The sequence below is a fragment of the Streptococcus sp. 10F2 genome (assembly GCF_054331515.2).
This window is the reverse complement of record NZ_JBTGGE020000008.1, coordinates 1-48,378: the sequence shown is the minus strand read 5'-3', so window position 1 is coordinate 48,378 and position 48,378 is coordinate 1. Positions and strand designations below refer to the sequence as shown.

Genomic DNA, 48,378 nt, shown 5'->3' with positions numbered 1-48,378 from the left:
TCTAAAAAACTACGCAAAGCATTCATACACTACAAGAAAATAATCGAAAAGGATGGCCGAATCCCTTGGTACGCAAGGGGTCTGCTATCCTTTATCTTTTTTAAACTGATAAACTCGGGATTATACCACGTTCCACTAAAAGACTAAGAAAAAAAGAGGGACTCAACAAAGCTTTTCTAACTATACAAAAAAGGTTGCAAGCTTCTACAACCTTTTGACAAATCTAGTATCCAATAGATCTTCATTGAATCCACAGTCTACAAAAAATTTCTGAACCCTTTGTTCCGTGGTTTTCACTTGGAGAATCTTCACACGACCTTGCTTCTTTAAAAAAACTTCAATAGCTTGATAAAAACGGGTTCCATTTCCCTTTCCCAGATACTTCGGTTTAAGACTCAAAAATAAATCCGCCGTAGCCTCTGTCTGCAAAAGTCGGAAATAGCCCATCATGGCTCCATTCCAAATTACAACGAAATAACGATTTTCACGCGCATCCGCTGATAGAATTTCTCGACTCACATCTTGTAAATCTATCTCTAGATAAGATGGATACATCCAATCGCTTGCAATCTCAAGCGCTAAATCCTGAGGCATCGGCATAACATAAGTATAATCCATAATTCGAAAATTCTTAATTAAATTCTTAATCCTTCTCGCTTGAATATCTACTTTATCCGTTTGGTAGACATAATCCATATATCCTTGTTGGTAACTAGGAATCATGTCCTTTAAAATCAACTGAACATCCTCCGGAAAACGAAGGAGAAAATCACTAAATTGAGAATTAGTCAACATTATTTCAACAAAACTGCTGCAGCCAAGGCTTTCTGAATAGCCACAACACTATCATCACTCTTAAATTGTAAAACTTCTGCTGGTTCAACTGCAGATGAAATCCATAGTTTCAACTCCGCATCCAAATCAAAATGCCCACTCGTCTCAACTGTAAAGCGTGAAATAGATCCATATGGGATTGATTTGTAAGAGACTTTTTTACCAGTCATGCCTTGTTTATCCACTAAAATCAAGCGATAATCTGTAAAAACAATCAAATCCCGAACAAGCGAAAAAGCCATCTCCACTTCTTCCTCTGTCAGCAGAATCGAATCCAATTCCGCCCTGACCTTTTGTGCATCTTGTTGGCTCGCATTGCCCATCAAACCTGAGAAAATACCCATTTAAACTCTCCTTTGTATTTTTTCAATTATACCATAGCTCAAAACAATCGTTCTTCAACAAGATTGTCTCCATCTTTCAAATAAAGAAAAAGTCCCTGTACTCCACTTATACCAAGTGCTAGGAGCAAACTCATAAAAATAGAATTGAACCATAAAGAACTTGTATTCAAAATAGGTAATTCCAGAAGAAAACCATAGTTTCCACCCGTTCCAGCTGCTACTATAGCCATTACCACAGTCAAACCAAAGGAATAGATTTGAATACTTCGTTTAGAAAGCTGAATACGATTGTCTTGATGATAAAGGTAAGCAGCTGATAGATAAAATAGTAATTGATGCAGAAGGATAAAACTGAGGTTGGTAATGTGGAAAAATGGATACTGGTATAAAATAGGGTAAATAAAGGCAACGATCGGACCGATAATTCCTAAATAAGCCCAGTATTGCTTGAACTTAGAGCCATCTTTTGAAAATAAAAAGAACAACATCGCAAGGCGGCAATGATAAAAAGGAAGGCTTGTCTGCCAAGAGAAATCTAGAAAAATAAAGAATCCATACAAGGCAAGTAGTAAAACCAAGAAAAATCCTCGTACCATCCTATCACCTTTGGCTCTACTTCCCAAAATAAGCAATAGAGGCAGACTCAATAATAAAGCTAGGTGCGCTAACCAGCTAATATGAGGAGGATGTTCTAGCGGAATCGTTGAAAATAACTGAGTAAGTAGTTCCCTCATCCTTTAGTCTTCCTCCAAAGCCTCCACAATCTTAGCTAAATTCATAGAATTACTGCCTTTTAATAAAATTTGGTCCAAAGGCTGTACTTCTTCACAGATAGCTTGTGACAACTCCTCAAAATCTTTTGTCGGATAATAAAAAACACTACCAATTGGGAAGATCTCTGCAGCTAATTTGGCAAGATCCTCAATTTCTTCACCGTAGAAATAGACCTTGTCTAAATCTTCCGGATTAAGGCTCGTAATCATAGACAAATGAAGTTGATGAGACTCCTGTCCCAATTCTTTCATATCCGCTAGAACTGCAATCTTACGTCCTCCGTCTTCCCTCGCTAGACCAGCGAAGGTCTCCAAGATTAAACGCATAGCTGTTGGATTTGCATTGTAGACATCTGATAAAATCGCCGCTCCATTTTGAGCTGTCAACCATTCTGTTCGATTTTTTGTCAATTTCAAACTTTTAAATCCTTCAACAATGTCTTCTTCAGATACACCTTCGTTTTTTGCCAAATAAGCAGCTACCAGTGCGTTCATCGCATTATACTTCCCAGGTAACGGAACTTCTAAGGTATTTGCTAAGAAATTCGTACGGAAGCGAAGCCAAGTACGGCTTTCTTCCAAATCCGTTAGAAATAGATCCCCCTCTTGACCAAATCGTTTGACTTGAAGATTATTTGGAATAAACTCATCCAACATCGAATCTCCAGGAACTAAAAGGAGGGCTCCTGAAGACATACCGTCTGCAATCTGCATCTTACCTTGAGCAATCTCCCGCCGATCCTTGAAAAACTCTAAATGAGCTTCTGCAACAATCGTCACAGCAGCAGCCTTAGGTTTAGCAATCTTAGACAGAAGCGAAATATCTCCTAGGTGATCTTGCCCCATCTCTAAAACGAGTTTCTCTGTATCTTCGGGCATATGAAGAATCGTATAGGGTAACCCAATTTCATTGTTATAATTCCCTTGGGTTTTATAGGTTTTAAAGGTTGTTGACAGCAGGTGAGCCAACATATCTTTAGTAGTAGTTTTACCATTTGACCCTGTGACAGCCAGTACATCTACTTGGCTTTTCTCTAAAACATAGGTAGCAAGATGTTGCAAGGCCGCTAAGACATCATCCACCCAAAAGTAAACTTGCTGGGTATCCAATTCCCTGTCAGATAAGGTGGCTAAGGCTCCATTATCAAAGGCTATATCAATAAAATCATGGCCATCGCGAGCCCCTTTCAGAGGGACAAAAAGATCCCCTTTTCCTACTAAACGACTATCAAACTCTACCTTGGTAATCAATTGATCTTCTTCAATCGCTATCAAGTTCTTTGGTTTCAAAACGTCCTGAATTTCTTTTAAGGTTAGCATCTGTTCCCTCTATCTAATTTATTCGTCATTAAAATGAAAAAGGGGTTGGGGACAAAAACCTCAACCTTCCTATTTCAGTTAATGAAATGCTTTTTGAAGCAGTGGTTCATTTAGTTGTTTTCATTCGCCTTTTAGACGCCGAAAACAACTAATCCACTGTCCCACTTTCTTAACAATAACTAGAAGAAGTGGGATTGGCGTTTGTTATAAACATCGATAGCCAAATCCACCAGTGTTGAAATTAAGTCCGAATAGGCAAGTCCCATATTCTTCCAAAGAAGGGGATACATAGACCATTGAGTAAAACCGGGCATGGTATTCAGCTCATTCAAATAGATTTTTCCATCCTCAGTATAGAAGAAATCACATCGAGAAAGACCAGTTCCTCCTAGGGCATAGTAGGCTTTACGTGCCTCTTCCCGCATGGTTGCTGTAACATCATCTGGAATCTGTGCGGGAATCGCCATCTCGATCTTGTTATCAATGTACTTAGCTTGATAATCGTAAAAGGCTACATCCTTTACAACTTCTCCTGGTAAAGTCGTTTGGATATCTTGATTTCCTAGAATCGCTACTTCAATTTCGCGTGCATCAACCCCTTGTTCTACAAGGATCCGACTATCATAACGAAGGGCTTCTTGAATAGCTGCCTCTAGAGATGCTCGATCTTCTGCTCGAGAAATCCCCACACTCGATCCCATATTGGACGGTTTCACAAATACTGGATACGTTAGTGTAGCCTCTGCTTCATCCAATGCCTTATTCAGATCTTCTCCCTCAATATAGGTTGTATATGGAACCTGAGTAATCCCCACAGATTCTAAAATCCGCTTCGTGGAAATTTTATCCATTGCCATACTTGAGGTTAAGATACCTGCTCCCACATAGGGCATTCCAAGGATTTCAAAGAAACCTTGAATACTCCCATCTTCTCCCATTGGACCATGGAGCAACGGAAAAATAACAGCATCTTTCTCATAGAGAGCACCAAAGTTCATGGCCTCTAGATCGCCAACTTGATCATTCGTCATCAATTTTTCTGTTTCAATAGGTGTTGATGTGAATTCTTGCGTTTTATAAAGTTTTCCCTCACTACTAATGAAGTATGTCTTAACGTGGAAACGATTATAGTCTACAGCCCGCATAACACTTTCAGCTGTTAGCACGGAAACTTCTCGTTCTGCACTACGACCTCCATACAAGAGAATCAATGTTTCTTTCATGTCTAACTCCTATAATTCTGTCCGGTTTTCAATGGCCCGAAGAAGGGTCACTTCATCCGCATATTCAATGTCACTGCCTACAGCTAAACCTCGAGCCAACCGTGTGACTTTAATTCCAGCTGGTTTTAAAATCCGTGAAATATACATAGATGTGGCTTCACCATCTGCAGTAGCATCTGTCGCAACAATAACTTCTGTGACCTTGCCATCCATTAAACGATTAATTAAAGACTTTAAATTGATATCATCTGGACTGACTCCATTCATAGGAGAAATCAACCCTCCTAGAACATGATAACGACCATGATACTCCTGAATGTTCTCCATGGCCGTCACATCCCGACTGTCTTCTACGACCAAAATTTTTGTTTCATCCCGAGTTTCATCTTGGCAAATCACACAAGGGTCATCATCTGTCAGATTACCACAGATACTACAATAAGTCAATTCACGCTTAGCTGCAAGGAGGTTTTTGGCAAATTCTGCTACTTCTTCATCCTCCATACTGATAGTATGAAAAGCTAGACGTGTAGCTGTTTTTTTACCAATCCCTGGGAGTTTTGAATAACTTTCGATTAATTTCGCAATAGGTGTGGGATAAAGCATAGTTCCTCCTTACTATTTAGAATAATATAAATTTACAATATCCTTGGTGATACTGTGACTAACGGTGGATTGAAGATCCGTATTATGTGGAAATACAACTGCAATAGCAATCTCTGGATTGCTACTTGGGGCATAGGCAACAACATTGGTATTTACCGCACGCACCTTACCTTGACTAACAAAAGTCTCCGCTGTCCCCGTCTTAGCAGCAATAGATACGGATGCCCCCTCACCAACAGTTCTACCGGTCGTAAAGGCAGATCCTCCGTAGACAACTTGATTCATCCCTGTTTGAAGAATCGACATATCTTCTTGGGAAATCTCAACCTGATTAAGCAGTCGTCCAGTCTTCTTCTCAACCTCCTGACCTAAACCACCACTTTCATCATTGGCATAAACACCTGCAACAATGTGCGGCTGGATCCGATTTCCACCACTGGCCAAAGTCGCTGCAAATTGCCCCAATTGCATCGGTGTATAGTTATCAAACTGACCAAACGCATTATTCATGTAGTCCCCTACCGTAAATTCTGCCGGTAAGTAACCAAGAGACTCATTAGGAAGGTCAATCTCTGTTTTTGTTCCCATTCCATATTGAGCAAAAGCTGCTCTTAATTTTTCCATGGCTGGTTTTACAGACTCGGGACCATCCAGGAGAGCAGTCCCTAGTGGACTTCCTAAAATCCTTAACGCTACTTGGACCATATAGGTATTCGAAGAATATTCTAAAGCCTGCACCGCAGAAATCTCACGGACACTTCCTTCCGTAAACCAAGAATTAATTCCATAAACTGTCTGATCTGCCAAAACCTCATCTCCTGTGAGGACATTGTTTTGCCACCCAGCTGTGAGAGTAGCTGGTTTTACAACGGACCCTGGTACAAAAACATTGGTAATTGTCCCTAAAGCATCAGTGGATAAATCATGGCTTTCCAAATCTTGCTTCACTCCAGCCATGGCTAGGATTGAACCATCTTCTGGCTTAAGCACAACAGCATAGGCTCCCTCAGTCTCCAAGGCACTCCCCTTATTAATTTCAGATTGAAGAGCATTCTTCAAAATATCTTCAACCCCTTGCTGAAACTCAAGATCGACTGTCAGTTTGATATTTTGCCCCTTCTCACCATCAGACTTTGTTTCAACTTTTTCAAGATTTCCATCTTTGTCTAAGTGGATTTCCTTTTCAGAACGCTTACCTTGTAAAACCTCTTCATATTCTTTTTCCAAATAGGAAGTTCCTACCCGATCATTCAGAGAATACCCCTTCTTCAAATACTCTTCTACCTCTTCAGCAGGTATACCCGTCTTCTCACTTGAAACATTGCCGACAATACTAGAGAGAGCTGTGTCCAAGACCTTGCGTTCCCAGCTGGTTGAAATGGAGATTCCTGGTATCTCCTGACTACTAGAAGCCACAAGAGCCACTTGCTCTGGATTTAAATCTTCTGTCCGAAGATTTCCCGTTCCAAAACTCGGAATAGCATTCAGCTGAGTAAACAGTAAGGCTATTTTTTTCTCCTCAGCACTTAAATCTTCCTGCTTCAGAGTCACCGTCTCAACAGCGTTACTGTAGATATTTTTTTCCGCAAGTGGATTTCCATCTCGATCCATCTTTTTATCTTTGGGAAGTTTCTCAACAACTTCCTTATAAACCTCAGGATCCGCCAGGTAATAATCTGCTAATTGACGTTGACTAAGATCTTCATTTTTTACTTCAACCAATTGATCAATTTTTCTGGCAGTTTCTTTCAAACTCTCAGCTGTATCTTGATTGCTACGGGTATAAGATACCACCTGCTTGCTTTCGTTCTCTACTAAGGGTTTTCCTTGTGCATCATAAATTTGTCCACGTACGGAACTTCCCTTAATAATTTTTTGACTGGCTGTCGCCATTTTCTCCAAATAAAAAGCCTGGTTAAAAACCTGCATATGGGCTAACCTGACGCCTAAAATTACAAATAAACTGAAAACCAAACCAAGAATAAAATAGAGTCTTCCAGGGATGGTCTGTTGCTCAATAATGGGCCCTTTTCTTCTCATTCTCTTCCTAACACTTTCTAGAAAAACTCTCTTCATTTTACCACAGATTAACTCCTAAGTGGTTATCTCTTCTCGCTTCCATCTCATTTTTTAGAGGAAAAAAACTGCCCTAGCAAAAGCCAGGGCAGTATCCTTAGAAAAGATTAGTCTTGTCCAAGGTAGTATTCTTTTACAACATTCAATTTGTCATCCAATTCGAATACAAGTGGTGGGAAGTTTGGAATTTCAACATCCATGATTTCATCATCAGACAATTGTTTGATATGTTTTACAAGAGCACGGATTGAGTTTCCGTGTGCTCCTACAAAGACGTTTTTACCATCTTTAAGAGCTGGAGCGATTTTATCTTCCCAGAAAGGAAGAGCACGTTCCAAAGTAACTTTCAAGTTCTCAGCATCTGGAATAACAGTATCATCCAAGTGTGCATAACGACGGTCTGAGTGAGCTGAATGCTCATCATCACGATCCATGTTTGGAGGCAATACATCGTAAGAACGACGCCAAATGTGAACTTGCTCGTCACCAAATTGCTCTGCTGCTTCAGCCTTGTTTTTACCTGTCAAACCACCATAGTGACGTTCATTCAAACGCCATGATTTTTCAACTGGTACCCACAATTGATCAGCTGCTTCCAAAGCAAGATTGGTTGTTTTGATCGCACGTTTCAAAACAGAAGTGTAAGCTTGATCAAATTCGATTCCAGCTTCTTTGATCAATTTACCAGCATCAATAGCTTGTTGTGTACCTTTATCTGATAAGTCCACATCAGCCCAACCTGTAAAGAGGTTAGCCTTGTTCCATTCTGATTCACCATGACGAGCAAAAACTAATTTCACCATCTTCAATTCTCCTTAGGTATTTTAAGTACTGCCTAGCAGTCCTCATTATTCTACTATACTTCCCACTCAAAAACAAGAGGCTAAGTGAATTCTATCACGACATTTCCAGATAGCCGATTATTTATTGTAGAGGACTACATTACTTGAACTCGTATAGTAGGACTTCCCATTTTTAAAAGTCACACGAACGTTATCATTGTCACTATCATGAGCCCACTTATCGACTTCGCCCTCAATCAAATCCCCATTCGGCATACGAATTTGTGCGGAATCAAAGGTGTATTCTGAGCTAAAGACATCCTTATTCCCACACCCACTTAGACTAACGAGAACACAAAGACTAAGGCAATATAAAACGAACTTCCTCATAGAAGAAAATCACCCCTCCAACTTCTGACATTCAGGACAAATTCCATAAACCAAAAGCTCTTGTTTGGTAAACTGATAGCCGGTTTGTTCTTCAACAAGATTCGACATATCTGGCAAAGTTTCCCCTTCAAAATCCGCAATTTTACCACAATTTTCACACACAATATTAATGTGCTCATGCCCCATAAAATCATAGTATCGTGTTTGATCATTTTTAATCTTAATCTCTGTCACTAATCCTTCCTTAAGAAAGAGATTCAAATTATTATAGACAGTTGCCAAACTAATCTGCGGGTAGACCTCCATCAAATCTTGATAAATTTTTTCTGCACTAGGATGCTCATGACTATTCATCAAATATTCCAACATCAAACGCCGTGCCTCAGTCACACGAATGCCATGCTCCCGTAGTTCTTCTAAAATTCCCTCGAGCTTGTGTACCATAGTGTTCCTCTTTTTTTCGTTTATACTTCTCCCATTATATCTCAATTCTGCTTTTTTTGATATCAAAAACGGAAATATCTTGCAGTTCCCCCAAGCTAGTTTTATAATAAAAAGGTATATTGAGAAAGGTTGGTACAGATATGACCAAATACCCACAACTCCTCAGCCATTTCCTGGACTATGTTCGAATAAACACCCGTTCAGATGAATACGCTGATCGCACACCTTCAACTCAAAGTCAAGTAGACTTTGCCCTTAATGTCCTTAAACCAACCATGGAATATATCGGACTAGTAGATGTGCACTATCTAGAAAACGGCTTTATTGTCGGCACCTTACCGGCAAACAGTGACAAATTTCCATATAAGATTGGCTTTATCTCCCACATGGATACAGCTGACTTTAACGCCGAAAATGTGAGTCCTCAAATTATCCAAGATTACCAAGGAGGAACAATCCCTCTTAGTGACAGTGGGTATGAACTTGATCCAAACCAATTCCCACAACTACACAACTATTTAGGGCAAACCCTCATCACAACAGATGGCCGGACTCTGCTTGGAGCTGACGACAAAGCAGGAATCGCAGAAATTCTCTCCGCAGTTGAATATCTCGTGGCCCATCCAGAAATTGAACACGCCGAACTTCGAATCGGATTTGGACCTGATGAAGAAATCGGAACTGGAGCAGACAAGTTTGATGCTGCTGATTTCAATGTTGATTTTGCCTATACCGTCGATGGTGGTCCACTCGGTGAGCTCCAATACGAGACCTTCAGTGCCGCCGCTGCTCATGTAACCTTTAAGGGCCGCAATGTCCATCCAGGTACAGCGAAAGGTCAAATGATTAACGCTCTCCAACTAGCCATGGACTTCCACAGCGTTGTCCCAGATGGCGAAAGACCTGAGTATACCGAGGGGTATGAAGGATTCTACCATCTTCAAAAACTCTCTGGTACTGAAGAAGAAGCCCACGCGGACTACATCCTTCGTGACTTCGAGAACCACGGTCTGACCAACCGTAAAGAAACGCTCCAGAGAATTGCCGATCGTATGAATCGCAGTTGGGGGGAAGAGCGCGTCATCGTTGACATCAAAGATCAATACTCCAATATGAAAGAAGTTATCGAAAAAGATATGCGTCCGGTTCAACTGGCTGAAAAAGTGATGAAATCACTAGATATCACCCCGATCATTGAACCGATTCGTGGTGGAACCGACGGCTCCAAAATCTCCTTTATGGGTATCCCTACCCCGAACATCTTCGCAGGAGGTGAGAACATGCATGGTCGTTATGAATTCGTCAGTCTCCAAACCATGGAAAAAGCCTGTGATGTCATCATTGGTATTGCCAGTCAAGAACTCTAATCCCTATCCGATAGTCTTTACTTAAAGACTATCACTTCTTTAGGCATTACTTGAAATTGACTTAATCCAAACAAAAAGGGTCTTCCAAATAGAAAACAGCTTAGAATGACGCCATTAGAAACGTTGATTCTAAGCTGTTTTTGTTTATTCAAACTTCAAGCGAAACGAGGAAATTGTTAGTTTTGATCCAGCTTCTTTTTCTGATAGGCACGCGCCATTAACTCATAGATCACAAAGATCAGAAAAGACACTGGCCAAAGAGTAACTGGGAAAAATAAGGAAACAAATATTACAGCCAACATTCGATTTTCCATAAGCTGGAGTGCAATAGCCAGTCCTACAACTAGAACCACAAATGCCACATCTAGTTGCTGCGACTCCAACAGTTTTGCCACTGCAAATCCCTGCAAGAGGGAAGCGAAGGTCAGAGGAAAAATATCCCCTCCCGTCCAACCTGCCCAAAGATTGATATCTAATAAAAGCAGTTTGCCAACCGCTAAGAGACAAAGAAACAAGGCGGGTGTTGCTAGCCCCATATCAAATAAGGTATGTAACGAATGTTGCCCTGAAAACAATAAATTAGGGGCTACTTGTGAGGTGATAAAAATCGAGAAACCACCAATAGCAATCTTAATGGGAAGGGAAATTCTCTCCCCAAGTTTTAAGCGCCCAACCCCCTTTCTCACCTGTTGATAGCAAAGGGCAAATAGAAAACCCGAAAGAAAGAGGGGAAGGAAGTAAAATAATTCCTTAAGTCCCCAATGAGATTCTCCGATTTTTGTCACAAAAGAAGGCTGATCGGATAAACGCATTAGGAGCCAAAATACAAACAAACCATTAAGAACATATAAACTACTCAGGAGCTTCTTTTGACCTAAATTCAAGATACGCATAGACTCATCAAAAGACTTCACATATTGGCCTGGATGAAAGAGCATACTGAATCTTTCTCGACTACTACCTTGATCCCAATTCGCATAGACATAACGCATTTTATCAGCCTGCCATACAGAATAAGCAATTACTGCTCCCAGTAAAGGAGCTTCAGGACCAACACCAGCCCCTAGACTTAGAATCAACAAAGCCACAAGAAGGCTTTTCCAAGCTTGACTATAATTCAATGTCCCCTTTTCCTGTAGTACATGCAACACCTGATGACTTGTAAAGGGCAAGGGACCCCAACTTTGTTTGAGGATATATAAGATCAGACTTCCTACTAAAATAAGGACTGCTTGATAAAGCGTTGAATGTGAGAAGCTGGAGTGCCATAACCAATGACTACTAGCTTTTTCAGCCATTATGAAGAGATAGGAAATTCCTGCAATCATCGAACTTAAAAAGCCCCCGTAGAGTAAGACTACAACTTTTTTTACCATAAGAAATCCTTTCTTCCGAAAAAGGCTGGGCCTATGCCCAGCCTCCAGTTCTTATTTTGTTTTGAAATAAAGAACAATAGATGCAATCCCTTGATAGATAAAGGTAAATCCAACCATATAAGGAATCATAACAGCCGTAAAGAACGGAGTCATCATCATGAGCGTTCCTGTAATAATCCCCAAAATACCTGTCCACATCAATGTTGAACCTGTGGAGCGATCCACCTTCTTCACATCAAAACTCAACATGAAGCGAGTAAGCCCCGAGAAGAGAACCCAAAAGGCAATCATATAAGTCATAAATGCGGTACGTGCACCAAATCCATCTGTCAGAAGCATCACGGCCAATAAAGTAGTAATGACTCCATTGAACAAGCTCCAACCACTCTTATACTCATTGGTGAAGTACTGAACAACATTGCTAATCCCATCAATTAAAAAGAAAATCGCAACCGCTGTCCCAATACCTGCCAAGGCCATTCCTGGATGAGCTACTACCCAGAAACCTGCCAATAGGCTCAAAATACCAACAACCAATAACAACCACGCATTGCGTTTTAACATACTTACAATCCTCTTAAATCTTTTTATTTAAATCTGAATGTTCATTCATAGTATGTCTACAAAGGAACTTTCAGTTCTAATTGTCTTTGAGCGATGATTCTTGGTCGACAATTCCAAAAACCATATATCCTAAAATTTCCTGCAAGTGATCTTCGTAAGTCTGACTATTCACCAATTCTGAATCTACTTCTTGAAGAGTCAGATAGTAGGTGCGAAATAACTTTTGAATCATATCTAGATAAGCCAAGGCCTGCTCTTCAGTCACGCCATCTTTCAGCTTATACTCCGTAATTAAGCGCCTTGCGACAGCCTGATTAAAGAGATCAAACTCATCTCGAAATCTCTGAATATCCTTTTCTACCTGACTCCCTTTATAAAGCAAGGCCTCCAAGAAAACCTGAGAATGATGGGGATAAGCCTGATAGAACCTCAAACGACGTTGAAGATAATCTGATAAACTTGGAATCAACTCCCAATCTACTCCTAAAAACTGAAATAGTTTCGTGAAGCTTTCCTCGACACAGGCTAGATATAACTGATCCTTGTTGGAAAATAGATGATAGAGACTTCCTTTGGAAATGCTGTGCGTCTTACACAGTTGATTGATACGAAATCCTTGATATCCAGAGTTTGCAATTTCTTGAATGGCTCCCTGAAGGATCCTCCCCCGCATCAGCTGTGTTTTCTCTGCTTTCTTCAATATAGTCTCCTTATCTTTAATTATTATAGACCAGATGGTCTATAATGGCAATACTATCTGTGAAAAATTATTGAAAATATCAAAAAGGCTCTTTCAGGCCTCCATGCTATGCATAAACATTTTTTGCAACGACCATGCTATGCGGTTTCTCAAATTCAGTATCTAGGTATTCTTGATAGGTTCCAGGTGCAATAAATCCTTTGGGACTAAGAATATCTGTCCCAGCCTGACCAACAATCGAATCCGCCAAAAGCGCACAATTGGTACTTAAAACAAAATAGGTTTTAAACTTCGATTCCGTAAACTTGTAAAGGTCACCATTCGTTTCATGGCGAATCTTGTAAGCATAGGTATGATCTTCCTGACCATCTTCTGTTTTCACCATCGCAGCATCCGGTTCCCACGGTACCAATATCTTATCTAAATCAGCTAGGTAAGCTTGAACAGCTTTTTCTTGCTCTGCGGTCAAATCAATCTCATAACCAAACAAGGTTTTTTGACTCTCCCGCTTACACAACTCAATATAAGCCTCACGATCGCACTTATAAAGAACTCCATCACCGACCATCCCAAACAATCGTTCAGATGACGGATCATAAGAACCATAAGAAATCACGCGCCCTTGATAACACAAGTCCACATGCCCCACTGCCGCAAAGAAGTTGGTTTGAGCTGTATGAATAAAGACCTCAATTTGACCGGATTTCTCCTCCTTGGATCGGTTATAGACTTCTGCTGCAGTCTCCTCCGTATTTTCTTGTAAAAATTCATTAAGCTTATTAAGCGTTGCAGCTGGAACTAGTGCTGTAATAAAAATAGGCAGGGTTACCCGCACACGACGTTTTAAATTGTTCTGCTTCATTTCCTTTTCAAAGAAAAGTCCATCCCGTAACCGTGTTATACCAAAAGTCACCAGATACCAACCTAAAAGCAGGAGTTGAAATTCATTTGCATCATGGTAAGGAGACAAACTCCAGACCCCAAAACCTGTCATGATTAAACCATCTGTCAAATAACGGAAACGTTTGGGAATATCATTTTGACGATAGAGCCACCAAGTCACCAAATTAACGACACCTGTAAAAATTTGATAGACGGCAATGGCATAGACCAACAAGTACACCGCCATATCCTCTAAAATAGCTATTTCACCTAGAACTAAGGAAACTACCAGTTTTCCTAAAGTAATCCAAAGATTCTCTTGAATATCCTTACGCCCAGTCCAACGGTTAATCAGCGTCCATAAGGCAGATAAAAATATATATAAGAAAAATAACTGGTATCCCACTTTGGGTACCATCTGTCCCCAGATTATTAAAAAGATCCCCAGTAGGATAACAATAATCCCTTCCACCAGGGCCTTGCGTCCTCCCTGACCCAAGTTAGCAATTCGTTTCATACAACCTCCCACAATCCTATTGATTAGCTCATTATACCATGAAGTTTAAAAAAGAAATACATTCCAAAAAGGCCCAGCCATTCTGCAAATGAACGGCCGAACCTTCATCTCTAGTACAAAAAATAGTTAACCTAAATAACGTAACAAAGATAAAATAACAGATAGGGTGACTAAGCAGACAATAACGATATAAAACATAGACCGTCGACTTTTTTCACTCTCTCCCTTCTCATAGCGAACATCTTGAATTCGTTTTTCAATATCTTCGTTCAGAAGTGGATTTTCTTTTGCCATGAAATCACCTCATCCTTTCAATTTCAACTGGTAGTCTTGAATACCAACATACCCTTTTTGAGAGCGTTGTTCTTGGACGATATCTGCCCAAGTCGTTCGCTGGTTGAGCCATGCTGCTAATTGACTTGGCTGCCTATGATCAAAAAGAGCCTCAGGTACTAAAAACTCATGGTGGTGACAAGTATTATCAAAAGCTAGAATCAAAAGATTCGATTCAAAAGCTGTCCGAACAGCAGCCATGATCTCCGATCCATGATTAATATCCAAGTAAATGTCGCAAGAAGCAAATAACTGTTGAATCTGAGTAAAACCAGCATTAGGATAGAGAGAAAGGTTTGAATTCTCTGCATACTTTACTAATTGTTGAGACATCTCAGTCAAGGCTGCAATATGAAAATGATAGTCTGGCAATTCTGCTATCAGAGTTGCTAATCCTTGTAATTGATCTGTGTTCGTTAAAATCAGTATCTCCTTACGACCTTCATTTTCCCTCAGACTTGGATACAGGTAACTTAAGAAATCAATTTTTTCTTTCTGCTCTGGATTGGCTAAATCCATCAACCGATTATACGATTCTCTTTTTTGAACTATGACACGGGTGGAACGCTGGATATTTCCATTAAGAAGCAGCTGCATATTCCCTGGAATCTGGTCTCCCATATCTTCCTGCCAAAAGAGAACATCTTGTCCTTCTCCTCCCAAATAGTAGGCCAACAAAAAGGGCATTCCTAAAGAATTATAATAAATTTGAGATAGGTCTAGACCCGAATTCCAAAGATAAAATAGATAAAAATCAACCTTTTTAGCAAAGTAATACGTTTTTCCTCGCCAATCCAAGGTCATATCCCCAGTCACAAAATTTTCCATAAAATAAGGTCGCTGATACGAATCAAAATAGTGCTTATGGGTTGGCTCCTGTTGGCTATTGAAGTAGGTTTTCGCAAAAAGACGGCCATATTGATTGTAATGATCCGATTGCCTAACCTTTCCTCCAGTATCCAACCACTCCACCGTTTTCACCAGACGTAGGTGTTTGGGCTCATGATAAAAGATAATGGCTTTCTTTTGACCATAATCCCAGATTTCTCCTTGTTGATTTGTACCCGTAATCTGCCAATAAGCTGGTACTTCAACTTCATTGAAATAAAGAGGAGACGGGGTCTCTTTTTCCTGACCTGCAAAGAATTCAAATGGAGATGTCAAACCATTTGGTAAAAAACCATCATCCTGTAAAACAACCCCAATTCCCTCAAATCCCGCCGTTTTTAGGGAATATTCTAAATCTAAACTATCTTGAGTCAGTCGGTCATATAATTTAATCATGACACATCTCCTTCACAAACTGAGACCAATAACCAGCCACATATTCATGTAAGAAAGCTCCAGCAATCTGATAAGACTGAAGTTGAGCCTCTTCTTGCCTAGCTGCTTGGTAATAATCCCTTATTTTTTGAGCAAACTGCTGGGTCATATAGGCTACATCATCTGCCTCAGGACGAGGAATTAGATAACCATTTTTCCCATCTTCCACAAAGGTTTGATTCCCATACGGGACATCCAAACCAATCAACGGTAGCCCTGAACCAACGGCTTCCATTAAGGTCAGACCAAATCCTTCACTGGTCGAAGCGGTTAGGTAAATCTCGTAATTCTGATAAACATCCGCCAGATTTTGGTGTCCTTTCAAACGAATAAAATCTTGAGCTTGAGCTTTTTCAATCATCTCAGTCAGTTTTCGACGTTCTCCTCCTTCACCATAAATATCAAATACCAAATTCGGAAGATCGCGATGTGCTTCAATGACAGCTGAAACAAGCCAATCAATATGTTTCTCACTAGCCAAACGGGAACTGGTCATCAAACTATAAGGCTGTCTCGATTTTTTAGGATACTGTAGCTTCGCCAAGCTCCCAACTGGGATGGCATAAATACGCGGTTGTTGCTTGGTATAGGTTCGGAATTGCTGCTCCAATACCTCTTTTTGTTTTTGAGTAGAAGTAATAAAAGCGTCTACCAAATGAGCGTTGGTAAATTGATATTCATAGTAGTTATTCCATAGAATATTGTAGTCGTCACTACTTTTAGCATTATAGTGTTCTGCATGGATGACAACTGCTAATTTTGCAGCTCCTTTATGTGCAAAAACAGCCTGTCCAATCCCTGTCGCTCGATCCAGTAACAACAAATCATTCGATTGTAACTTTAGTCGATCCAACATCTCCGCCACTAGTGCTTCTTTTCCTACTAAGATTCGATCTGAAAACCGAAAAACACTGGTATCTTCCTGAACAAGCTCTTCATAGGCTAAACTACCATCTTCATTAAAAAAATGGCGTTGGTACAACTGAGGTTGATCATTTTGAGGAGCATAAAACTCACTGAACATACGCGTATAGCTATAATAATCCTTACGAATTAATTTTCCCTTAGCTACGTATTCCACTCGTTGAACAAATTGCTGCTGTTCTCCGCAAAGACTGGCATTAATATAGTAGTCATTTTTAAAATAATACCGAATTAATTGATGACCAACTTCCGTTCTCTCTACTGGATCTGAGAAAGTATCTTCCAATGCTTCCTTTCGATAGCTGGTGGGTGCTATCCTAAGATCTGTAAAAAAGGAATACAACCATAGAACTTCTTCATCGTTAAATCCAATATTCGACGTAAAATGTTGTAAATTCTCCGTTTGAAAAAAATCCGTAAAAATAAACTTGGCCGGAAGCTGTAATTCTCGAAAAATCTTTGCACGATAGGCTTGAGCATACTCAACCCCACTGCTTGCCCAACCGATTCCAAGATTTATGCTATAAACGGTCATAGTACCTCCCTTATACAAAGTAAATCGTGTAACCAGTCTCTTTATCTGATTCAACGGAGCTGAGCATCACATGACGCACGATACTCTCTTTAATACGATGAGTCATCTGATTATAAGATTCCAAAGACTCTCGAAAATACTCTGCTGTGGAATCTCTCTGAGCTAACTGTCTCATAGGAACAAAGTTCTTTAATTGTTGCAAAGTATCTACCTGTTCAATCCAGGCTTCATCAATCGCCCGTAAAACAGCAAGACGTAAAAACTCTTCCATCTTTTTCTCGGTCTCTAATTGCTGGGATTTTTGGACCAATTCTGCCTGATACAAATTCCACAAATAGTCGCTACGATCTTGCTCCGTTTTTAAATCGGCCGTAAACAGATCTGACTGATTCTGGTAGCTATAATTTTCTAGAATATACCGGCGGAAATCCTGATTACTTATCTCTGGATTTTCTGTAACAAAGGCCCCAATCACTTCTAAAAAGATATGATCAATCTTATCTGAAAGATCTATCTCATTATAAATCAACTCATCTCGTAAATGATAGATTTTCTCGCGCTGAATGCGTAAACTTTCATCGAATCGAATTGTCGCTTGGCGAGCACTTCTAGCATTATCCTCACTTTTTTCTTGAGCATGTTGCAAAATACGTTTAAAACGAGAGGATCTGAGTGGCTCCCAAAAATTAGAACGGTTGCTATGATTATTCTTTTCAAAATAACGCTGCACACCTTTTCCACCATATTCGATCACCAATTCATCTTCCAAAGATACAAAGAACTGGCTTAGCCCTGGATCACCCTGACGACCAGCGCGGCCTCTAAGCTGCCAATCAATTCGACTGTTTGGCATCCGTTCGGTTCCAATGACTGCAAGACCACCAAGCTCAGCTACTCCAGTTCCCAATTTAATATCGGTTCCCCGTCCCGCCAACGAAGTTGCTACTGTCACTGCCCCCAACTGACCTGCTTCTTTAATAATCTGAGCCTCTTTAGCGACATTTTTAGCGGTTAAAACACTATGTGGAATTCCTTCTTGAAGTAACATTCGCGAATAAATTTCAGCAATATCAACTGTTCCCGAAATCAATAAAATCGGCTGTTGGCGCTGATGAAGTTCTTTCACATATTCTAAAGTTGCCTGTAGTTTTTCAGGAAGCGTCACATAAATCTTATCTGGATAGTCCACTCGCTGAATCGGTAAATTCGTCGGAATAACAACAACCGGTAGTTTGTAAGTTTGAATCAACTCATCTTCTGCAATTTTACCAGTCCCTGTCATCCCTGCAATTCGTGGAAACATATTAAACAAACTCTGATAGGTAACCGAAGCCACCGAACGTGAATCCTTGCTAATTGGAACCTCTTCTTTAGCTTCTAAGGCTTGATGAATTCCTGATTGGAGTCTTGTTCCTTCCAAGACACGCCCTGTACGATTGTCCAACAATTTAATCTCACGATCAGCAACAACATAGTCGATATCTTTTTTATAGAGATGGTGAGCTCTTAGAGCTAACTGGATGTGCCGATTTAATTCAAAATAATCGTCCTGGTAGAGATTTGGAATATCAAAATACTCTTGGGCATATCGAATTCCATGTTGCGTTAAAAAAACAGCTTTGTCTTCTCTTAAATGCTGAAATTCTCTTCCTTTTTGTAGGGTTAACACAAACTGGTTTGCCGCATGGTAAAGATTGGATTGAACCCGAGGAGAACCTGAAATAATCAGAGGTGTTTGCGCTGCATCCAATAACACTGCATCTGCCTCATCTACAATAACATAGTGGAACGGACGTAAAAATTTATCCTTAGCATCAGCAGCAAGATTATCCGCTAAATAATCAAATCCTAGAGCTGTACTCGTTGTATAGGTTACATCTGCTGCATAGACTGCTCGTTTATCTTCAACATCAGGGTCTTCTTCCTCTGAAAAAACACCCACTCCTACTGACAAACCCATGAACTCAAAGACTGGTCCCATTTCCTGGGCATCACGTCTTGCTAAATAATCATTTGTTGTTACTAAAATGGCTCCCTGATCTTCCAAGGCATTTAAATAAAGGGGAAGCGTTGCTGTTAAGGTCTTCCCCTCCCCTGTCTTCATCTCAGCAACATAGCCTTGATGAAGGGCAATTGCTCCCATAATCTGAACATCAAAAGGAAACAATCCCAACACACGACGACTAGCTTCCCGCATAGCCGCAAAAGCTTCTACCAATAAATCGTCTAACTGCTCTCCATCTTGGAGACGTTGGCGAAAAATATTCGTTAACTGACCTAATTCTTGATCTGTTAGGACTTCCATTTCTTCTGCCAGATTATTAATTTCTTGCAGCAAACGTCGAAGTTCACCTAACTTCAAAGTATTTAATAATGATTTTCTTTCTTTCATACAGTTTCATTCATTAGATGGTTTTAATAAGATTTTGGACTAGGTCCAAATCACTTGGAAGCTGATGAGAGAGATAACGCTTTTCCAGTGGTTTATCCAATTTAAAAGGATCCGCCTCCTCCATCGCATAAATTGAAAAACCTTCAAATAAAAGCTGACTCGCTCCTGCACTTCTAATCGTAACTAAGTAGGTAAAAGCATCAATTGGATAATGAATATAATCTTGATAAGTCCGTAATACTTCAAAACCAATCTGCTCTCCTTGACGGTTAAAATAAGCAAATTCTAGAAAAAAGCGTCCCTCTGGTTTAGTTTCAATAGCAATTTCAATCCGATAACGATGACCTGGAACAAGAAGAGGCAAAGCTGGGGAACTACGTTTGCCTTGGTAATTTGTAGCGGAATAAAACCGGCAAATGACCTTGCCTGAAGCCATTACACCATTTTCAAAAGACACACCTCTATCGGTAAAGACTAAAATCGTTCCATATAGATAAGCATCCCCATTATAAACCTGATTCCAGGTAATCCGATGTATTAGTTCTTTACTCATCCATACTTCCTTCCATACCCATTCTCCAATAACTGGACATACTGCTTCATAAACCATCTATTGATCGCTCGACTATTGTCGTTATGACGGCCCTCATATCCCTTCGTATAAATATGAGTTCCTTGTTCCGTTAATGCTTCTAATAACATAGCTGTCGCTTTGCCGTCATAATCATCATTTTCCATGTAAGCAATTGCAAAAGTAGTCTCCGCAAAGCTAGATTGCTTAAACTTATCCCAAAATTTCTGATTCAATTGCTCCATGTCCTGCTTTTGAACTCCCCCAGTGACGTTGAGCAAAACATCTGCACTTGTCTCAAATTCATCAGGTCTTTTTAGCTTGATAGCAGCTACCGTATCACCTACATTTGTAAACGGTTTTCCAATAACAACTGCATAGGGATTGAAATCAGATGCATAATAAAGAGCTCCAAAAGTTCCCATGGATAAACCCGATAAAATAAGATCTGATTGTTGAAAACCTAAATAATCTAAGGATTCCTGAATCACCTCTACCACTTTGGCTTCCAATTCAGGTGAACCGATATAAAAGCCACCACCTTCTAAGCGCGGATCCCCAATCAACAGAAAAGGACCTTTCAAGGACTTCATGATTCCATAACCCTCAAATCCCTCAGCAGTTCGAAAACCTGAAAAATAAACATTCAAAGGTGGCTTCAGATCTCCAGGATTGAAATAATAAATCAACTCCTGTTTTTTAGAATCGCTGAAACGTTCCCCACCTAGAACAAATTGTCCCATCCCGATACGGGAATACCGCCAATGAAGAGGTCCAAATCCCAGCTCGCCTGTTCCCTTGGCCCAGACTGAGATGGCATAAAAACCAATTTCTTCATCAGGAGGAAGAATATAGGGAGTCTCCAATTGATCCTCGCTTAATACAATCGGTTCCAAAAAATCATGCAGGCTTCCCTTTCGCATCGGAGTAATTTCCAAATAAATCTCTGGATTTCCTGCTACTTTAAAATATTCCAACCAAATTTCAAGGGCCACAGGAAAGGTTCCCAAATTATAACGGAAGGTTAGTAAAGGGGTAAAATCTTGGCCAAACTCTCCCTGCAAATGAACAGCTACGTGACCATCATAAAAGACATTCCCTTGAAATTGTTCACTAACATCAATATCCGGCACTTTCAGTTTCGCACCGTATTGACTCCCAAAGTGTGTGAGATAAAGATAGTCAATCTTTGTTTGCAAATCTCCCACAACTTCGAGCTTCCGTAGCATTTTTCGCCTAAATATCCCAAAAGGACTTCCTTCCGGCAGGGAAACTCCCGTATCCACATAAAGACCATAGGCTTCCACACAATTCATAAGGGGAGTCAAACTTTCTTCAGCTAGTGAGCTTGTAATCACAACAGCATCAAAGTGCAAACGTACTTTCGGAAGTGAGCTTCCGTCTTCCATTTTCGGTAAACGATTCCGAGCTTGTTCTGTCAGTTCCTCTAACAACGCTGGAATATCTTCTGCTTCCGTACAGTACCACTGCATATCCTCCGGTAAAACAATCTCTTGATTGACCCAAGAAGAGGCACCAATTTGTAAGATTTTCATGTTCTTTCTTCCTTATCTAGTAATTCATGCCACTGATGAAGGATACGACCACTCGTATAATCTGCCATTTTCTGAACCGAATAAACCAAGGAACGATTCCAGTTTGCTAATCCCTCTAAATAAAAGTGTAAGGCTTCTTCTAAATTTTCCTCTGGATGAAGAATCCAACCATTTTTCTTATGACTAACAAAATCTGTCTCGACCTGATTGATCTGAGGAACCCCCGCTGAAATACTAGCAATCTGAGTATAGAGATCAGGTTCTACTCCCAAATCAAGCACCAAGCGTGCAGAATCTAAAGCTGTAATAATATCATTTTCATTTGTTAATAAATGAAAATGAATTCGTGACAACTCCATCTCCTCATCTTCTTCCAATTGGTTTTCATTTCCAGTATCTGCTACTTGAAAAAAATCCTCTGCATTGTAATGACTATAGATTCGCTGACTAATCCACTCTTCTACTATTTTTGTATTACGAGAACGATCAAAAGTTACTAATGATAGAGCTACATCATCATGCTGCGCCATAAAATCTAACAAAACTTCTAGCACAAGAAATAGTTCCGATTCTGTCAAAGAATCCATATAAAAATACAGAATCTGCTCTTTTATCATTTGGCTATGTCCCAATCGCAGACGTGTATCGTAAGGAGGTACACGTAAAAGCGCTTTTGGCTGCTGGTACACGACTTGCATCCATTGCCGTAGCTTTTCTTCTTGTTTTTTAGTATCAACAACCAATAAATTCGCTTGTTCAACTAACTTTTGGCTCGAATCCTCCACTTCAAATTGAAAACGATCCCCAAAAAAGGAAACAACTTTCTGTTGCTTAGGAAATACTTGAAGCATTAACTCATTGTGCTGAGAATGGCTCGCAATCACCAACGTATCCTGATCATCCATCACCTGTTGCTTTAAAAGTTCCAAACGTTCTTCCATTAGTGAAGACCAAGACTGGTAAAACTTCTGTTGAAACAAATGATCTGCATAAGGATTCACTTCAATCTGTCCTTCCAAAGATCCCTGTAAGTATTCACGTACCTGCCAGACACCACTTTCATTGAGATAATCCTGATACCATTCTTGCTCCTGCTCATCAAAATAGAGAATAGAAGATAGGAAACCTCGATCGTCAAAAAGATACTGTTTGCTCACCTTACCATCTTCTAAAAATTCAATAAAGAAAAGATTTCCATCTTGAGCAAAATGAATTCTTGCAATATCTTTTTGATTCACTCGTGCTAAAACAGCAAAGGGACTGTATAGAAATTGTGTCCCTTTGGGCCAATGCAGCTCTTTAAAAGAAAAAGGCTTCACTGATACAGACGAAATATTTTGAATATCATCAAAGAATGACCAATACGGAATTGCAAGAAGGTCTTGTTTATGTAATAAATAACGCAGTTGAGGCTGATAATTTAAAATCAACAATCCAACTTCTTCTTGCCCCTGATGAAACATTTTAATCTGGTGAACTGTATCATCAAAGGTCATACGTTCTAAAACGCGAAACCAGATTTGAGTCTGATGGTACCAAGGACGATTCGCATTGTACCAAGATGGAATGAAATAAAACATGCTAAACTCCCGACTTCTAAATGACATTCTGGTAGTTTTTCCAACTTTGAATAGTGTCTACTTGTTCAACAACTCCCAATAATAGGCTTGATACAATATAGGCATTGTTAATCAACAGAGCAATGCTAATACTACCATCATGTGTTCCTCTGACTACTAGAAATAATAAGGGCAATCCTCCAATCAACAGAACTGTACAAGCTCCAAATTGAGCAAGACTAGAGACTTTTTTCTGAATATAGTCTTTTGTATCACGCCCCGGACGAATCCCTTCAATATAATCCCCGTTATTACGCATATTTCTGGCAATATCATAAGAATCATAGTTGTAATAAGCAAAACCAATCGATAAGACATACAAAAGAAACATATAAAAAATTGCTCCCGGTACTTGTGTCAAACTTAACTGAGTACTCAAGACTTTCAGCATATCATTGGTCGGATAAAGGGAGCGTAGACCACTTAACAAATAAGCAGGTAACATCATCAAAGTCATTCCATACATAAAAGGCAAGGCTCCAGCCGGTGTTACTCGAATCGGTAAATAGCTTTTCTGATCATAGACCGTGTGAAGGGCTACCCTTCGAATTGGTATTCGGTATTCTCCTCTATACAGCGTAACTGTCAACAAAACTAACAAGCTATAGATTACCGCAAAAATCAACAATTGACCGAGTAACAGAAATGAAAATCCGGACTGTTCAGAGATAAAACGAATTCCATTCTCTATAAAAGAAAGAATCATATTCACCAAAATGATCATTGTCATACCACCTAGACCACGAACAGCATTTCTATTTCCTAACCAAGTTAGAACAACGGATCCTACCACCAAAATTACAATCGTAATAAACCAACTAACCTCTTTTCCTGATACACCCATAAAAGGCAGTTCAAGTAATTGGGCAGAAGCTGTTAAACCGAAAGCTTGAATAGCTGCAATGACTATCGATAATAACATTCGATAGTGATACATCTGAGCCTGAGTTTGATTTTTAAAGATATTAAAAACAGTAAAAAAGCGCCAAATAATAACAGTTGTCATCCAAGGACTCAATCCCAAGGAGAATAGCGTCAGACTACTAATCCGAGCTCCAGTCACCGTTGCAAGATTCTGCCAAATGGTATGATTTCCAAATTGTTGTAGTTGCTCATTTGTAATCAGGGCTGTCGGAACTGGTAAAAACCGTCCAATCATGTAAACCATCACAATCAACAAAGTCCAGATCATTTTACTACGCAGTAACTGATTGGCCCATGTACTTTTTAAATTTAACATAGTGAGGTCATCCTCATATTTCCTTTTTAAAATAAGTATAACATAAACAATCTCTGCCCTCTCCTAAAATAGCCAGAGAAGCTAATAGCTACAAGAATCATATTCTTGTCTAAATATCCACTTTTTTATTTCTACACTATAAATTTTGTAGCAACATGCATAGAGAGGCTGGAACAAAATGTTCCAGCCTCATTTTTCGTCTAACGATCATATGATTCGTCTAAAACCATACTATGCATATCTATTATAATCATTATCAGTCATTAATCGACTGCTTGGTCATCTTTTTTACGTTTTTTCCGACCCAATAAAATCGCTGATAGAAGACCTAATCCCGCTAGGCTCATACCTGAAGAATCTTGATCTCCAGTATTTGGAAGACGATTAGCGACCGGTTTCTCACTGAGTGATTCGGAGACTGATTCTGAAACGGATTCTGAAATCGACTCACTTACTGACTCTGATACGGATTCTGAGATAGACTCACTTATGGACTCTGACACGGATTCTGAAATCGACTCGCTCACCGACTCTGATACAGATTCTGAGATTGACTCGCTCACTGACTCGGACACGGATTCTGAGATTGACTCAGACACTGACTCTGATACAGATTCTGAGATTGACTCAGACACTGACTCTGACACAGATTCTGAAATCGACTCACTTACTGATTCTGATACAGATTCTGAAATTGATTCGGAGACTGATTCAGACACTGATTCTGAGATGGACTCGCTTACGGACTCTGACACAGATTCTGAAATCGACTCGCTCACCGACTCGGACACGGATTCTGAGATGGACTCGCTCACCGACTCGGACACGGATTCTGAGATGGACTCAGACACTGACTCGGATACAGATTCTGAGATAGACTCGCTCACTGATTCGGAGACTGATTCTAAGATGGACTCACTTACTGATTCTGAAACAGATTCTGAAATGGACTCACTCACTGATTCTGACACTGATTCTGAGATAGACTCGCTCAATGACTCTGACACAGATTCAGATACGGACTCGCTCACCGACTCGGACACTGATTCTGAGATGGACTCACTCACCGACTCGGACACTGATTCTGAGATGGACTCACTTACTGACTCGGAGACTGATTCTGAGATAGACTCACTTACGGATTCTGACACTGATTCTGAGATGGACTCACTTACTGACTCTGACACAGATTCTGAAATAGACTCACTCACTGATTCTGATACAGATTCTGAAATGGACTCACTCACTGACTCGGAAACAGATTCTGAAATGGACTCACTCACTGACTCTGACACAGATTCTGAAATAGACTCACTTACGGATTCTGACACAGACTCTGAAATGGATTCACTTACTGATTCGGAGACAGACTCTGAAATGGATTCACTTACGGACTCGGAGACTGATTCTGAAATAGACTCACTTACTGACTCGGAGACAGACTCTGAAATGGACTCACTTACGGATTCTGACACAGATTCTGAAATAGACTCACTTACGGATTCGGAGACTGACTCACTCACTGATTCGGAGACAGACTCAGAAATGGATTCACTTACGGACTCTGACACTGATTCTGAAACGGATTCAGAAATAGACTCGCTCACTGACTCGGAAACAGATTCTGATACGGACTCACTCACTGACTCGGAGACAGATTCTGAGATAGATTCGCTTACGGACTCTGAGACAGACTCTGAAATGGACTCACTCACTGACTCGGACACAGATTCTGAGATAGACTCACTCACTGACTCTGAGATAGATTCGCTCACTGACTCGGAGACGGATTCTGAAACGGACTCACTTACTGACTCTGATACAGATTCTGAGATAGACTCACTTACTGATTCAGATACAGATTCTGAGATAGACTCACTCACTGATTCTGAGACGGATTCAGAAATGGACTCACTTACTGACTCTGATACAGATTCTGAGATAGACTCACTTACTGACTCTGATACAGATTCTGAGATAGACTCACTCACTGATTCTGAGACAGATTCAGAAATGGACTCACTCACTGATTCTGATACAGATTCTGAGATAGACTCACTTACTGACTCTGAGACAGACTCTGAAATAGACTCACTCACTGATTCTGATACAGATTCTGAAATAGACTCACTCACTGACTCTGATACAGACTCTGAAATAGACTCACTCACTGATTCTGACACAGATTCTGAAATAGACTCACTCACTGACTCTGATACAGACTCTGAAATAGACTCACTCACTGATTCTGACACAGACTCTGAAATAGACTCACTTACGGACTCTGAGACAGACTCTGAAATGGACTCACTCACTGACTCGGACACAGATTCTGAGATAGACTCACTCACTGACTCGGAGACAGATTCTGAGATAGATTCGCTTACGGACTCTGAGACAGACTCTGAAATGGACTCACTCACTGACTCGGACACAGATTCTGAGATAGACTCACTCACTGACTCGGAGATAGATTCGCTCACTGACTCGGAGACGGATTCTGAAACGGACTCACTTACTGACTCTGATACAGATTCTGAGATAGACTCACTTACTGATTCAGATACAGATTCTGAGATAGACTCACTCACTGATTCTGAGACGGATTCAGAAATGGACTCACTTACTGACTCTGATACAGATTCTGAGATAGACTCACTTACTGACTCTGATACAGATTCTGAGATAGACTCACTCACTGATTCTGAGACGGATTCTGAGATAGACTCACTTACTGACTCTGAGACAGACTCTGAAATAGACTCACTCACTGATTCTGATACAGATTCTGAAATAGACTCACTCACTGACTCTGAGACAGACTCTGAAATAGACTCACTCACTGATTCTGACACAGATTCTGAAATAGACTCACTCACTGACTCTGAGACAGACTCTGAAATAGACTCACTCACTGATTCTGACACAGATTCTGAAATAGACTCACTTACGGATTCTGACACAGATTCTGAAATAGACTCACTTACTGACTCGGAGACAGACTCTGAAATAGATTCACTTACTGACTCAGATACGGATTCTGAAATAGACTCACTTACTGACTCTGAGACAGATTCTGAGATAGATTCGCTCACTGACTCGGACACAGATTCTGAAATAGACTCACTTACTGACTCTGATACAGACTCTGAGATAGACTCACTTACTGACTCAGATACGGATTCTGAAATAGACTCACTTACGGACTCGGAGACTGATTCTGAAATAGATTCGCTTACGGACTCGGAGACTGATTCTGAGATAGACTCACTCACTGACTCTGATACAGATTCTGAAATGGACTCGCTCACTGACTCGGAAACGGATTCAGATACAGATTCACTTACTGATTCGGAAACAGATTCAGAAATAGACTCGCTCACTGACTCTGACACAGACTCTGAAATTGATTCACTTACTGATTCTGACACGGATTCTGAAATCGACTCGCTTACCGACTCGGACACTGATTCTGAGATTGACTCGCTCACTGACTCGGACACAGATTCTGAGATAGACTCACTCACTGACTCGGAGACTGATTCTGAGATAGACTCGCTCACTGACTCGGAGACTGATTCTGAGATAGACTCACTTACTGATTCTGATACAGATTCTGAGATAGACTCACTCACCGATTCGGAGACTGATTCAGAAATAGACTCACTCACTGACTCTGAGACGGATTCAGAAATGGACTCACTTACTGACTCGGATACAGATTCTGATACGGACTCGCTTACTGATTCTGATACAGATTCTGAGATAGATTCGCTTACGGACTCAGATACAGACTCTGAAATGGACTCACTCACTGACTCGGACACAGATTCTGAGATAGACTCACTCACTGACTCGGAGACTGATTCTGAAATGGACTCGCTCACTGACTCGGAAACGGATTCAGATACAGATTCACTTACTGATTCGGACACAGATTCAGAAATAGACTCACTCACTGACTCTGAGACGGATTCAGAAATGGACTCACTTACTGACTCGGATACAGATTCTGATACGGATTCGCTTACTGATTCTGATACAGATTCTGAGATAGACTCACTTACTGACTCGGATACAGATTCTGAGATAGATTCGCTTACTGATTCAGAGACGGATTCTGAAATAGACTCGCTCACTGACTCTGATACAGATTCTGAAATAGACTCACTTACTGACTCGGATACAGATTCTGAGATAGATTCGCTTACTGACTCGGATACAGATTCTGAGATAGATTCGCTTACTGACTCGGAGACAGACTCTGAAATGGATTCACTTACTGATTCAGATACAGATTCTGAGATAGACTCACTCACTGATTCGGAGACTGATTCTGAGATAGATTCGCTCACTGACTCGGAAACGGATTCAGATACCGATTCATACACAGATTCTGATACAGACTCACTCACCGATTCATATACAGATTCGGATACGGATTCGGATACTGACTCTAAGACAGATTCAGACATAGACTCACTTACCGATTCATATACAGATTCGGATATGGACATAGATACAGAATCACTGATTGAATTTGAGATAGATTCTGAGATAGACTCTGAAATAGAATAGGATACGGATTCTGAAATCGATAAACTTTGAGACTCTGAGTGACTGATGGACTCTGAAGCCGAAAGACTTTCAGAAGCCGAGTGAGACAAACTTTCAGAGCTAGAAACACTCATCGAAACAGATAAACTGCTTGAAGTCGAAAGTGATTGTGAAGCCATTACAGACTCTGAAGTTGATAATCTTTCAGAAGTAGAGAGTGAGGTACTTTCAGATTCTGAAATACTGTAATCATATCGATATGTAATTACTGGATTGGTCACCGTTAGAACGCCTTCAGCCCCTCCTCCAGTAACTTCAACCAGTTTCCCATGTTCCACGCTCACAGCTGCTGTGGTATAAGGTGAGTAACTCCAACCAGACTGGGTAAGTTCTGGAGCAGCCTGCTTCCCATCTGTATACACATGCTGAATTCTCTGCGTTACATAAACTGGTACATTATTAATATCTACTCGAGCAGATATAGCAGGTCTCTGCTGGAATCCAAACAAACCAACAACAGTCCCATTCCCATTCGTTGTAGAAATACGAATACGAGCTTGATCTGGGATAATCGTTCCATCTTGAGTAAAGCGTAATTGAGAAGATAAAGTCCAGTTTCCAGTAGTCATGGTTTGACGAGCATCATTACCATAAACTAGGATAGTCCGATCTACTACAGCTCCGTTGCTATCAAACGTATTCACATAAATCTCATTTGCTTTATTAATAGATAGAGATAAATAATGTGCACTATTTGAATCTGTCACAACTGCAAAAGTGAAGAAGTCTTCATTCATATCCACCAATTTAATATTGTCCGGATATTTCTGCTCGACCGTATAACCTGCTACGGTAGCTGGAACAGCTTGATTTGGAAGACCAGAGACCACTGCTGAGCTTGTGTCGAGCATGAAACTCAACTTCCCATCTGGTGTTTGCTTCACAAGTTCTGCTGCTAAAGCTTGTGAGCTATTGCGTAAAGCTGATAAGGTTGTTTGAATTTCTGCTAGAGTAGCAGTAGAATCCCCTAAAATGGTTTTAGCAGCAGCGATATCTCCTTGACTAACAGCTACTGCTTCTGCCAAGGATTCATTCGTTAAGTCAAAACGCTGTTCATGAGCTAACTGTGTTAAAATTTCAGCACTGGATTTCGCGCGATTCAATTCTGCTAGACGATTATCACGCTCTGTTACCTGCTCAGTCTTCTCAGCTTGAGTTGTTTCTTTGCCAAAAGTCAATGATGCACGATAACTTGCTGACTGACTCTCACTCTCAGATAAAGAAAGTGATTCGGAACTTGAATGACTTTCAGATAGAGACAAAGACACTGAGCTCGAAGTTGAAGTTGAAATAGAAAGCGATTCTGAAAGAGATAACGATTCTGAAGCAGATACAGACTCTGATTCACTAACTGAAACAGATGTAGATACAGAGGTGGATAGGGAAGCTGAATCTGAACCAGACTCTTGCAATACTGAACTTTCAGACACATCTGACAGCGTATTTTGGAGAGAGGAAACCTGTTCGGATGAAGTAGAAACTACTGCATCTGTAGGCAAGGTTACTTCCTCAGCTGTTGTCAAATTTTCTGTACTTGTTTCAGATGCTACAACTGTCTCAGTCGCAAAGGCCTCATCTGTTCCTAAAGCAGCCCCACCAATCACTGCACCAAGAGCCCCAGCCCCTTTTAAGACAGTAGCTGGAGAGATTAATTTAGATGCCATTTCATCAGGGTTAGATTTCTGAAGCGATTGCTCAGAAATTTTTGTCCTTGATTGGCCTAAAATAATGGAACCAACGCTAGACATAATCGTGCGGACCCAATGCTTACCTGATTTATGCATTTTAACACGAGTATGCCTATACGATTCAACAGATTTTCCGTCTCTATGTTTCACTCACACACAACCTTTCAAAATAATGTAATGCCTTTATTATATATCTAAGCCTCATATTTTTCAATCAATTTAACTCATTTTTATAAGGAAATTTTCTTATAAAATCAAGAAAGGGCTAACATTTCTTCGTGATTTTTCACACAAAAGATTCTTATTCCGAACACAAATCCAAAATCAAGGATCAATCATTCCTTTTAGTAGGGCAACACCTATAAAAAAGAGGCCGACTTCAAATCTCGACCTCTTTATTTATAGTAGATAGCTTATATGTTTAGTAGCTAAGATAGAATCTCTAGAGACTTACTACAAAAACTAAAAACTTTTTAAAAGATTTGAAGCCAATCTTCTCTCTAAGACCATTTGTCCAGGATTTTCAGGGTCGTAAGACATTTTTGATAGTCCTGCATATCCCCCTTTTCCAATAGAGCTTCAATATGGCGCTCTAACCGCCAACGATAGGCACGTAATTCCTGTTTGACATCAAAACCAATTAATGACAAGATCACCACACGTTCCTGAATACTGCGTAAAGGAAATACATACACCAAATCAACAGTACTGGTTACAGAGCTGGAACGTTTTCGATGGACATAACTTCCTACATGACTATAGACAATTTTATCCGCTAACAAGTACAATTTCCAAGTTGTATAATCATCTTCAACTTTTTCAGCTTCTGGATAAATAATTCCCTCAAAGAGACTAGCCTTATACAATTTAGACCAAGGAACCGTAAATACCTGACTAAAGGAAAAACGTCCTTCATATTGATATTGAAACCATTCCGCAGGTGTATAGGTTTCTCGGAAATAATCTTCTTCCGTTAAATGAAAACGATAGGCCCCTCGATCATCGATATACTCTGTAAAATTCACAATTGAAATATCACTATCCGTCTCTTTCAAAGCCTGATACAAATATTCAATATGAGTTTCCTCTAGCCAATCATCATTATCTACAAATAGGACATAGTCACCTGTAATCAAAGGAAGAGCACTATTACGAGCAGCTCCAACTCCACCACCACCAAGTTTTTTATGGACAACACGAATGCGTTGATCTTGTTGACGATACTGCTCACAGATGGCAGCAGAACCATCTGTAGATCCATCATTGATTAGGATAATTTCTAGATTCTGATAACTTTGTCGAACAATACTATCCAAACATTGTCGGAGATAAGGACCGGCATTAAAGACAGGAACAATCACCGTTATTTTTTCCATTTAGACCTCTTTCTGATGATTGTCAATTAAATCAAGTTTATTTTGCAAATGCTGATACACCTCGATTTGCCCACTAGATAAAGCATCGTCCCTGCACTTCTTCAAACGTTTAATGTAGGAATCCAAATGTTCAGTAACATCATAGCCTAGAGCCAGTAATAGGGCGATTCGCTCCTCAGCAATGGAAACCATACTCACAATATCCTCTCGCATCACATTTCGTGACAAACCAGTAGGACTCTGAGAGTAATAATAAAGAGGTTGATTAATGAAGGTAATCCTTTTCGCTTTTAAATACGTTTTATAAATGGTCGCATCATCTTCTCGTAGACGCCCTAAGGGATAAGCAATACCTTCCCACAAGGAACGCTTAAAGAGTTTCATCGGTGAAAAGGTGAATACCAAATGTAGATTATGTCGTCCCTGATTTTCTTGACGTAACCACTCCTGAACACTATAGGTTTTTTCAAAATACATCTCAGAGGTAATCGAAAATAGAAATGCTTGACGTTCTTCATTAAAAGACGTGAAATTACAAACAGAAATATCTGAATGATTGGTCACCAAGGCCTTGTGCAAAAGTTCCAAATAAGTAGCTTCCACAAAATCATCTGAGTCAATAAAGGTTACATACTCTCCTTTTGCTAAGCTAATCCCTAAATTTCTTGCGGCAGAAGGCCCTTGATTTTCTTGATGCACTAATCGAATACGGGAGTCTTTATCCACGTACTCTTGACAAATAGCTGCACTACCATCTGTCGAACCATCATTAATCAATAGCACTTCAAAATGGCTATAGGTTTGCTTCACAATAGAATCTAAACAACGATGTAGATATGGCGCTACATTATAAACAGGAACAATAATCGAAATCAAACCCGTTGCTTCGATGCTATCCGCTTCAGTGATCACAGTTACTTCCTCCTCCACTCCAACTCGAGCCACAATTTGATGGGCATACTCCACATCATGCTCCAGATCAATCTCCTCATCGTAGTTAAACTCCGCTGTATGCTTATGGGGTAACCTCACCTTATGAGTTGCACCCATCTGAAACCATTCATATTCTGAATCAATATGCCCCAAATCAATTGCTTGATAGCCAGCCTTGTTCAAATCTCGTGCCAAAACCTTAGCTGTCGGCCCCAACATCAACAAAATAAGACGATTACCCGCTTTCTGACGCACAGTATGTAGAATTTCTTCATAATACGCAAAAGCATTTCGTGAAGGACAAATGACCCGTTCAATCGACTGAGCATCTGCGAAAAGATCATTACCAACACCCGAGCGAGACGTTTCCCCCTCTACGATTAACAAATCTCGCCCTTTCCACACGTCTTTCAAAGCCTCAAAGAAGCGTGCTGCTTGACTTTTATCGACCAAATCAATATAAGGTCTCGAAATAAATGTCGATCCATACCATGGTGAATGACAATATTCTCGATAAAAATCTTGATATCTAGCAAAATGCTGATTCCAGAAATGAGTAGCATTGCCATTATAACGCTCGAGATTTTGAAATACATCCGGTAAACAAACTAAAAAATTAGAAGTACTTGGTGTCTGGAGAATTTCTAAAAGAGCCTGAGCCAAATCAGGATCATAGTCTTGATAGGGAATGCTAGACCCTGTCATCATATCTACTTCGCCATCTCCGAAACGAGCAACGGATGCTCCATGCTCCTGGATAAGCTGAAGAGTCTCTAAAATAGATCGTACTTGAATCGATGCTAAATTCTTCATATTACTCCTTACTGACACAAGGCTTGAAAAACAGCCTCTGTCAAAAGACGACGGCTAAAAAATCCCTGTCTAATAAGAGGATTAAAGGTTCGAACCCGCTCTACCATCTGCCCATACTCCACTTCTGATAAGGATTGAATTCGCTCCACCGCTTCTTCGATACTTTCCACTACAAAACCAAGGTTATTGTGCTCAATAATGTCCTGGTTGGCAATTCCCTTTTGAACAATTACTGGAATCCCTGCAGCTAAAAATGTCCCCAGTTTATAAGGACAATAAAGAGTCTGGTAATCCTTATCATGATCATCCATCCAAACCAAGCCAAAGCCACCATGGGATAACTCCATTAGTAGTTCTTGATCCGGTTTATACCCTTTATAATTCACCTGTTCAGGTAGGGTTAACTGATGCCAGGTATACAGATTTAGCGGAATCGTGTACTGCCATTCTTTGACAAAGGAAAAACGTTCAGGGGAACCTGGAAAATGAATTTCCTTTTTAAAACGAGCTTCTGCTTGATGAGACTCTGTTGGATGATCCCACATCCCCTGGATTACTGTTTTTTGAACTGTTAAGCCGTGGGCACGTAGAACATCTAGCATTTTTTGACTTGGTGCGATAATAACGTCCGCTTTATTGTAATAAGCAATCGTTCTCTCCATCAAATAATAATTCCCTGCAAACATTAAAGGAACCATATCATGAATAAAAATTACAACCTTAATGTGGTAAGCTTTTAATTTATGCATAAATCTCTCATCAAAATCCGTAGTGTTCCAGGTAGGCGTTTGAAAAATCACGACATCTCCATGTCGTAGACCTGCTACAATGCCATCTAAACGCTTGCTCAGTTCACTAGGCGTATCTGAATGTATATTGTAAGCATAGATTCCCAGTTCTCGATATCCTAAATCTACAGCAATATCCGTTACCATATTCTGGGCAATTTGAGCTGTACTTTGTGCTGCCTGTCCATTCAAATTTGTAATATAGACTCTCATTTTGTATCGTTTTCCAATAATTTCAATTTCAACTCTAAGTCTCTATAGGCTTCAATATCACCTGCTAACAGTTTGGTATCACGATTAACCTGAGCTCTCCACTTAAAAGCTGCTACTTCTTGGGATATATCAAACCCCAACATAGCCAGTACAGCTATCCGTTCTAAAACAGGTTCTACGGAAAAAATTTCTGCTTTCTCAGTAGTCTGAGTCATACTGCTCTCATTAACCCGATAGACTAGGCTAGCCCGATGCATGTAAGCGATCTTCTCACTGAGCAAATAAAGTTTCCAAGTACCTCGGTCATCTTCACCAAATGCCCCTGTATAGTATAAAAAGTTTTCAAATAAAGACTTTTTATACAGTTTTCCCCAGGGAACTGTGAAACAACTGCTAAGATTGTGTGGTTGTCCATACTGGTAACGGAACCATTCCTTAGGTGTTAACTCCAACTCATAATAGTCCTGATCTGCAATATGAATTTCATATCGTTCTTCATCCATATAATAACGAGTGAAATTCGCAATAGCAATATCAGCCTGTGTCCGTTCCAATAACTCCACTAAATCTGCAATATGATTTGAGTCCATCCAATCGTCTTGGTCAATAAACAGAATGTACTCGCCTTGAGCGATATCTAGTCCAGTGTTTCGAGCTGCCCCAACTCCTTCATTCTGAGGCTTATGGATAGCCTTAATCCGAGAATCTTCCAATTTCAACTGTTCGATCAATAGTGCTGACGAATCCTTGGAAGCATCATTAATCAAGAGAATCTCAAGATTTTGATAGGTCTGATTACAAACACTTTCAACACACTCCCGAAGATACTTCTCTGCATTATAAACTGGAATAATAATACTTACCTTTTCCAAATAAGTTCCTCCTAGTTTTTCGTACCAATGAAAGCAGCTATAGCTTCCGGTGACAAGGATGAATCACAAATGACTGCAACTTGTTGATTCTCGGCTACTAATAATCCCGGTACTGTCACAATTTGATACTTTGCTCTAAAAGCTTGTAAATCATGCCAGTCCGCTAAATTTTCACTGTCTAAAAAAGCGACCTCCAATTGCTGTTCTACTTGTACTTGTGCTAATTTGGGAGCAAAAAATCGAGAATATGGACAAGATTCCCGTCCAATAAAGAGCACCAATTTTTCACCAGAGGCAATCTTATCCTCCACCTCTTTGGTCAGCATCTGTTTAAAATGAGCCACTGCCTGTTTAAAATCCATTTGTCTTCCCCTTCTTTTTCTTATATTTTATAGGAAGCCCCCTTAAAATTCAAGGATGTAGATTTTCTAGTAGGTTCAAATTAGTCTCGGAAATTTGAAAAACGGGTTCAAATCTAGGAAGCAAGTGAATTTCAATTCAAAGCAGAGTGATACGTATAACTAGCTACAATTCTAGTTTTCATGTTAAATATTTCCAATAAACAGGTCCTCATTCTAAGTAGTGTGGACGTGAGCAGCCTCCACCGAAGTCTCCACCATCTGTAAGAAGATTTGATAACCCACTACGAACTGTTATAGATGACAAGAATGACAAGCACCTAGCTATAAATAGATATGTATAAACGAACCAGAATCATCAAAAAAGCTACCGATTCTTGCGGTACGACAAAGAGACTGGTTAAAAGTTCCAGTCTCTTGGTTGCTCAATATTCATTCTTTAATACAGCTTCTAAACAGGCTAGGCGGGACTATGAGCTCCAGCTAGACTTTACTAAATCCTTGCCCGCTCTCCCGACTCGTTCTCTACTCCAAGATTAAGAGAGACTTGATAGACTTCCGCTGATCCATATCCTGATAAGCTTGATCAATCTCTTCCAAAGGATAAGATGTTGTAAAGACTTTTCCTGGATTGATCTCACCATCTAAAACAGCCTTTAAAAGCACCTGTTTATTATAAGTTGTGACGGAGGCTGCACCTCCTCCAATGATGATATTTTGGGCAAAAGTCGAACCCAAGGAATGCTTGTCATAATGGGGAACTCCCACATAACCAATTCGGCCTCCATTATGCAAAACACCTAGAGCCTGGTCAATCGATGCTTCCGTTCCAACACATTCCAAGGCAGCATCTGCTCCACCACCTAAAATCTCTCGAACCTTAGCAATTCCTTCTGCACCTCGCTCCGCAACAATTGCCGTTGCGCCAAATTCAAGTGCCAAAGCCTGCCGATCTGCATGACGGCTCATCATAATAATTTGCGACGCCCCAAGCATTCGAGCTGCAATTACTGCACATTGACCTACAGCACCATCTCCAATAACAACGACTTTGTCTCCTGGTTTCACATTAGCCACACGCGCCGCATGGTAACCAGTCGGCATCACATCCGCTAAGGCTAATAGAGATTTAAGCATACCTTCTGAATAATCTGAAGGCTGACCTGGAATTTTCACCAAAGCCCAATTCGCATATTGAAATCGGATATATTCTGCTTGAACACCACCAGACCAGTTATCTCCAATATGGCGATCACATGTCCCATCAAATCCAGCACGGCAGGCATCACAATTCCCACAACCATGGGTAAACGGAGCAATCACAAAATCTCCTGGTTTTACGGTTGTAATATCAGAGCCAACCTCTTCAATAATACCAATCGCCTCATGACCTGAATTCCGAGTTCCAGGCTGCATCGTCTCATCTCGATAGCGCCATAAATCAGAACCACAGACACAAGTTCTCACAATTCGAATAATCGCATCTTGACTATCCTCAATCTGAGGCTTCTCACTCTCTACAAGGCCTACTTGACCTGGTTTTGTATAAACTGCCAATTTCATATTCTTGATTCTCCATTTTTATCTATTTTCTCATAGGACATCCAAACTTGTCCCTGCCCCGTTGCAGGATCCATATCTCTTTTTACAACTTGAAATCCTTGCTTTTCATAGAATGTTATTGCTTTTTCATTTTTTTCAAAAACAGAAAGGGATAAGGGCGACCGCTTCTCTTTCGCAAAACGTAAGAGCTGGCTCCCCACCCCTTGTCCTTGAAATTCCTGAGCCACAAACAAACCAGCCACATAGGAATCTTGGAGGCCAATGAAGCCCTGAATAAATCCAAAATCCTCAGCCACATAAACTTCCGCTGCATCTATAGCTTGAGCAACATGTAAAAGTTGGTCCTGCCAATAGGAAGCCTCAATGAATTCATGAGCCTCCAAATTCGTTGCCAACCAAATAGCGACTATCTTATCCAAATCCTCAGTACTTGCTTTTCGTATCATCTTTCTTTCAAAAAGGCGGCCTAAGCCACCTACCTTTTATTCATAACTTGCAATCAAAGCCTGAACGAGTTCCACATGACTGACATAGTCGGCAATGCTAACATTTTCATCCCCAGCATGATCGCGACTATTCGCATTCCCCATTCCGAAACCTGCAATTGGCACCCCTAAAGTTTCAAATACCGTATGCATTGGTCCTGTCCCTGGTGAGGTCGGTAAAACTGCTACTCCTTCTGGAGTCAATTGCTCTGCCAACTCAATAACTCTAAGGATTGACGGTGCTGACATATCACTGCGATAGCTCTTCTCACCTAAGGTAAAGGTAACTCGAACCTGTTCAAAACCATGTTTCGCTAAATGTAATCGGATTTTCTCCAATACATCATACGGATCTAAACCAGGAACTAAACGAACTTCCATTTTAGCTTGGGCTTGAGCTGGAATAATTGTTTTAACTCCTTGGCCCAAGTAACCCGTGGAAAGTCCTTCGATGGTGATAGAAGGTTCAAAATAAAGACGTTTTAAAAACTCACGACGTTCTTCCACTAAAACTGGCAAAGTCAAGCCATAAAGCTCTGTAACTGACTCCGGATTGGCTAAGGCATGTGACTCAACCAAAGCCAATTCTCGTTCATTCGGCTCTCGAACCTGATCATAAATGCCATCAATCAAGATACGACCATCAGCCGCTCTCATCGAATGAAGAGCTGATACCAAATACCAGGAAGCAGAATCGATGACCCCTCCATAGGAAGAATGGATATCCAAGGCTGCGGAATCCACCTGGAGATCAAAGGTCACAATCCCCTTGTTACCACCCGCTATCTCTAACTGGTGTAGTTGATTCCGATGCCCTTGCTCCCAGACTAGCAAATCTGCCCCAACTAAGTCTGTTTTGTACTTGTCTAAATAACGCTCCAAATCGACAGAAGCTGACTCTTCTGCACCTTCAACAATAAAAATCACATTGACCGGAAGACTACCACCAGACTCTGCTTGGTACTTCTTGAGAGCGGAAAGACGAGCTGTGATATGCCCCTTATCATCATCAACACCGCGACCATAGATAAAACCATCCCGCACACTAACTTCAAATGGCTTCCCAGTCCAAATCTGATCTCCATCCGCAGGAACTGTATCGTAATGATTATAAAAAATTAAGGTCTTAGCATCAGGTCGATTCGATAAAAACTTAGCCATCACAAAAGGCGCTGCATAAGAAGCATCCAAAACAACCTCATCCGCTCCTGCTTCATAAAAATATTCTCGCAAAAGACTTGCAACATCCAAAAGTCCTATTTGCTGAGCAAAAATAGATTTCTTGGAAACCAATACTTTTAATTTTTCAAAGTACTCTTTAATAATGGCGTCTTCCTCAAAAATTCGCAACTTATCTTCAGACATGGTCATCCCTTCACTTTCATGATTTCAATACTATTATCCTAACATAGAGAACCAACTTTGACCAATTACCATCTTTGAAGAAGCTCATCATTTTTTCTTATGGTCAAATCCAGAAACCTCAATCCAACCTTCATCCAACACTTGACCGTTTAAAAGCAAACGCAAGCTATGCTGACCATTCCAATGTTTCCGTGTGGTTTTATCCACCCAGTCATAAGTCCACTGCCCCTGTAAAATAGTTGCCTCCCGATCTCTGAGCATAAACGTTTTGGACGACTGCTTGCCATTCGATTTCATAAAATCCACTTGCAACTCCAAACGCAAAGGCCCCTTTTGCGTCAATTGAACCTCATAGTCCAGAACCATGTGTTCTCCACTTTCAATCTGATTGGAAAAAGACCAAAAGACCCGCTCCACATCCTGCCGGCTCTCATAGCCAAAAAGAGCAAGTGCCCGTGGATGTCCGGCCTTTAGCAAATTTCTCGCAGCTCGCTTGATGATCCAATCCGCTTCCTTGGAAGATCCCTGCCAGGATTCCAACAAATCTAACACTTGGTCTGGATGAATCCGTGTCCAGTCATTTAAATGATTGGCTACAGACTTTCGAACATAAAGAGAAGAATCCCCCTTTAATGTTTCTAGTAACGACCAAATCTGAAGCCGATACTGATCTAAACCTGGAATTTTTTTACCCCAAGGTAAATTTGGACGCAAGCCCTCACTTGCTAAACGTCGATGATGCTCATTCGGAGACACTGCCCAAGACTTCATTTGCTCAAAAGTATTAAGAAAATCCAACATCAAAAAAGGGCGGATGGCAAACTCCGCTGAAGACGACTCCGTTAAAACTTCAAGTGTCTGCATAGAAGCCTGAAAATCCTCTAACCCAAAAAGAGCAACTAAATCTGGAAGAAACAACCAAGTAAAACCTTGAACTTTGGAGCCCACCTCCTGCAAAAAAGGAGCAACCTGATGAAAAGGACGTGCCAAACATACCATCAATACACGCGCCAAACGCTCATGGCGCTCCCTCAGAGTGAGCTCTTCCCACCCATTTTTCTGAACATCCGTTAAAAATGTGGCAGTCGGAAATGTAGATTCAACTGCCTCAAAAACAGCCGCAATCTCTTTTAACTTCTCCTCCGTATACATATCTCTTAAATCTGCCATGAAACCTCCAAAAAACAGCCAGCAAAAGCTGGCTGCATCATTTTCTTATCCGTTAAAGGACACGTGTACGTGGTCATAGTGGTTAGCTGTTACACTACCGCGATCTGGCATTAAATTCCAAGTATTAGCCGGACCATAAATATTATTCACTGGTGAATAGAAACGTTGTTGCCAAATAATATAAGAAATGTTTGCATTATTGATGTTATCAACAGCATATTGAGCAACTTGATTACCAAGAGCTGCATCGTTGTAGACCATTGCATCTACCGCAAGTCCACGTCCATGATCTTGGTCACCAGCACGGAATTTTGAATAATCCGTGATTCCAAACTGATTTGCAATATCTTGCATGAAGTTAGCTGCAACTGGCTGAAGACCAGAAGTATCAACCGGTGTAACCGTTTGAGCTGGTGCTGAAGGTTCAGCTACCGGTTGTTCTACAGGCTGATCCGGAGTCTCAACTACATCATGGGAATGATCATGATCATGATCTGCAAGCAATTCTTCAGCTGGTTGAGGCGCTTCTTCAACAGGCTGTTCTGCTGGTGCTGGAGTTTCAGCAATAGGAGCTGGCGCTGGAGCTTCTACAGCTGGAGCAGGTGCTGGTTGTGCAGGCGCTGGAGCTTCTACAACTGGTGCTGCCTGATTATCTTCAACTACAGGAGCTGGAGACACTGCAGAAGTTTCAGCAGCAGGAACTTCGGAATCAGTACTTGCCGCCACAAAGTTCGTATTTACAACTTCAGAAGCTTGCTCTAAGGCTGGGTTTACTGCTGGCGGTTGAGTCGCCATATAAGTAGGACCCTTATCCTCTTCTACAATTGTTGCAACCGTTTGTGACATTGGAATCACCTGGTCTTGCGTATAGATTTCTTGAGTTGTCAAATCAACACTTGCCACATGAGAAGCAGGTCCCTCCACTTGTGGGTTAATCACTTCAAAAGTTAATGGTTGATTATTAGCATTCACCGTTACACGAAGCAACATTCCTGGTTGGATAACATTGACATTTTCAATCTGGTTCAAACGAGCTAGGACTGCCATATCAACACCCATAGCTTCAGCGATTTGTCCAAGAGTATCTCCATATTGAACTGTATAAACTAAGGTGTCATTCTCACGAACTAGGTTATCACGGATTTGTTCCGTTGTACGTGGAGTCCAGTTCCCATCTTGTTCCGTCGCTTGCGTATCATTATTTCCAGCAAATACTGAAAGAAGCAAGCTGGATGCAAGAATAATTTTTTTATTGAATTTCATGTTGTCTCGTTCTCTTTCTAAACTTTATAACTCTATCCTATCATAATTTTTTTCGAAAAAAAGCACCTAAAGCTCATCTTAAAAATACTGTGTTACTCCTGTAATTTTCTGTAACATATGATACATTTCTACAAACTAGTAATAATTCATGCTAATTTCTTCTTGACTTGTTTTGCCTCCCGTGATATTCTATGAGCTAAGAAAACAAGCGAGGTGATTGCCCATGGATATGAACAAGTAAATTTCACTAAATCTTATCTTATTTAGTAGTTTACTTGTTCTATCTGTCCAATCCCCTATTTAATAGTGGTCTTTTTGACTTGGACTCTGCACACTACTAGATGAGATAGTGTGCTTTTTTCATACAAAGGAGGACCCTATATGCTGCTTCAAGTTCAAAAATTAACTCTAACACAGACTAAAAATCTTCGGACACTAGTTTCCGATCTCAACCTCATCGTCGAAGCTGGTGATAAAATCGGTATTATCGGTGAGGAAGGAAATGGTAAATCCAGTCTTCTAAAAGTCCTGCTAGGCGATCAAACGCTAACTCCTTATTTAGAAATCAGTGGTCACATTCAACGAGATTATGCTGCCTCTGTTTATATTCCCCAGCAACTAGACCCTAAGTTCGAACAGCTCACCTTAAATGAATACTTCTTTGCAGATTCGGAGATTGATTTAGATTACGCCGTCTTATACCGGCTTGCAGAGGAACTTCATTTTAACAGCGAACGTTTTGCGAGCTCCCAGACCCTAGCATCTTTATCGGGCGGCGAAAAACTCAAGGTACAACTCCTAAAGACCCTCTCGATTCCGAGTGATATCATTTTCATGGACGAACCCTCTAATGACTTAGACTTAGAAACCCTTATTTGGTTAGAAAATTACCTAGCCCAGTGTCCACAAGCTATCCTTTTTGTATCCCACGACGAACAATTTTTAGAAAAGCTAGCCACTAAGATCATTCACTTAGAATCCTTTAAAAAACGAAAAATGGCGCAAACAACTGTTCAACACTTGGATTACCAAGCCTATCGGGAAGAGCGAAAAGCTGCCTACTACAAACAGCAAAAGCAAGCACAAAATGATCGCAAGGAGTTTGATAAAGCACTCCAGCGTCATCAACGTCAAAAATCTCAGGTTCGTCACAATGTCCTCAATACCCACGACGCTACCGCGGGAAGATTGGCTGCCAAAAAAATGAAAAGTGTCCTTTCTAAAGAAAGAAATCTTGAGCGCCAGCGAGAACAACTGACAGAAAGACCTCTTAACGAAGAGACGATTGAAATTTTCTTTTCTAATATTCAACCACTCCCCAAATCTAAAATTATCCTTGATTTAAATCAGCCTCAACTAAAACAACAAGATCAAACTCTCATCCGTGAGGTCAACCTACAAGTACGCGGACAAGAAAAAATTGGTTTGATTGGTGCAAATGGGGTAGGTAAATCTACCTTATTAAATATCATCTACCAGAAACTGCAGCATCAATCTGATCTACAATTAGGCTATATGCCCCAAGACTATAAGCTTTTCCTAGATATGGAATCCAGTCCACTCAAATTTCTTCAAACTCAGCAAACAGGGCAGGCGCAAACCTACCTAGCCAACCTCCAATTTAGCCGTGATGAAATGCACCAAGCCATCAAAGATTTATCAGGAGGTCAACAAGCCAAGGTCTTACTAGCTAAGATGGTTTTAGATGAAGCAAACTTTCTAATTCTTGACGAACCAAGCCGCAACTTCTCCCCAACCTCTCAACCCGAAGTTCGCCAAGTATTCCAACAGTACCCAGGGGGATTCATTTGTGTTTCCCATGATCGCCGCTTTCTCTCCCAAGTTTGTGACAAACTTTATCGAGTCACTCCTCAGGGACTAGAAGAAATCCCTTTTAGTTTTCTTTAACCTTTCCTTTAGTTTGCTTTAAGCCAAACTCGTTATTCTATTTTCAGAAAAAATGAAAGGGAATACCAATGGCAGTCAAGATTATTCAGAAGCAATTTAAACGGATTGAAACCAAATATATTATTAAAAAAAGTTTGTTACCACAGTTATTGGCAGATTTAAAAGATTATATTGAAGAAGATACCTACGCCACTTCCACAATCACCAATATCTACTTTGATACCGAAAACTTTGACCTTATCCAAGATTCCATTGCTAAACAACATGCCCGAGAAAAAGTCCGCATGCGCATCTACGATGCAAACCCCCAAGCTACCAGTAAAGCCTTTTTAGAGATTAAAAAGAAAATTGATGGCATTGGCTATAAAAATCGTTTAACAGCTACTGCTAATACCATTGCAAGCTATGTTAGCACGGGCTTATCTCTCCTTGACGGATACCAAGATCTAGACATAGAGAAGCCAGTCCAATCAGATTTAACAACTATCCGAAAGCGTTACGGTCATATTCAACCCAAAATGTACATCTACTATGATCGCATTTCTTTCCGAGGTAAAAATGGTTCTGATGTCCGTATTACTATTGACCAAAATCTCCTGTATCGTGATTGGGACCTTTCTCTTTCCGCAGGTAAATTCGGAGCTGCTTTATTAGATCCTTCTAAGGTCATTATGGAAGTAAAAGTTCCTGGTGAATGCCCACAATGGTTGACAGAAATCTTCAAAACATACGATATTATACAAGAATCTTTCTCAAAATATGGAACGGCTTATCGCCTCGCTAATACCCTAAACAAGGAGGAACTGACTCTTGCAAGAAACTCTATTTAATAGTGTCTTTACCTCCACAACTAACACCGTAAACGTTAACATCTTCTCACTTATCTCCAGTTTATTGGTAAGTCTCATTCTTGGAGTCATCTTAGCAACTGCCTACAAGTATCGCACCTTCTACACTAAAGAATTTGTCATGACTCTGACTTTGCTTCCAACCCTCATTGCCATGATTATTTTCATGGTCAATGGAAATCTAGGTGCCGGAGTTGCCGTTGCCGGTACCTTCAGCCTTATTCGCTTTCGTTCTGCAGCAGCCAGTTCAAAAGAACTCCTACTCATTTTTACTGCCACTGCAATCGGGCTAGCAACTGGAATGGGCTATTTACTTCTAGCCACCTGTTTTACCATTTTAATCTGTCTCGTGCTCTTTGGTTTAGAAAAATCAAGTTTTACCAAGGTCAATCGGAGTAAACGAATTCTGCACATTACCTTACCCCGTAACTATGACTATCATGAACTTTTAGAAAAAAACTTCCCCAATCATCACACAGATAGCCAATTAATTTCCCTTAAATCTCAGAAAAAAGGCAATCAGTTAATTCTCGAATACGATGTTGAGTTTGACGCTGAGATTCACGATAAGACTATCATGGACACCTTGACAGCCTTAGATCCAGACGTTGAAATCACCATTACCAAAACCGCACAAAAACGCAAAACACTTTAAAAGAGCTTAGGTCTAACCCAAGCTCTTTTATTATAGTTCAATGATTCCTCACAGCCCCTGACAAGGCCACTCTTATTTCATTTTTAACTGCCAATCCTATAAACATAGCCCATTATAAGCGAGTTCTGCTAGTTGCTCTGCAGTGATAGGGTTGCCAATAAAGTCATGGACTCAAAGGAAGACTCCCGAGGGAAAAGTGTTTACTGTCTATTTATTGGAATTTCCATTATTTTTTACTGTTCAAATTCTAGAACTACAACCAAAAAAAGACTTCCCTGCTAGTTATACAACTAGCAAAAGGAAGTCTTGTAATCACCTCAAGGTAGAAAAACTAAACTATAAAGATTAGTCTTCTGTACGACGACGTCTTGCTTTAAGACCAACCGCTCCTAGAAGCATTCCGACACCAAGAGCTACAGCACCTGCATTAGATTCCTCACCTGTGTTTGGTAGAGTTTCTTGGTCCATAGATTTAGTGTTCATTTGAGTCAATGACTCTTTGATCTCAGATTTTTGATCTGAAACTTGAGGTTTCATTTCTGGTCTCACCTCAGGTTTAGATGGATCAACAGGTTTTGTTGAAGTCACAATCTTAATAGTTACTTCAATCTTATCTTGAGATCCATCTGGGTAAGTCACAACCACAGTAACTAGCTTATCACCCGCTGTTGTTGTATCTACCGGTGTTTCAAAAGAGACTTTCGTTCCTGCTGGCAACTCTGGAAGATTAGAAATAGACTTGTTAGGATCTGGTTGAGCTCCTACAAGCACTGATTGTTCTTGACCAACCGGCTTGTTCTTATCTGCGTCTGTACGTGGATCTTCAACCTTAACAGTCACTGGAACCTTATCTGTTGAACCATCTGGGTAAGTCACAACTACAGTAACTGGTTTCTCTCCTACTGTTGTTGTATCTACTGGACTTTCAAAGGAAACTGTTGTTCCTGCTGGCAACTCTGGCAAGTTAGAGATTGACTTCTCCGCTGATGGTGTTTCACCAACCTTAACTGCCTGTTCTGCCGGTGTTGGTTCATTACTATCAGCTTGCGTTGGAGTTTCAGAAACCTTAACAGTCACAGTAACCTTATCTGTTGAACCATCTGGGTAAGTCACAACTACAGTAACTGGTTTCTCTCCTGCTGTTGTTGTATCTACTGGACTTTCAAAGGAAACTGTTGTGCCTGCTGGCAACTCTGGCAAGTTAGAGATTGACTTCTCTGCTGATGGGGTTTCACCAACCTTAACTGTCTGTTCTACTGGCGTTGGTTCATTACTATCAGCTTGCGTTGGAGTTTCAGAAACCTTAACAGTCACTGGAACCTTATCTGTTGAACCATCTGGGTAAGTCACAACTACAGTAACTGGTTTCTCTCCTACTGTTGTTGTATCCACTGGGCTTTCAAAGGATACTTTCGTTCCTGCTGGTAGAGATGACAAGTTAGAGATTGACTTCTCTGCTGATGGGGTTTCACCAACCTTAACCGTTTGATCTGCCGGGGTTGGTTCATTGGTTTCAGCTTGCGTTGGAGTTTCAGAAACCTTAACAGTCACTGGAACCTTATCTGTTGAACCATCTGGATAAGTCACAACTACAGTAGCTGGTTTATCGCCTGCTGTCTTAGTATCTACTGGACTTTCAAAGGATACTTTCGTTCCTGCTGGCAACTCTGGAAGATTAGAAATAGACTTGTTAGGATCTGGTTGAGCTCCTACAAGCACTGATTGTTCTTGACCAACCGGCTTGTTCTTATCTGCGTCTGTACGTGGATCTTCAACCTTAACAGTCACTGGAACCTTATCTGTTGAACCATCTGGATAGGTCACAACGACTACCGCTGGCTTATCGCCTGCTGTCTCAGTATCTACTGGAGTTTCAAAGGAGACTGTTGTGCCTGCTGGCAACTCTGGAAGATTAGAAATAGACTTGTTAGGATCTGGTTGAGCTCCTACAAGCACTGATTGTTCTTGACCAACCGGCTTGTTCTTATCTGCGTCTGTACGTGGATCTTCAACCTTAACAGTCACTGGAACCTTATCTGTTGAACCATCTGGATAGGTCACAACTACAGTAGCTGGTTTGTCGCCTGCTGTTGTTGTATCCACTGGACTTTCAAAGGAAACTGTTGTTCCTGCTGGTAACTCTGGCAAGTTAGAGATGGATTTCTCTGCTGATGGGGTTTCACCAACCTTAACCGTCTGTTCTACCGGTGTTGGTTCATTACTATCAGCTTGCGTTGGAGTTTCAGAAACCTTAACAGTCACTGGAACCTTATCTGTTGAACCATCTGGATAAGTCACAACTACAGTAGCTGGTTTCTCTCCTGCTGTCTTAGTATCTACTGGACTTTCAAAGGAGACTGTTGTGCCTGCTGGCAACTCTGGCAAGTTAGAGATGGACTTCTCTGCTGATGGGGTTTCACCAACTTTGACTGTCTGTTCTGCCGGGGTTGGTTCATTGGTTTCAGCTTGCGTTGAAGCCTCTTCAACCTTAACAGTCACAGTAACCTTATCTTGAGATCCATCTGGATAAGTCACAACTACAGTAGCTGGTTTGTCGCCTGCTGTTGTTGTATCCACTGGAGTTTCAAAGGAAACTGTTGTTCCTGCTGGCAACTCTGGCAAGTTAGAGATGGATTTCTCTGCTGTTGGGGTTTCACCAACCTTAACCGTTTGGTCTGCCGGGGTTGGTTCATTGGTTTCAGCTTGCGTTGGAGTTTCAGAAACCTTAACAGTCACTGGAACCTTATCTTGAGATCCATCTGGGTAAGTCA

At 40.6% G+C, this 48,378-nt stretch carries 40 protein-coding genes and 1 pseudogene; 6 read left to right on the top strand and 35 right to left on the bottom strand.

The annotated features are described in order from the left end of the window. Positions 1 to 204 precede the first annotated feature (204 nt). The 10 genes from ACXM1Q_RS03205 to ACXM1Q_RS03160 form a co-directional block, all read right to left on the bottom strand. Positions 205 to 738, bottom strand: coding sequence for a GNAT family N-acetyltransferase (locus ACXM1Q_RS03205; RefSeq protein WP_458516122.1), 534 nt, complete (start codon positions 736 to 738; stop codon positions 205 to 207). A gap of 56 nt (positions 739 to 794) precedes the next feature. Further along, entirely contained in the window at positions 795 to 1,178 is a 384-nt protein-coding gene (locus ACXM1Q_RS03200; RefSeq protein ID WP_458516120.1) for a PH domain-containing protein, read from the bottom strand. Between the two features lie 38 nt (positions 1,179 to 1,216). Beyond that, complete coding sequence (locus ACXM1Q_RS03195; RefSeq protein WP_458516118.1) at positions 1,217 to 1,912, bottom strand: TMEM164-related integral membrane acyltransferase; 696 nt, start codon at positions 1,910 to 1,912, stop codon at positions 1,217 to 1,219. A gap of 3 nt (positions 1,913 to 1,915) precedes the next feature. Beyond that, the gene (locus ACXM1Q_RS03190) at positions 1,916 to 3,271 is read right to left on the bottom strand and encodes a UDP-N-acetylmuramoyl-tripeptide--D-alanyl-D-alanine ligase (protein ID WP_458516116.1); all 1,356 of its coding nucleotides are present in this window, start codon (positions 3,269 to 3,271) and stop codon (positions 1,916 to 1,918) included. A 179-nt stretch (positions 3,272 to 3,450) separates the two neighbouring features. Next, positions 3,451 to 4,494 carry a D-alanine--D-alanine ligase gene (locus ACXM1Q_RS03185; RefSeq protein ID WP_458516114.1) on the bottom strand — a complete coding sequence of 348 codons (1,044 nt, stop codon included), beginning with the start codon at positions 4,492 to 4,494 and terminating at the stop codon, positions 3,451 to 3,453. A gap of 9 nt (positions 4,495 to 4,503) precedes the next feature. Next, positions 4,504 to 5,100: a recombination mediator RecR gene (gene recR, locus ACXM1Q_RS03180; protein ID WP_458516112.1), complete on the bottom strand. Its 597-nt coding sequence runs from the start codon at positions 5,098 to 5,100 to the stop codon at positions 4,504 to 4,506. Positions 5,101 to 5,112: 12 nt separating this feature from the next. Further along, complete coding sequence (locus ACXM1Q_RS03175) at positions 5,113 to 7,140, bottom strand: penicillin-binding transpeptidase domain-containing protein (protein ID WP_458516110.1); 2,028 nt, start codon at positions 7,138 to 7,140, stop codon at positions 5,113 to 5,115. A 143-nt stretch (positions 7,141 to 7,283) separates the two neighbouring features. Then, positions 7,284 to 7,979, bottom strand: a complete 696-nt coding sequence (locus ACXM1Q_RS03170; protein ID WP_179924589.1) for a phosphoglycerate mutase — start codon at positions 7,977 to 7,979, stop codon at positions 7,284 to 7,286. A gap of 117 nt (positions 7,980 to 8,096) precedes the next feature. Continuing rightward, a complete protein-coding gene (locus ACXM1Q_RS03165) occupies positions 8,097 to 8,348 on the bottom strand; it encodes a lipoprotein (protein WP_458516108.1) in 252 nt (83 codons plus the stop codon). A gap of 9 nt (positions 8,349 to 8,357) precedes the next feature. Continuing rightward, positions 8,358 to 8,792 carry a Fur family transcriptional regulator gene (locus ACXM1Q_RS03160; protein ID WP_458516106.1) on the bottom strand — a complete coding sequence of 145 codons (435 nt, stop codon included), beginning with the start codon at positions 8,790 to 8,792 and terminating at the stop codon, positions 8,358 to 8,360. Positions 8,793 to 8,932: 140 nt separating this feature from the next. On the opposite strand from ACXM1Q_RS03160, the gene pepT reads away from it, so the two are divergent. Continuing rightward, on the top strand, positions 8,933 to 10,159 hold the full coding sequence (gene pepT, locus ACXM1Q_RS03155; RefSeq protein ID WP_458516104.1) for a peptidase T: 1,227 nt from the start codon (positions 8,933 to 8,935) through the stop codon (positions 10,157 to 10,159). A gap of 176 nt (positions 10,160 to 10,335) precedes the next feature. Here the strand turns inward: pepT and ACXM1Q_RS03150 are convergent, their stop codons facing one another. The 13 genes from ACXM1Q_RS03150 to ACXM1Q_RS03090 all read right to left on the bottom strand — a co-directional run bounded on the left by ACXM1Q_RS03150 (position 10,336) and on the right by ACXM1Q_RS03090 (position 25,194). Next, positions 10,336 to 11,535, bottom strand: coding sequence for a chloride channel protein (locus tag ACXM1Q_RS03150; RefSeq protein ID WP_458516102.1), 1,200 nt, complete (start codon positions 11,533 to 11,535; stop codon positions 10,336 to 10,338). 51 nt (positions 11,536 to 11,586) lie between these two features. After that, complete coding sequence (locus tag ACXM1Q_RS03145; protein ID WP_458516100.1) at positions 11,587 to 12,099, bottom strand: HdeD family acid-resistance protein; 513 nt, start codon at positions 12,097 to 12,099, stop codon at positions 11,587 to 11,589. Between the two features lie 76 nt (positions 12,100 to 12,175). After that, positions 12,176 to 12,799 carry a TetR/AcrR family transcriptional regulator gene (locus tag ACXM1Q_RS03140; protein WP_458516098.1) on the bottom strand — a complete coding sequence of 208 codons (624 nt, stop codon included), beginning with the start codon at positions 12,797 to 12,799 and terminating at the stop codon, positions 12,176 to 12,178. A 106-nt stretch (positions 12,800 to 12,905) separates the two neighbouring features. Continuing rightward, positions 12,906 to 14,198 (bottom strand): HdeD family acid-resistance protein, encoded by a 1,293-nt coding sequence (locus ACXM1Q_RS03135; RefSeq protein WP_458516096.1) that lies wholly within the window; start codon positions 14,196 to 14,198, stop codon positions 12,906 to 12,908. A gap of 126 nt (positions 14,199 to 14,324) precedes the next feature. After that, on the bottom strand, positions 14,325 to 14,492 hold the full coding sequence (locus ACXM1Q_RS03130) for a hypothetical protein (protein ID WP_167758458.1): 168 nt from the start codon (positions 14,490 to 14,492) through the stop codon (positions 14,325 to 14,327). 9 nt (positions 14,493 to 14,501) lie between these two features. Next, positions 14,502 to 15,815 carry an accessory Sec system glycosylation chaperone GtfB gene (gtfB, locus tag ACXM1Q_RS03125; protein ID WP_458516093.1) on the bottom strand — a complete coding sequence of 438 codons (1,314 nt, stop codon included), beginning with the start codon at positions 15,813 to 15,815 and terminating at the stop codon, positions 14,502 to 14,504. Continuing rightward, entirely contained in the window at positions 15,808 to 17,313 is a 1,506-nt protein-coding gene (gene gtfA / locus ACXM1Q_RS03120; RefSeq protein WP_458516091.1) for an accessory Sec system glycosyltransferase GtfA, read from the bottom strand. Before gtfA ends, gtfB begins: the two co-directional genes overlap by 8 nt. Before the next feature lie 10 nt (positions 17,314 to 17,323). After that, positions 17,324 to 19,705, bottom strand: coding sequence for an accessory Sec system translocase SecA2 (secA2, locus tag ACXM1Q_RS03115; RefSeq protein WP_458516089.1), 2,382 nt, complete (start codon positions 19,703 to 19,705; stop codon positions 17,324 to 17,326). Positions 19,706 to 19,718: 13 nt separating this feature from the next. After that, positions 19,719 to 20,258 (bottom strand): accessory Sec system protein Asp3, encoded by a 540-nt coding sequence (asp3, locus tag ACXM1Q_RS03110; protein WP_458516087.1) that lies wholly within the window; start codon positions 20,256 to 20,258, stop codon positions 19,719 to 19,721. Beyond that, positions 20,255 to 21,832, bottom strand: a complete 1,578-nt coding sequence (gene asp2 / locus ACXM1Q_RS03105; protein ID WP_458516085.1) for an accessory Sec system protein Asp2 — start codon at positions 21,830 to 21,832, stop codon at positions 20,255 to 20,257. Before asp2 ends, asp3 begins: the two co-directional genes overlap by 4 nt. Beyond that, positions 21,829 to 23,412: an accessory Sec system protein Asp1 gene (asp1, locus tag ACXM1Q_RS03100; protein ID WP_458516083.1), complete on the bottom strand. Its 1,584-nt coding sequence runs from the start codon at positions 23,410 to 23,412 to the stop codon at positions 21,829 to 21,831. The genes asp2 and asp1 overlap by 4 nt, the downstream gene beginning before the upstream one ends. A 16-nt stretch (positions 23,413 to 23,428) precedes the next feature. After that, positions 23,429 to 24,691 carry an accessory Sec system protein translocase subunit SecY2 gene (gene secY2 / locus ACXM1Q_RS03095; RefSeq protein WP_458516081.1) on the bottom strand — a complete coding sequence of 421 codons (1,263 nt, stop codon included), beginning with the start codon at positions 24,689 to 24,691 and terminating at the stop codon, positions 23,429 to 23,431. 263 nt (positions 24,692 to 24,954) lie between these two features. Next, positions 24,955 to 25,194 carry an LPXTG cell wall anchor domain-containing protein gene (locus ACXM1Q_RS03090; RefSeq protein WP_458516124.1) on the bottom strand — a complete coding sequence of 80 codons (240 nt, stop codon included), beginning with the start codon at positions 25,192 to 25,194 and terminating at the stop codon, positions 24,955 to 24,957. Here ACXM1Q_RS03090 and ACXM1Q_RS03085 point away from each other — a divergent pair. Together ACXM1Q_RS03085 and ACXM1Q_RS03080 are read left to right on the top strand one after the other, a co-directional pair. After that, complete coding sequence (locus tag ACXM1Q_RS03085) at positions 25,181 to 29,269, top strand: hypothetical protein (RefSeq protein WP_458516079.1); 4,089 nt, start codon at positions 25,181 to 25,183, stop codon at positions 29,267 to 29,269. The genes ACXM1Q_RS03090 and ACXM1Q_RS03085 overlap by 14 nt on opposite strands. A 1,413-nt stretch (positions 29,270 to 30,682) precedes the next feature. Further along, positions 30,683 to 30,994: a hypothetical protein gene (locus ACXM1Q_RS03080; protein ID WP_458516077.1), complete on the top strand. Its 312-nt coding sequence runs from the start codon at positions 30,683 to 30,685 to the stop codon at positions 30,992 to 30,994. Between the two features lie 47 nt (positions 30,995 to 31,041). Here ACXM1Q_RS03080 and ACXM1Q_RS03075 read toward each other — a convergent pair. From ACXM1Q_RS03075 to ACXM1Q_RS03025, 11 genes and pseudogenes are all read right to left on the bottom strand, one after another. Next, a pseudogene (locus ACXM1Q_RS03075) lies at positions 31,042 to 31,146 on the bottom strand (KxYKxGKxW signal peptide domain-containing protein); the annotation flags it as partial. A 350-nt stretch (positions 31,147 to 31,496) separates the two neighbouring features. After that, positions 31,497 to 32,372, bottom strand: coding sequence for a glycosyltransferase family 2 protein (locus tag ACXM1Q_RS03070; RefSeq protein ID WP_458516075.1), 876 nt, complete (start codon positions 32,370 to 32,372; stop codon positions 31,497 to 31,499). Further along, complete coding sequence (locus ACXM1Q_RS03065; protein ID WP_458516073.1) at positions 32,373 to 34,118, bottom strand: SP_1767 family glycosyltransferase; 1,746 nt, start codon at positions 34,116 to 34,118, stop codon at positions 32,373 to 32,375. An 8-nt stretch (positions 34,119 to 34,126) separates the two neighbouring features. Next, positions 34,127 to 35,119, bottom strand: coding sequence for a sugar transferase (locus ACXM1Q_RS03060; protein WP_458516071.1), 993 nt, complete (start codon positions 35,117 to 35,119; stop codon positions 34,127 to 34,129). Next, positions 35,116 to 35,991: a glycosyltransferase family 2 protein gene (locus tag ACXM1Q_RS03055; RefSeq protein WP_458516069.1), complete on the bottom strand. Its 876-nt coding sequence runs from the start codon at positions 35,989 to 35,991 to the stop codon at positions 35,116 to 35,118. The genes ACXM1Q_RS03060 and ACXM1Q_RS03055 overlap by 4 nt, the downstream gene beginning before the upstream one ends. Before the next feature lie 11 nt (positions 35,992 to 36,002). Continuing rightward, entirely contained in the window at positions 36,003 to 36,353 is a 351-nt protein-coding gene (locus tag ACXM1Q_RS03050; protein ID WP_458516067.1) for a thioredoxin domain-containing protein, read from the bottom strand. 522 nt (positions 36,354 to 36,875) lie between these two features. Beyond that, on the bottom strand, positions 36,876 to 37,913 hold the full coding sequence (locus tag ACXM1Q_RS03045; protein ID WP_458516065.1) for an alcohol dehydrogenase catalytic domain-containing protein: 1,038 nt from the start codon (positions 37,911 to 37,913) through the stop codon (positions 36,876 to 36,878). Continuing rightward, the gene (locus ACXM1Q_RS03040) at positions 37,910 to 38,359 is read right to left on the bottom strand and encodes a GNAT family N-acetyltransferase (RefSeq protein ID WP_458516063.1); all 450 of its coding nucleotides are present in this window, start codon (positions 38,357 to 38,359) and stop codon (positions 37,910 to 37,912) included. Before ACXM1Q_RS03040 ends, ACXM1Q_RS03045 begins: the two co-directional genes overlap by 4 nt. Positions 38,360 to 38,395: 36 nt before the next feature. After that, on the bottom strand, positions 38,396 to 39,763 hold the full coding sequence (locus ACXM1Q_RS03035) for a M20/M25/M40 family metallo-hydrolase (protein ID WP_458516061.1): 1,368 nt from the start codon (positions 39,761 to 39,763) through the stop codon (positions 38,396 to 38,398). Between the two features lie 87 nt (positions 39,764 to 39,850). Beyond that, positions 39,851 to 40,933, bottom strand: a complete 1,083-nt coding sequence (locus ACXM1Q_RS03030; protein ID WP_458516059.1) for a hypothetical protein — start codon at positions 40,931 to 40,933, stop codon at positions 39,851 to 39,853. 45 nt (positions 40,934 to 40,978) lie between these two features. Beyond that, on the bottom strand, positions 40,979 to 42,196 hold the full coding sequence (locus tag ACXM1Q_RS03025; protein WP_458516057.1) for a LysM peptidoglycan-binding domain-containing protein: 1,218 nt from the start codon (positions 42,194 to 42,196) through the stop codon (positions 40,979 to 40,981). Between the two features lie 381 nt (positions 42,197 to 42,577). Between ACXM1Q_RS03025 and ACXM1Q_RS03020 the strand changes: the two genes are divergently transcribed. The 3 genes from ACXM1Q_RS03020 (at position 42,578) to ACXM1Q_RS03010 (ending at position 45,607) form a co-directional block, all read left to right on the top strand. Continuing rightward, the gene (locus tag ACXM1Q_RS03020) at positions 42,578 to 44,104 is read left to right on the top strand and encodes an ATP-binding cassette domain-containing protein (protein WP_458516055.1); all 1,527 of its coding nucleotides are present in this window, start codon (positions 42,578 to 42,580) and stop codon (positions 44,102 to 44,104) included. A gap of 68 nt (positions 44,105 to 44,172) precedes the next feature. Next, positions 44,173 to 44,934 (top strand): polyphosphate polymerase domain-containing protein, encoded by a 762-nt coding sequence (locus ACXM1Q_RS03015; protein ID WP_458516053.1) that lies wholly within the window; start codon positions 44,173 to 44,175, stop codon positions 44,932 to 44,934. Next, positions 44,915 to 45,607: a DUF4956 domain-containing protein gene (locus ACXM1Q_RS03010; RefSeq protein WP_458516051.1), complete on the top strand. Its 693-nt coding sequence runs from the start codon at positions 44,915 to 44,917 to the stop codon at positions 45,605 to 45,607. Before ACXM1Q_RS03015 ends, ACXM1Q_RS03010 begins: the two co-directional genes overlap by 20 nt. Before the next feature lie 345 nt (positions 45,608 to 45,952). Here ACXM1Q_RS03010 and ACXM1Q_RS03005 read toward each other — a convergent pair. Continuing rightward, a partial coding sequence (locus tag ACXM1Q_RS03005; protein WP_458516049.1) for a Rib/alpha-like domain-containing protein occupies positions 45,953 to 48,378 on the bottom strand: 2,426 nt, incomplete at its 5' end.

Coding starts and splice junctions, on each gene's coding strand:
- ACXM1Q_RS03145 (WP_458516100.1), bottom strand. CDS start 12,099: ATGTTAAAACGCAATGCGTGGTTGTTATTGGTTGTTGGTATTTTGAGC.
- secA2 (WP_458516089.1), bottom strand. CDS start 19,705: ATGAAAGAAAGAAAATCATTATTAAATACTTTGAAGTTAGGTGAACTT.
- ACXM1Q_RS03170 (WP_179924589.1), bottom strand. CDS start 7,979: ATGGTGAAATTAGTTTTTGCTCGTCATGGTGAATCAGAATGGAACAAG.
- ACXM1Q_RS03160 (WP_458516106.1), bottom strand. CDS start 8,792: ATGGTACACAAGCTCGAGGGAATTTTAGAAGAACTACGGGAGCATGGC.
- ACXM1Q_RS03050 (WP_458516067.1), bottom strand. CDS start 36,353: ATGGATTTTAAACAGGCAGTGGCTCATTTTAAACAGATGCTGACCAAA.
- ACXM1Q_RS03015 (WP_458516053.1), top strand. CDS start 44,173: ATGGCAGTCAAGATTATTCAGAAGCAATTTAAACGGATTGAAACCAAA.
- ACXM1Q_RS03200 (WP_458516120.1), bottom strand. CDS start 1,178: ATGGGTATTTTCTCAGGTTTGATGGGCAATGCGAGCCAACAAGATGCA.
- recR (WP_458516112.1), bottom strand. CDS start 5,100: ATGCTTTATCCCACACCTATTGCGAAATTAATCGAAAGTTATTCAAAA.
- ACXM1Q_RS03185 (WP_458516114.1), bottom strand. CDS start 4,494: ATGAAAGAAACATTGATTCTCTTGTATGGAGGTCGTAGTGCAGAACGA.
- secY2 (WP_458516081.1), bottom strand. CDS start 24,691: ATGTTAAATTTAAAAAGTACATGGGCCAATCAGTTACTGCGTAGTAAA.
- ACXM1Q_RS03195 (WP_458516118.1), bottom strand. CDS start 1,912: ATGAGGGAACTACTTACTCAGTTATTTTCAACGATTCCGCTAGAACAT.
- ACXM1Q_RS03150 (WP_458516102.1), bottom strand. CDS start 11,535: ATGGTAAAAAAAGTTGTAGTCTTACTCTACGGGGGCTTTTTAAGTTCG.
- ACXM1Q_RS03175 (WP_458516110.1), bottom strand. CDS start 7,140: ATGAGAAGAAAAGGGCCCATTATTGAGCAACAGACCATCCCTGGAAGA.
- asp2 (WP_458516085.1), bottom strand. CDS start 21,832: ATGAAAATCTTACAAATTGGTGCCTCTTCTTGGGTCAATCAAGAGATT.
- ACXM1Q_RS03060 (WP_458516071.1), bottom strand. CDS start 35,119: ATGAGAGTCTATATTACAAATTTGAATGGACAGGCAGCACAAAGTACA.
- ACXM1Q_RS03065 (WP_458516073.1), bottom strand. CDS start 34,118: ATGAAGAATTTAGCATCGATTCAAGTACGATCTATTTTAGAGACTCTT.
- ACXM1Q_RS03025 (WP_458516057.1), bottom strand. CDS start 42,196: ATGAAATTCAATAAAAAAATTATTCTTGCATCCAGCTTGCTTCTTTCA.
- ACXM1Q_RS03035 (WP_458516061.1), bottom strand. CDS start 39,763: ATGTCTGAAGATAAGTTGCGAATTTTTGAGGAAGACGCCATTATTAAA.
- ACXM1Q_RS03070 (WP_458516075.1), bottom strand. CDS start 32,372: ATGGAAAAAATAACGGTGATTGTTCCTGTCTTTAATGCCGGTCCTTAT.
- ACXM1Q_RS03190 (WP_458516116.1), bottom strand. CDS start 3,271: ATGCTAACCTTAAAAGAAATTCAGGACGTTTTGAAACCAAAGAACTTG.
- ACXM1Q_RS03045 (WP_458516065.1), bottom strand. CDS start 37,913: ATGAAATTGGCAGTTTATACAAAACCAGGTCAAGTAGGCCTTGTAGAG.
- ACXM1Q_RS03135 (WP_458516096.1), bottom strand. CDS start 14,198: ATGAAACGAATTGCTAACTTGGGTCAGGGAGGACGCAAGGCCCTGGTG.
- ACXM1Q_RS03020 (WP_458516055.1), top strand. CDS start 42,578: ATGCTGCTTCAAGTTCAAAAATTAACTCTAACACAGACTAAAAATCTT.
- asp3 (WP_458516087.1), bottom strand. CDS start 20,258: ATGAGTAAAGAACTAATACATCGGATTACCTGGAATCAGGTTTATAAT.
- pepT (WP_458516104.1), top strand. CDS start 8,933: ATGACCAAATACCCACAACTCCTCAGCCATTTCCTGGACTATGTTCGA.
- ACXM1Q_RS03165 (WP_458516108.1), bottom strand. CDS start 8,348: ATGAGGAAGTTCGTTTTATATTGCCTTAGTCTTTGTGTTCTCGTTAGT.
- ACXM1Q_RS03130 (WP_167758458.1), bottom strand. CDS start 14,492: ATGGCAAAAGAAAATCCACTTCTGAACGAAGATATTGAAAAACGAATT.
- ACXM1Q_RS03085 (WP_458516079.1), top strand. CDS start 25,181: ATGGACTCTGACACGGATTCTGAAATCGACTCGCTCACCGACTCTGAT.
- ACXM1Q_RS03030 (WP_458516059.1), bottom strand. CDS start 40,933: ATGGCAGATTTAAGAGATATGTATACGGAGGAGAAGTTAAAAGAGATT.
- gtfA (WP_458516091.1), bottom strand. CDS start 17,313: ATGACCGTTTATAGCATAAATCTTGGAATCGGTTGGGCAAGCAGTGGG.
- ACXM1Q_RS03040 (WP_458516063.1), bottom strand. CDS start 38,359: ATGATACGAAAAGCAAGTACTGAGGATTTGGATAAGATAGTCGCTATT.
- asp1 (WP_458516083.1), bottom strand. CDS start 23,412: ATGTTTTATTTCATTCCATCTTGGTACAATGCGAATCGTCCTTGGTAC.
- gtfB (WP_458516093.1), bottom strand. CDS start 15,815: ATGATTAAATTATATGACCGACTGACTCAAGATAGTTTAGATTTAGAA.